Source organism: Streptomyces sp. NPDC025273 (genome assembly GCF_040638585.1).
In the GTDB taxonomy this organism is placed as follows: domain Bacteria; phylum Actinomycetota; class Actinomycetes; order Streptomycetales; family Streptomycetaceae; genus Streptomyces; species Streptomyces cinereorectus.
Genome location: NZ_JBEZYP010000007.1, coordinates 1 through 57,671 on the forward strand (window position 1 = coordinate 1; position 57,671 = coordinate 57,671).

44 protein-coding genes and 4 pseudogenes (1 of these 48 running past the window's edge) are annotated in these 57,671 nt (G+C 71.2%); 25 read left to right on the forward strand and 23 right to left on the reverse strand.

All coding sequences use genetic code 11. The annotated features are described in order from the left end of the window. The first annotated feature begins 768 nt into the window (after positions 1 to 768). From AB0F38_RS13955 to AB0F38_RS13965, 3 genes and pseudogenes are all read left to right on the forward strand, one after another. Positions 769 to 1,161 carry a hypothetical protein gene (locus AB0F38_RS13955; RefSeq protein ID WP_361891560.1) on the forward strand — a complete coding sequence of 131 codons (393 nt, stop codon included), beginning with the start codon at positions 769 to 771 and terminating at the stop codon, positions 1,159 to 1,161. A 5-nt stretch (positions 1,162 to 1,166) separates the two neighbouring features. Continuing rightward, positions 1,167 to 1,835 carry a nucleotidyl transferase AbiEii/AbiGii toxin family protein gene (locus AB0F38_RS13960; protein ID WP_361891563.1) on the forward strand — a complete coding sequence of 223 codons (669 nt, stop codon included), beginning with the start codon at positions 1,167 to 1,169 and terminating at the stop codon, positions 1,833 to 1,835. 152 nt (positions 1,836 to 1,987) lie between these two features. Further along, a pseudogene (locus AB0F38_RS13965) lies at positions 1,988 to 2,263 on the forward strand (helix-turn-helix domain-containing protein); the annotation flags it as partial. Positions 2,264 to 2,648: 385 nt separating this feature from the next. Here AB0F38_RS13965 and AB0F38_RS13970 read toward each other — a convergent pair. Together AB0F38_RS13970 and AB0F38_RS13975 are read right to left on the reverse strand one after the other, a co-directional pair. Next, entirely contained in the window at positions 2,649 to 3,368 is a 720-nt protein-coding gene (locus AB0F38_RS13970; RefSeq protein ID WP_361891566.1) for an alpha/beta hydrolase, read from the reverse strand. 41 nt (positions 3,369 to 3,409) lie between these two features. After that, positions 3,410 to 4,534 carry a hypothetical protein gene (locus tag AB0F38_RS13975; protein WP_361891569.1) on the reverse strand — a complete coding sequence of 375 codons (1,125 nt, stop codon included), beginning with the start codon at positions 4,532 to 4,534 and terminating at the stop codon, positions 3,410 to 3,412. Positions 4,535 to 4,591: 57 nt separating this feature from the next. Here AB0F38_RS13975 and AB0F38_RS13980 point away from each other — a divergent pair, with 57 nt between their 5' ends. After that, on the forward strand, positions 4,592 to 5,083 hold the full coding sequence (locus AB0F38_RS13980) for a MarR family transcriptional regulator (RefSeq protein ID WP_361891572.1): 492 nt from the start codon (positions 4,592 to 4,594) through the stop codon (positions 5,081 to 5,083). A gap of 718 nt (positions 5,084 to 5,801) precedes the next feature. Continuing rightward, positions 5,802 to 6,094: pseudogene (locus AB0F38_RS13985) on the forward strand (hypothetical protein). Here AB0F38_RS13985 and AB0F38_RS13990 read toward each other — a convergent pair. Beyond that, positions 6,095 to 6,259: pseudogene (locus tag AB0F38_RS13990) on the reverse strand (non-reducing end alpha-L-arabinofuranosidase family hydrolase); the annotation flags it as partial. A 700-nt stretch (positions 6,260 to 6,959) separates the two neighbouring features. On the opposite strand from AB0F38_RS13990, the gene AB0F38_RS13995 reads away from it, so the two are divergent. Both AB0F38_RS13995 and AB0F38_RS14000 read left to right on the forward strand, forming a co-directional pair. Beyond that, positions 6,960 to 8,390: an endo-1,4-beta-xylanase gene (locus tag AB0F38_RS13995; RefSeq protein WP_361891575.1), complete on the forward strand. Its 1,431-nt coding sequence runs from the start codon at positions 6,960 to 6,962 to the stop codon at positions 8,388 to 8,390. A gap of 100 nt (positions 8,391 to 8,490) precedes the next feature. Next, positions 8,491 to 8,724: a hypothetical protein gene (locus AB0F38_RS14000; protein ID WP_361891577.1), complete on the forward strand. Its 234-nt coding sequence runs from the start codon at positions 8,491 to 8,493 to the stop codon at positions 8,722 to 8,724. A 4-nt stretch (positions 8,725 to 8,728) separates the two neighbouring features. Here the strand turns inward: AB0F38_RS14000 and AB0F38_RS14005 are convergent, their stop codons facing one another. After that, positions 8,729 to 9,478 (reverse strand): helix-turn-helix domain-containing protein, encoded by a 750-nt coding sequence (locus AB0F38_RS14005; RefSeq protein ID WP_361891580.1) that lies wholly within the window; start codon positions 9,476 to 9,478, stop codon positions 8,729 to 8,731. Between the two features lie 276 nt (positions 9,479 to 9,754). Between AB0F38_RS14005 and ispH the strand changes: the two genes are divergently transcribed. From ispH to AB0F38_RS14025, 4 genes are all read left to right on the forward strand, one after another. Next, the gene (gene ispH, locus AB0F38_RS14010) at positions 9,755 to 10,729 is read left to right on the forward strand and encodes a 4-hydroxy-3-methylbut-2-enyl diphosphate reductase (RefSeq protein WP_361891583.1); all 975 of its coding nucleotides are present in this window, start codon (positions 9,755 to 9,757) and stop codon (positions 10,727 to 10,729) included. 32 nt (positions 10,730 to 10,761) lie between these two features. After that, positions 10,762 to 12,576, forward strand: a complete 1,815-nt coding sequence (locus AB0F38_RS14015; RefSeq protein ID WP_361891586.1) for a 1-deoxy-D-xylulose-5-phosphate synthase — start codon at positions 10,762 to 10,764, stop codon at positions 12,574 to 12,576. After that, positions 12,573 to 13,724 (forward strand): flavodoxin-dependent (E)-4-hydroxy-3-methylbut-2-enyl-diphosphate synthase, encoded by a 1,152-nt coding sequence (gene ispG / locus AB0F38_RS14020; RefSeq protein ID WP_361891589.1) that lies wholly within the window; start codon positions 12,573 to 12,575, stop codon positions 13,722 to 13,724. Before AB0F38_RS14015 ends, ispG begins: the two co-directional genes overlap by 4 nt. Positions 13,725 to 14,238: 514 nt before the next feature. Beyond that, entirely contained in the window at positions 14,239 to 14,787 is a 549-nt protein-coding gene (locus AB0F38_RS14025) for a LuxR C-terminal-related transcriptional regulator (protein WP_361891592.1), read from the forward strand. On the opposite strand, the gene AB0F38_RS14030 is transcribed toward AB0F38_RS14025, so the two are convergent. From AB0F38_RS14030 to AB0F38_RS14075, 10 genes are all read right to left on the reverse strand, one after another. Continuing rightward, the gene (locus tag AB0F38_RS14030; protein ID WP_361891595.1) at positions 14,767 to 15,564 is read right to left on the reverse strand and encodes a hypothetical protein; all 798 of its coding nucleotides are present in this window, start codon (positions 15,562 to 15,564) and stop codon (positions 14,767 to 14,769) included. The genes AB0F38_RS14025 and AB0F38_RS14030 overlap by 21 nt on opposite strands. 85 nt (positions 15,565 to 15,649) lie before the next feature. Beyond that, complete coding sequence (locus AB0F38_RS14035; protein WP_361891598.1) at positions 15,650 to 16,843, reverse strand: hypothetical protein; 1,194 nt, start codon at positions 16,841 to 16,843, stop codon at positions 15,650 to 15,652. A 2-nt stretch (positions 16,844 to 16,845) separates the two neighbouring features. Further along, on the reverse strand, positions 16,846 to 17,235 hold the full coding sequence (locus AB0F38_RS14040) for a limonene-1,2-epoxide hydrolase family protein (protein ID WP_361891601.1): 390 nt from the start codon (positions 17,233 to 17,235) through the stop codon (positions 16,846 to 16,848). Between the two features lie 2 nt (positions 17,236 to 17,237). After that, on the reverse strand, positions 17,238 to 19,028 hold the full coding sequence (locus AB0F38_RS14045; protein WP_361891604.1) for an FAD-dependent monooxygenase: 1,791 nt from the start codon (positions 19,026 to 19,028) through the stop codon (positions 17,238 to 17,240). Positions 19,029 to 19,069: 41 nt separating this feature from the next. Further along, positions 19,070 to 19,285: a ferredoxin gene (locus AB0F38_RS14050; protein WP_361891607.1), complete on the reverse strand. Its 216-nt coding sequence runs from the start codon at positions 19,283 to 19,285 to the stop codon at positions 19,070 to 19,072. A 23-nt stretch (positions 19,286 to 19,308) separates the two neighbouring features. Further along, complete coding sequence (locus tag AB0F38_RS14055) at positions 19,309 to 20,478, reverse strand: cytochrome P450 (protein ID WP_361891610.1); 1,170 nt, start codon at positions 20,476 to 20,478, stop codon at positions 19,309 to 19,311. A 212-nt stretch (positions 20,479 to 20,690) separates the two neighbouring features. Next, positions 20,691 to 21,716 (reverse strand): polyprenyl synthetase family protein, encoded by a 1,026-nt coding sequence (locus tag AB0F38_RS14060; RefSeq protein WP_361891613.1) that lies wholly within the window; start codon positions 21,714 to 21,716, stop codon positions 20,691 to 20,693. 127 nt (positions 21,717 to 21,843) lie between these two features. Then, the gene (locus AB0F38_RS14065) at positions 21,844 to 23,850 is read right to left on the reverse strand and encodes a tryptophan 2,3-dioxygenase family protein (RefSeq protein ID WP_361891616.1); all 2,007 of its coding nucleotides are present in this window, start codon (positions 23,848 to 23,850) and stop codon (positions 21,844 to 21,846) included. 28 nt (positions 23,851 to 23,878) lie between these two features. Beyond that, positions 23,879 to 24,868 (reverse strand): polyprenyl synthetase family protein, encoded by a 990-nt coding sequence (locus AB0F38_RS14070; protein WP_361891619.1) that lies wholly within the window; start codon positions 24,866 to 24,868, stop codon positions 23,879 to 23,881. A 106-nt stretch (positions 24,869 to 24,974) separates the two neighbouring features. Further along, complete coding sequence (locus AB0F38_RS14075) at positions 24,975 to 27,719, reverse strand: LuxR C-terminal-related transcriptional regulator (RefSeq protein ID WP_361891622.1); 2,745 nt, start codon at positions 27,717 to 27,719, stop codon at positions 24,975 to 24,977. A gap of 177 nt (positions 27,720 to 27,896) precedes the next feature. Here AB0F38_RS14075 and AB0F38_RS14080 point away from each other — a divergent pair, with 177 nt between their 5' ends. Next, positions 27,897 to 30,680 carry an AAA family ATPase gene (locus tag AB0F38_RS14080; RefSeq protein ID WP_361891624.1) on the forward strand — a complete coding sequence of 928 codons (2,784 nt, stop codon included), beginning with the start codon at positions 27,897 to 27,899 and terminating at the stop codon, positions 30,678 to 30,680. A gap of 219 nt (positions 30,681 to 30,899) precedes the next feature. Here AB0F38_RS14080 and AB0F38_RS14085 read toward each other — a convergent pair whose 3' ends face one another. After that, complete coding sequence (locus AB0F38_RS14085) at positions 30,900 to 32,954, reverse strand: PA14 domain-containing protein (protein WP_361891627.1); 2,055 nt, start codon at positions 32,952 to 32,954, stop codon at positions 30,900 to 30,902. A gap of 455 nt (positions 32,955 to 33,409) precedes the next feature. Here AB0F38_RS14085 and AB0F38_RS14090 point away from each other — a divergent pair, with 455 nt between their 5' ends. Then, positions 33,410 to 33,964, forward strand: coding sequence for a GNAT family N-acetyltransferase (locus AB0F38_RS14090; protein WP_361891630.1), 555 nt, complete (start codon positions 33,410 to 33,412; stop codon positions 33,962 to 33,964). A gap of 265 nt (positions 33,965 to 34,229) precedes the next feature. On the opposite strand, the gene AB0F38_RS14095 is transcribed toward AB0F38_RS14090, so the two are convergent. Beyond that, positions 34,230 to 34,415 (reverse strand): hypothetical protein, encoded by a 186-nt coding sequence (locus AB0F38_RS14095; RefSeq protein ID WP_361891632.1) that lies wholly within the window; start codon positions 34,413 to 34,415, stop codon positions 34,230 to 34,232. Positions 34,416 to 34,868: 453 nt separating this feature from the next. Between AB0F38_RS14095 and AB0F38_RS14100 the strand changes: the two genes are divergently transcribed. Beyond that, entirely contained in the window at positions 34,869 to 35,429 is a 561-nt protein-coding gene (locus tag AB0F38_RS14100; RefSeq protein WP_361891635.1) for a hypothetical protein, read from the forward strand. A 330-nt stretch (positions 35,430 to 35,759) separates the two neighbouring features. Here the strand turns inward: AB0F38_RS14100 and AB0F38_RS14105 are convergent, their stop codons facing one another. Next, positions 35,760 to 36,251, reverse strand: a complete 492-nt coding sequence (locus AB0F38_RS14105) for an FBP domain-containing protein (RefSeq protein ID WP_361891637.1) — start codon at positions 36,249 to 36,251, stop codon at positions 35,760 to 35,762. 84 nt (positions 36,252 to 36,335) lie between these two features. Here AB0F38_RS14105 and AB0F38_RS14110 point away from each other — a divergent pair, with 84 nt between their 5' ends. The 7 genes from AB0F38_RS14110 (at position 36,336) to AB0F38_RS14140 (ending at position 45,514) form a co-directional block, all read left to right on the forward strand. Then, a complete protein-coding gene (locus AB0F38_RS14110; protein WP_361892172.1) occupies positions 36,336 to 36,917 on the forward strand; it encodes a TetR/AcrR family transcriptional regulator in 582 nt (193 codons plus the stop codon). 724 nt (positions 36,918 to 37,641) lie between these two features. Further along, a complete protein-coding gene (locus AB0F38_RS14115) occupies positions 37,642 to 40,134 on the forward strand; it encodes a nitrate- and nitrite sensing domain-containing protein (RefSeq protein ID WP_361891640.1) in 2,493 nt (830 codons plus the stop codon). Further along, positions 40,131 to 40,529, forward strand: a complete 399-nt coding sequence (locus AB0F38_RS14120; RefSeq protein ID WP_361891643.1) for a roadblock/LC7 domain-containing protein — start codon at positions 40,131 to 40,133, stop codon at positions 40,527 to 40,529. The genes AB0F38_RS14115 and AB0F38_RS14120 overlap by 4 nt, the downstream gene beginning before the upstream one ends. Before the next feature lie 136 nt (positions 40,530 to 40,665). Beyond that, positions 40,666 to 41,868, forward strand: a complete 1,203-nt coding sequence (locus AB0F38_RS14125; RefSeq protein WP_361891646.1) for an ABC transporter substrate-binding protein — start codon at positions 40,666 to 40,668, stop codon at positions 41,866 to 41,868. A gap of 1 nt (position 41,869) precedes the next feature. Beyond that, positions 41,870 to 43,933 (forward strand): ABC transporter permease, encoded by a 2,064-nt coding sequence (locus tag AB0F38_RS14130; RefSeq protein WP_361891649.1) that lies wholly within the window; start codon positions 41,870 to 41,872, stop codon positions 43,931 to 43,933. After that, entirely contained in the window at positions 43,930 to 44,775 is an 846-nt protein-coding gene (locus AB0F38_RS14135) for an ATP-binding cassette domain-containing protein (protein WP_361891652.1), read from the forward strand. Before AB0F38_RS14130 ends, AB0F38_RS14135 begins: the two co-directional genes overlap by 4 nt. Positions 44,776 to 44,785: 10 nt before the next feature. Further along, positions 44,786 to 45,514, forward strand: coding sequence for an ABC transporter ATP-binding protein (locus tag AB0F38_RS14140; RefSeq protein WP_361891655.1), 729 nt, complete (start codon positions 44,786 to 44,788; stop codon positions 45,512 to 45,514). A gap of 91 nt (positions 45,515 to 45,605) precedes the next feature. Here AB0F38_RS14140 and AB0F38_RS14145 read toward each other — a convergent pair whose 3' ends face one another. The 3 genes from AB0F38_RS14145 to AB0F38_RS14155 form a co-directional block, all read right to left on the reverse strand. Continuing rightward, positions 45,606 to 46,823, reverse strand: a complete 1,218-nt coding sequence (locus tag AB0F38_RS14145) for an FAD-dependent monooxygenase (protein WP_361891658.1) — start codon at positions 46,821 to 46,823, stop codon at positions 45,606 to 45,608. Between the two features lie 289 nt (positions 46,824 to 47,112). Further along, positions 47,113 to 47,574, reverse strand: coding sequence for a GNAT family N-acetyltransferase (locus tag AB0F38_RS14150; RefSeq protein WP_361891661.1), 462 nt, complete (start codon positions 47,572 to 47,574; stop codon positions 47,113 to 47,115). A gap of 235 nt (positions 47,575 to 47,809) precedes the next feature. Further along, the gene (locus AB0F38_RS14155; RefSeq protein ID WP_361891664.1) at positions 47,810 to 48,379 is read right to left on the reverse strand and encodes a DUF664 domain-containing protein; all 570 of its coding nucleotides are present in this window, start codon (positions 48,377 to 48,379) and stop codon (positions 47,810 to 47,812) included. Between the two features lie 403 nt (positions 48,380 to 48,782). Between AB0F38_RS14155 and AB0F38_RS14160 the strand changes: the two genes are divergently transcribed. The 3 genes and pseudogenes from AB0F38_RS14160 (at position 48,783) to helR (ending at position 53,145) form a co-directional block, all read left to right on the forward strand. Beyond that, positions 48,783 to 50,321, forward strand: coding sequence for a glycoside hydrolase family 43 protein (locus AB0F38_RS14160; RefSeq protein WP_361891667.1), 1,539 nt, complete (start codon positions 48,783 to 48,785; stop codon positions 50,319 to 50,321). Between the two features lie 277 nt (positions 50,322 to 50,598). Next, positions 50,599 to 50,766, forward strand: a pseudogene (locus AB0F38_RS14165) (glycosyltransferase); the annotation flags it as partial. 225 nt (positions 50,767 to 50,991) lie between these two features. After that, the gene (gene helR, locus AB0F38_RS14170; protein WP_361891670.1) at positions 50,992 to 53,145 is read left to right on the forward strand and encodes an RNA polymerase recycling motor ATPase HelR; all 2,154 of its coding nucleotides are present in this window, start codon (positions 50,992 to 50,994) and stop codon (positions 53,143 to 53,145) included. A gap of 142 nt (positions 53,146 to 53,287) precedes the next feature. On the opposite strand, the gene AB0F38_RS14175 is transcribed toward helR, so the two are convergent. Then, positions 53,288 to 54,460 (reverse strand): aminotransferase class V-fold PLP-dependent enzyme, encoded by a 1,173-nt coding sequence (locus tag AB0F38_RS14175; RefSeq protein WP_361891672.1) that lies wholly within the window; start codon positions 54,458 to 54,460, stop codon positions 53,288 to 53,290. 123 nt (positions 54,461 to 54,583) lie between these two features. Continuing rightward, on the reverse strand, positions 54,584 to 55,882 hold the full coding sequence (locus tag AB0F38_RS14180) for an amidohydrolase (protein WP_361891674.1): 1,299 nt from the start codon (positions 55,880 to 55,882) through the stop codon (positions 54,584 to 54,586). Between the two features lie 167 nt (positions 55,883 to 56,049). On the opposite strand from AB0F38_RS14180, the gene AB0F38_RS14185 reads away from it, so the two are divergent. Beyond that, the gene (locus tag AB0F38_RS14185) at positions 56,050 to 56,220 is read left to right on the forward strand and encodes a thiazolylpeptide-type bacteriocin (protein WP_030757923.1); all 171 of its coding nucleotides are present in this window, start codon (positions 56,050 to 56,052) and stop codon (positions 56,218 to 56,220) included. A gap of 81 nt (positions 56,221 to 56,301) precedes the next feature. On the opposite strand, the gene AB0F38_RS14190 is transcribed toward AB0F38_RS14185, so the two are convergent. Continuing rightward, positions 56,302 to 57,671 carry the 3' portion of a TOMM precursor leader peptide-binding protein gene (locus tag AB0F38_RS14190; RefSeq protein WP_361891677.1) on the reverse strand. 610 nt of this gene lie beyond the right edge of the window, so the window shows 1,370 of its 1,980 coding nt (coding positions 611–1,980); the start codon falls outside the window, past its right edge; its stop codon occupies positions 56,302 to 56,304.

Here is a 57,671-nt window from a genome sequence, read left to right on the forward strand (position 1 = left end):
GCCACGAGACGGCAGCCGCCTGATAGCCACACCCAGCACCCCTGGGCGACCCAACCCTACGAATGGCTCGATCAACCCGTTCAAGAAGGTAGAGCTGCCTGAAGTTGTTGCAGGACGCCTGCTGTACGGGAACGCTGCCGGACTGGCCTGGCCGCAAGCAGCACTGCACCTCGGACATGACGAACGCGCAGTGGGGGTCTGTCAAACGTTCGTTTGACAGACCCCGGCGACGGCTCAGAGCCAAGGCCCGCGTGTAGCCCGGAGAACGGGTCGTGGGCGGCAGGGACCCTGGAACTTCTCTGGGACTTTCGGCCGCATCAATGTACACGCGCAGAAGACATCTGAAAGATGATCCACGCAGGTCAACGCTGTGCAACCACGTATCGCCCCAGGCCATGGGACTGCGCGGTCTCTTCCGGGACATCTGAAAGCCGTCAGAATTGACACCGCTACACCCCTCTTGACCTGCGCGTATGTGAGCCAGGAGGGGATTCGGCTTCGCCTGTGGGACTTCTCAGGGACTTCTGGGCCGAACCGGGAGACTGTCGGTCTCAGGGGCTGAGAGACGGATTGCCCGGCACTACACGTGATGGGTCACGGGCAGGGCGTCGGCCTGAGCGACTCATGGACGAGGACAGGTCGGGCCGGGTTCTCGACTCACTGCCTTACTGTCACGCTCAGACACCCTCCACGAGCCCGTCCCGCTCACTGCAGACGCAAGCTCGCGCATCATGCCCCTTACCGCTCCCCTGCGGTCATAATGGAGGCATGTCCTCCAGCCCACAGCACCCCGCACCCGCGCCGAGCGGCCTCTCGGACGCGGTCGCCGAGGATCTCGCGTTGTACCGGGAGAAGTTCCGACGGCGTCTGCCGGAGTCGCTGGACGAGTTGCAGGGCCCGGCCAAGGGAGTTGTGGAGCTGCCATTGCACATGGCCTGGTCCGGGATGACGTCGTACGACCTGGGCAAGCCTCGCCAGCGCATCGGCCTCTACCGCACTGTTCTGCATGAGGGCCTACGCGACGACCTGCCCCGCTACCTCAACCAGGACCTGCTCCTTGAGCTGTGGCCGGTGCTGCGCACCCTCGTCGGCCGCAGCGTGCGCGCCGTATGGGAAGACGCCTTCCCCCAGCTCGCCTCCCGCCCCCGGGCAGCCGCGTGACGGACATGCCGGAGCTGCACACGCGGCTCCTGGCAGATGTCATCGCCCTCGGCTCGCCGTATCCCCTGGTCCTCACCGGCGGGTACGCCGTGCGAGCACATCGCCTCGTGACCCGCCCCAGCCAGGACCTCGATGTCGCCACCGAGAACCCGACGCCCATGGCTGACATCGCCGCCGCGCTCCGCGTCGGCCTGGAGGCCCGCGGCTGGAAGGTGCATGCGTTGGAGACCGCCCCGCTGTCCGCCCGCTTCACCGTGGCCGATCCGGCCACCGGGCAGGAATGCGAAGTCGACATCCTCAAGGAGATCTTCTGGCGGCCGATCGCCCAGAGTCCGTACGGGCCCGTCCTCGCGGAGGAGGACGTGATCGGGACCAAGGTCCGCGCTCTCGCCGACCGTGGAGCGCCCCGCGACCTGATCGACGTGTTCGCAGCCTCCCGCCGCTGGACCAATGCCGAGCTCGAGGAGTTCGGCCGCCGCCACGCCCGCGGCCGCTTCGAGCGCGAGGATCTGCAGTCGAATCTCACAGGCGCCGAGTGGACCGACGACGAAGCCTTCGCCGCCTATGGGCTCGATTACGCCACGATCAACGCTCTCCGCGCCTGGGCCGTGGAGTGGGCCGACGAACTTGCGGCCCGTCTCCTCGAAGAAGCCGATGGTCCAGACACCGACTGATCATGTCGGGACAAGACCCGCCTCTTGTGTCACGGTCCGAGATGCACGTACGCCGCCCACACCTCCACGGCTTCCGGTCGTTCGCGGCGATGCTCCCGCACCGCTGCATAGAGGGCGTGTGCCGCGTCGCGGGCTGTCGGGACGAGGGCCGCATGCCCGCGGGCGCCGGAGCCTTCCAGCAGCTTCGCGTAGTTATCCAAGTGGAGGACTGGGCAGAGATCCGCAGGCTGCACCGGGCCGAGGAGATGCCGATCCGGGCAATCGCCCGGCATCTGGGCATCTCGAAGAACACGGTGAAGCGGGCGCTGGCCACCGACCAGCCGCCGACGCACTCGCGGCCGCTCAAGGGCTCGGCGGTCGACGCGGTCGAGCCGCAGATCCGGGAGCTTTTGAAGCAGACCCCGACGATGCCGACGACGGTCAGCGCCGGCGCAGCCCTTCTGCTCGGTGCGGCCAATGGCGTGGTGGCGTTCTTCTCAACGCTCGGGACGCAGGTCCACTGCTGGCTCAGCACCCCACCCACCCCGGCGACGCATCTCGCGTGCGCCGCCGGGCGCTTGGCGTTGGGGCTCCGGCTCGCGCGCGGCCTCACAGTCGGTCTGGAACTCGCCCTCGGCGACGCATTCTTCGAGTCGACGGACGACGTTGCCTTAACCGAGGCCGAATCAATGGGGCCCTCGTAGCCATTGACCTGGAACATCCCCTGGTGGCCTCGTATGAAAGGGTCCCTGAGAAGCCCCTGTTGACCGTTCCTTACCGGTCCGACCGGTATGTGGTGGCACGCCAGGAAGCCGGGGCTTTGGTGGCTGGAACCTAGGGCTGATCGTTCTGCAGGAAGGCCAGGGCGTCGGCGGCGAACCGTTTGTCCGTGAAGGTTCCGCTATGGCTACGCCCCTGGTAGACGACGAGCCGGGCGTCTGGAATGCCCTTGACGGTCTGCCGGGCCAGGTCGAGTGGGTAGACGATGTCTTCCTCGCCCTGCAGGAGCAGCGTGGGCGCCTTGATCTCGCGCAATCGGCTGCGAAGGTCGAAGCCGTCCTCGGCGGCCAGCATGGTGGCTGCGTCGTGGTATTCGCGGCGGCCGTCCATGAGCCAGAGCAGGCCCCCCAGCGCCGTCCGGCCGATCGGCGAACCGGTGAGCATCTCGGCCAGTGCAGGGCTCGGCCGCTCGCCTTGCCGTGCGCGCTCGATGTAGCGGCGCTGGGCGCGCCTGCCGACCGGGCCGAGGGTAAAGGCCGTACCGCCCAGGACGAGGCGGTCGACCAGCTCGGGATGGTCGGCGGCGAGCTGGAGGGCAAGCGACCCACCGGTGGACAGGCCCAGCACGTTCACCGGGCCGCCGAAGGTCTCCCGGATCGCTTCGGCGTGGACAGCGGCGAGCTGGGCCATCGTCGTCGTCGTCGGCAGGCCGGGCGGGCGTATGAGGAGGTGAGTGGTGAACCGCTCGGAGAAGGGTCGCAGCATCCGCAGGGTGAGCCGGCGGCTCACGCCCGTGGGGACGGCCGCCTCCGGCGTGAAGAGCAGGACGATCAACGGCGGTCCTTCGCCAGCCGACAGACAGGGCAGTCCGTGCATCATGACGCGGCTCCGCGGACTCCGCCGCCGGCGTCGAGACGGGTGATGCGCCGCTGCGCGGCGAAGGCGGCGGCCGGATAGCGCGGGTCGGGCCGCAGGGCGTATTCGCGCAGGCACGCTTCGGTGAACTTGATGACGTGCTCGTCGCCGTGCTCGGCGGCGCGGGCGCCCAGCTCGTCCAGTGGGGGCAGATCCGGTATCTCCGACTGCCAGGCCGCCGTGCCCTCGTCGCGCCGGTCCGAGGTGAAGGCGAACAGGAACGCCGACTGCACCTGCCAGAGCCGGGCCAGCGTCGGCTCGTACAGCTCCTGCGGTAGATGCGGGAGTACGAGGCGGATGGCGGCGGGGGCCGTGACGCCGTGGATCAACGGGACGGGGTACACCTCGGGGTGGCCGAGATAGACATCGGCGAACTGGGCCGTCATCTCGCTCAGCAGCCGGGGTGCCTGCTGCGGGGCCAGCGTTACCAAGGACTCGCCGTAGCCGGGGAGTTCGGCGAGCGTGTCCAGGCGCCGGCGGGCGGGACCCGGCCCCATCGCGTCGTCGAGCGGTACGCGGGGCAGCGTGGCGACCGCGTCGGGCAGCTCGTGGCGGCCGTGCAGTCGCGGGCGGCCGGGGAGTTCGCTGTAGCGGGCCGCCCAGTAGGCCAGGCCGCGGGCCAGTTCCTTCAGCTGGAGCGCTGTGCTTCTGTCGCCGGTCGCGTACAGGCCGCGTACGGCGTGCGCGGTGCGGATGACCCCGTGGGTCAGGCCTGCGAAAAGCCCTGGAAGCAGGCGGGGCCACCAGCGCACGAGCACCGCACGCCAGTGCGCCCCGGCCAGTTCGCGGACGAAGAGCCGCTCCCAGTCCCCGGCCCGCCGGAAGGTGCCGAGGGCGGGGCGCCACGAGGACTCGTCCGCGGGGTCCAGGGCGAAGCCGGCGGCGGGAGGCTCGTGGTGTTCCATCGCCCTCCGGTAGCGACCTACCCACCGGGCGACTTGGTCCACTTGCCCGAGCAGGGCGAGCGCCTCGGCGCCCATCGGGCCGTGGTTGGCGAGATCCACGCCCTGTCCTCGCTCGTATCCAAGGTCGTCCATGCGTTCCAGGGCGTCATTGAGCGCATCGCTGTAGCTGATCGACGGCATATGAGATCCTCCGCAGAGCCAAACAGTTTGGATATCCGAACCATATACACTTGTAGCATGCTGCAGAGCGAGAACGCCGGGAAGACGTCACGGAAGCCGGCCCCGGATGAGCTTGAGGTCGCCGGTCTCGTACCGCTGCTGGAGCCCTTCTTCCGCGGTTCGGTCGTACGCGATCTGATGCCGGAGCCCTTGCGAGACGCCATGGAAGCGCATGGCCTGACGCCTCGCCACGGCGCCGTACTGCCCCAGTTGCTGGCCGGACAGCCGCTGACCGTCAGCGAGATCGCCCGACGGCTTCAGGTGTCACTGTCCACCGCCAGCGAACTGGTCGGAGCCCTGAGCCGGGCCGGCATCGTGGATCGGGCCGAGGATCCGACGAACCGCCGCCGCGTCCTGGTGTCCCTGGCCGAGGAACACCGCGTGCCGCTCGAAGCCTTCATCCTTCGGCGGACCGAGCCGCTGCTACGCGCGCTGGAAGGGCTGTCGCCCGACGAGAAGGCGGGATTCCTGACTGGGCTCACGGCCTGGGTCCGCGAAGTGCAGAAGTGAGCGTGTTGCGCGCGCTCCCGCAGGCGAGCGCTGGATGCCGAAGCTGGCACTGAGAGGTCTGGACAACGAAGAAGGCCCAGGTCCTCGACCTGGGCCTTCACTGAAGAGCGGATGACGGGAATCGAACCCGAGCTATAAGCCGGGGGAGCTCATGGCGCCTGCTCCGGCCGACGCCGGCCGGGGTGAGGCACGGTGAGCGCCACCCCGGGGTCGAGCCGCTCCCTGGTGTCCGAGCCAGGACTTCGGGGCCGCATAGAGCCGAAAGTGTCATCATCGCCCCTGGGAATGCTCTGGGACTTCTCTGGGACTTACGGCTGCATCAACAGGCATGACTGTGAAACAGCCGAAAGACCATCTGTGCAGGTCAGCGACTCACAACCACCCAGACCGGCAGGTCACGGGCCTGGCTGATCTCTTCCGGGACATCTGAAATTCTTCGGAAAGGACGCCGCCATACCCCTCCTGACCTGCATGAACGCGAGGCAAGAGGGGCGTGGCGGCGCCTCTGGGACTTTTCTGGGACTTATGGCGGGAACCGAAGGCGTCATCTTGTGGGCCGGAGCGTCAGACGAGCGTCTTGACTGACAGCCCATGCCTCCGCTCGGGGCGGAACACACTCCCACAGCCATGCTCAGCCGGCATGGACCCACGCTGCTCGCTCCAGACACCGGCTCGCCCATCATGGCCCGCACCGCGTCTCGGCCGTCATGATGGAGCCATGCCCTCCAGCCCGCAGCACCACGTCCCCGCGCCGACGGACCTCTCCGGCACGGACGTCGAGGACCTCTGCCGCTGCACATGGCCTGGTCGGGGATGACCTCGTACGACATGTGCAAGCCTCATCAGCGCATGGGCCTGTACCGCACTGTCCTGCACGAGGGTCTGCGCGATGACCTGCCCCGGTACCTCAACCAGGGCCTGCTCCTCCAACTGCGGCCGGTGCTGCGCACACTCGCCGGCCGCACCGTGCGCATTTTGAGCCGAAAGCCGGTGGCTCTGTTCATGACCTGAGGAGCGGAGGTAGCGCCCGTTCGCGCCCATCGCCTCGACGATCATGGGGTACTGGTTCTGGCCCTGGACCTTGTGGACCTGTACGCCCTCGAAGAGGTCGGCCTTCGTGTCGCTCATGATCGTCGTGTACGACGAACCGAAGTTGCCCGGGAATTTCCCGATCGGCGTGTGCGGCTCTGCGTTCGGGCGGCGTGACCCGGAGCTGCCCTGCCGTGCGATGGAGCGACTCGATACGTTCGCAATATCGCACAGGGGTCGAAGTGTCGAGCAACTTGCTTGGCAGAGTGCCAGGGACGGCGTCAACGCCTTTCGCATGTGTCGCCGTTGACTTCGAAACATTCGTAGAGCCTATGTACACAAAACACCGCACGTCACACCGACAGAGGGCCGAGGTGTTCGGCACCCTGCTACCGCACCGCTGTCGCGCCCGCGACCGAGAGGCCCGCCCAGCCAGGCTCGTCAAGCTGTCGCACCCACCGGAAGCACGCCGACGCCGGCCGGTGACCGGGATCTCGAACGTTTCGGACGAAGAGCAGAAACTTTTTTCGCTGAAGGTATTGACGATGCATCGTCAATTCCTCAATCATTCCTGTCTGAGAAACCGGCCACAGTTCGATTTCCCGAACCACATCCGCCCTGGGCCATCCATGCTGCACGGCAGATCCACTCACCACTGCACTACAGATCAGCGCACCCCGTTTCGCTCCGGTGAGGTTCGCACCTGCGCATCCTGGCTCCTCACGCAGTGGGAGAGGTACGCGATGCCGTGAGGCGGTCCCCCGCCTGAGCCGCGGCCGAACAGGCACGGACGACGCAACTCCCTGCGGTTCAGTCCTTCCGTGATTTCTACCCTGGAGGCACAGTCATGGGCTCGTACGCCCTTCCCAGACCCGCTGTCCACCGAAAGATCCGCAGCCTGCTGGTGGCGCTGGTCGTCGGCGTCCTCGGTGCGGTCGCCGCACTGGTCTCGCCGCCGACCGCACACGCCGCCGAGAGCACGCTCGGCGCCGCAGCGACGCAGAGCGGCCGCTACTTCGGCACCGCCATCGCCTCGGGCAAGCTGGGCGACTCGACGTACACAAGCATCGCGGGCCGTGAGTTCAACTCGGTGACGGCCGAGAACGAGATGAAGATCGACGCCACCGAACCGCAGCGGGGCCAGTTCAACTTCACCGCCGCTGATCGCGTCTACAACTGGGCGGTGCAGAACGGCAAGCAGGTGCGCGGCCATACCCTGGCCTGGCACTCCCAGCAGCCCGGCTGGATGCAGAGCCTCAGCGGCAGCACACTGCGCCAGGCGATGATCGACCACATCAACGGCGTGATGCTCCACTACAAGGGCAAGATCGCCCAGTGGGACGTCGTGAACGAGGCCTTCGCCGACGGCAGTTCGGGAGCCCGGCGGGACTCCAATCTGCAACGCACCGGCAACGACTGGATCGAGGCCGCCTTCCGCGCCGCGCGCGCCGCCGACCCGGCGGCCAAGCTCTGCTACAACGACTACAACGTCGAGGACTGGACCTGGGCCAAGACCCAGGCCATGTACGCCATGGTCCGGGACTTCAAGCAGCGCGGCGTGCCGATCGACTGCGTCGGCTTCCAGTCGCACTTCAACAGCGGCAGCCCCTACAACAGCAACTTCCGCACCACCCTGCAGAGCTTCGCCGCCCTCGGCGTCGACGTGGCCATCACCGAACTCGACATCCAGGGCGCCCCGGCCTCGACCTACGCCAACGTGACCAACGACTGCCTGGCCGTCCCGCGCTGCCTCGGCATCACCGTCTGGGGTGTGCGCGACACCGACTCCTGGCGGTCGGAGCAGACGCCACTGCTGTTCAACGGTGACGGCAGCAAGAAGCCCGCCTACACCGCCGTCCTCAACGCACTCAACGGCGGCTCCACCACGCCCCCTGCGGATTCCGGACAGATCAAGGGCGTCGGCTCGGGCCGCTGCCTGGACGTGCCCGGCACCAGCACCACCGACGGCACCCAGCTCCACCTCTGGGACTGCCACAGCGGCAGCAACCAGCAGTGGACGTATACCGACGCCGGCGAGCTCAGGGTCTACGGCACCAAGTGCCTGGACGCCGCCGGCACCGGCAACGGCTCCCAAGTCCAGATCTACAGCTGCTGGGGCGGCGACAACCAGAAATGGCGCCTCAACTCCGACGGATCCATCGTCGGCGTCCAGTCCGGTCTCTGCCTCGACGCCGTCGGAGGCGGCACGGCCAACGGCACCCTGATCCAGCTCTACTCCTGCTCGAACGGCAGTAACCAACGCTGGACCCGCACCTGATGGGTCCTGCCACAGACGAAAGGGCGAATCGATGACGGCCTGCGGTGCGGCTTCTCCCGCCTCTCCAGGAAGACATCGCTGATGGTCCGGGGTCGCCGCCGTGCTTGCGGCGACCCTCGCGACCGGCATGCTCGCCGCGGTGGATCCGGCGCCCGCCGAGGCGGTGACGGTGGACACCAATGCCTGGTACGTCCTGGTCAGTCGCAAGAGTGGCAAGGCGCTGCCTCCGGCGCGTCCACCGCCGAACGGCGCGCGGGTCAGCCGGTGGACGCGCAACGACGGAGCCACAGCAGTGGCAGTTGGGACGCCGCGGACGCGCCCGGCGTCCGGGTGACGCGTCAGCACACGTCGGCCAGCTGCTTCTCGATCGCGTCGGCGGTGTCGAGGAGAGCACGCGCGACGCTGCGCAGGTCCCTGGTGTTCACCGTGTCGCCGACCACGACCGCGGCGACCGGGCCGGCCTTCCCGAGACGGACCGGGGCCGCCAGTTCGACCAGGTCGGGGATGCTCTCACTCCTGGCGTACGACAGGCCGGTGCGTCGGATGCGGTCGAACTCGCGCCGCATCGCGTCCGTCCTGGCGCGGGTCATGCCCAGGTCGGCCTTTGCCGTGTCGAAGAAGTCGGCCGGATTCCGCTGCGACATCGCGAGCAGGAGCTTGCCCGCCGCCGAGGAGTACGCCGGGACCGGCTGCCGCAGCGCCATCGCGAGCCGCACGTGTTCCTGTCCGTAGAGGGTCCCGACATGCTGGACCTTCGTCCCCGACAGCGTGCCGAGGCTGACGATCCTGTTGGTGAGCTGGAACAGCTCGAGGAGGAACGGGGTGACCGGGTAACTGAGCCGCTGCACCCCGGCGGGACCGCTCGTGCCGGCAAGCCGGGACAGATACGTGCCGAGCTCGTAGGATTTCGACTCCCTCCGGACGGCGAGACCGATGTCGGTGAGCGCCTGCATCAGACGGTGCAGCGTCGATTTGGGCAGGTTCACCAGACGTGCCAGCTCCGACAGGGTCAGCGGCCGTGATGCCTCGGCCAGGGCCTCGAGTACGAAGAGGGCTTTGCGTAGCGGGCCTCCCAGGGGTGTGGGCACACCCTCCCTCACCAGCGTGCCCGCATTCGTCCCCGGGGCCGGCGCCTGAAGATGTCGTTCACCGTCCACCGTGACGCTCCCGTCTCCGAAGCACATGAACTGATCCATGCCTACCCGCGTCCTGACGGTGGGCTCAAGACCGGCCGTGGTTGCTGTCCCGAGAGGGCTCGGCATCGGGCCCTTTCGTCGGTCACGCGCCGGCGCCGGCACAACGACCGTTCCGGAAAGTGGAATCGGCCGTAGAGCCGTGCCCCCGGTCTCCGTACTGTCCTGGCCATGGCTGATGAGAGCTCGTACGAGAACGCGGCGGACGGCGTCGCCCGCCGTGTCCTGCTGGCTGGACCTCGTTCCTTCTGCGCAGGTGTCGAGAGGGCCATCGAGATCGTGGAGCGGGCTCTGGAACAGCGGGGCGCGCCGGTCTACGTCCGTAAGCAGATCGTGCACAACGTCACCGTCGTGGACGATCTCGCGGGACGGGGCGCGGTCTTCGTCGAGGAACTGGACGAGGTGCCGGACCGTGCGACGGTGGTGTTCTCCGCGCACGGGATCTCCCCCGCCGTGCGCGAGGAGGCTGACCGGCGCGGCCTCGACGTCATCGACGGAACCTGTCCCCTGGTCGCCAAGGTCCATGCCGAGGCACGCCGCTTCGCGGCTCGCGGCGACACGGTCGTGCTGGTCGGCCACGCCGGGCACGAGGAGGTCGAGGGCACGCTCGGGGAAGCGCCGGAGTCGATGGTGCTGGTCTCGACACCCGAGGACGTCCGTGAGCTGTCCCCCGCGGTCGGAGGGCAGATCTCCTACCTCACCCAGACCTCTCTCGCGGTGGACGAGACCGCGGAGGTCGTCGGGGCGCTGAGAGAGAGGTTCCCGCTGCTGCAGGAACCGCCGTCCGACGACATCTGCTACGCCACGACCAACCGGCAGGCCGCGCTCAAGGCGATCGTCGAGGAGGCCGACCTCGTCCTGGTCGTCGGCTCGGAGAACTCGTCCAATTCCGTCCGCCTGGTGGAACTCGCGCGCCGCGAGGGCACCCGTGCGGAGTTGATCGACCGTGCCGGCGACATCCGCCCGGAGTGGCTGACGGGGGTGAGCACCATAGGGCTCACGGCCGGCGCTTCGGCGCCGCCCGCCCTGGTCACGGAGGTCGTGACCAGGTTGGGCACCTTCGGTCCGGTCCACGTCGAGGAACGTGAGATCGCCCGCGAAACCGTTCACTTCGACCTTCCCTCGGCCGTACGCGGCGATGCGTGACGGACGGCCGTTCCAGCTGAGCGAGGAGAGACGTGTCATCGACTGTGCTCGGCCAGGTCACCGATCCCCATGACCTGAAGAAGCTGCGCCCGGATCAGTTGCCGCAGCTGGCGGACGAGATCAGGGAGTTCCTGATCGACAAGGTCTGCGCCACCGGCGGGCACCTCGGCCCGAATCTCGGCGTGGTCGAACTGACCATCGCGCTGCACCGCGTGTTCGACTCACCGGCGGACCGCATCGTGTTCGACACCGGACATCAGGCCTACGCCCACAAGATCCTCACCGGCCGGCAGTCCGGCTTCGACACGCTCCGCGCGGCGGGAGGGCTCTCCGGCTATCCGACGCGCGAGGAGTCCCCCCACGACCTCGTGGAGAACTCGCACGCCTCCACGGCCCTGTCCTACGCGGACGGTCTGGCCAAGGCGCTGCGACTGCGCGGCGAGGAGCACCGCCGCGTGGTGGCCGTCATCGGCGACGGAGCGCTGACCGGCGGTATGGCCTGGGAGGCCATGAACAACCTCGGTGGCGGTCGGCAGCCCGTGGTGGTGGTCCTCAACGACAACGGCCGTTCCTACGACCCCACCGTGGGCGGGGTGGCGGAGCATCTGGCCGCACTGCGCAGCGGCAGGCCACGTGGCCTGAATCTGTTCGAGACGGTCGGCTTCGCCTATCTCGGCCCCGTCGACGGGCATGACATCGCCGCCGTCGAGCTGGCGTGCCGCCTGGCGGCGGGACTGGACCAGCCGGTCGTCATCCACTGCGTCACCGAGAAGGGGCGCGGTTACGCCCCGGCCGAGAACGACGAGGCCGACCGTATGCACGGAATCGGCGTCCTCGACCCGGCCACGGGCCGGTCCCGTGGCGGTTCCTCGCCCGGCTGGACCGATGTGTTCGGTGCGGAGCTGGAACGGATCGCCGCCGAGCGGCCCGATGTCGTCGCGCTGACCGCCGCGATGACGCAACCGGTCGGTCTGCGCGGATTCTCCCGGCGCTTCCCGGACCGGGTCTTCGACGTGGGCATCGCCGAGCAGCACGCGGTGACCAGTGCCGCGGGCCTGGCCATGGGCGGCCTGCACCCGGTGGTGTGCCTGTACGCCACGTTCCTCAACCGCGCCGTCGACCAGATCATGATGGACGTGGCCCTGCACGCTCTGCCGGTGACGTTCGTCCTGGACCGTGCGGGGATCACCGGTCCCGACGGGGCCAGCCACCACGGCATGTGGGATCTCGCTCTGCTGGGCACGGTGCCCGGGATGCGTGTCGCCTCGCCGCGCGACACCGTCCGGCTCGCCGAACTGCTGGGTGAGGCCCTGTCCGTCGAGGACGGTCCCACCGCGATGAGATTCCCGAAGGGCGGCGCCGGCCCTGAGATCCCCGCCCTGACCCGCATGGAGGGTATGGACATCCTCCACCGCACCCGGTCCCGGCCGCTCGACGTCCTGCTCGTCGCCTCCGGGGTTCTCGCGGCTACCGCCGTGCACGCGGCGGAACTGCTGGCCGAGGAGGGCGTCGGAGTGACCGTCGTCGACCCGCGCTGGGTGCTGCCCGTCAATCCCGCCCTGGTCCACCTGGCGTCCCGTCACCACCTGACGCTGTCCGTCGAGGACGGGGTGCGCGCCGGGGGCGTGGGCGCGGCGCTGGCACAGGCGTGCTCCGATGCCCGGATCAGCACCCCCGTGCACGCTCTGGGACTGCCCCTGGAATTCCTGAACCACGGTGAGCGACCGGCCATTCTGGCCCGGCACGGCCTCACCGCACAGTCCGTCGCCGCGTCCGCGCTCGCCCTGCGCGGCGACGCGGCGACGGCACACACCCCCGCATCCGTTTGGGAAAGGACACCGCGGTGACCCAGGTCGCGCTCGGTATGCCCGCTCTGCCGCCCGCCACTCTCGCCGGCCGGAGGCCCACCCGTCAGTTGCGGGTGGGACCGGTCGGAGTGGGAAGTGACCACCCCGTCTCGGTGCAGTCGATGACCACGACCGTCACGGCCGACGTCGACGCCACCCTGCAGCAGATCGCCGAACTCACCGCCGCCGGCTGCGACATCGTCCGCGTCGCCTGCCCGAGCGCGGACGACGCCGAGGCACTGCCCGCGATCGCGGCGAAGTCGAAGATCCCCGTCATCGCCGACATCCACTTCCAGCCGAAGTACGTCTTCGCGGCCATCGAAGCGGGCTGCGCCGCGGTGCGCGTCAATCCGGGCAACATCAAGAAGTTCGACGACAAGGTGGGCGAGATCGCCCGTGCGGCCAGGGACCACGGCACCCCGATCCGCATCGGGGTGAACGCGGGGTCCCTGGACCAGCGCCTCATGCGGAAGTACGGCAGGGCCACTCCGGAGGCGCTGGCCGAATCGGCACTGTGGGAGGCCTCGCTGTTCGCCGAACACGACTTCCACGACCTGAAGATCTCGGTCAAGCACAACGATCCCGTGATCATGATCCGCGCCTACGAGATCCTCGCCGAGAGCTGCGACTACCCGTTGCACCTGGGCGTCACCGAGGCGGGGCCGGCCTTCCAGGGCACCATCAAGTCGGCCGTCGCGTTCGGAGCGCTGCTGCGCCAGGGCATCGGCGACACGATCCGGGTGTCGCTCTCGGCCCCGCCGGTGGAGGAGGCCAAGGTCGGCGCGCAGATCCTGCAGTCGCTGAACCTGCGCCCCCGCAAGCTGGAGATCGTGTCGTGCCCCTCCTGCGGGCGGGCCCAGGTGGATGTCTACAAGCTCGCCGACGAGGTCACCGCGGGGCTGGAGGGCATGGAGGTGCCGTTGCGGGTCGCCGTGATGGGGTGTGTGGTCAACGGTCCCGGGGAGGCGCGCGAGGCCGACCTCGGTGTGGCGTCCGGCAACGGCAAGGGCCAGATCTTCGTCAAGGGAAAGGTCGTCAAGACCGTTCCCGAGCACCGGATCGTGGAGACCCTCATCGAGGAGGCCATGGTGCTCGCGGAGACGATGGAAGCGGTAGGTGGAAGCTCCGTCACGGTCCTCGCGAACTGAATGAGGGATTCCCCCTTGGGGAACAGCAACGTCGAGATCATCCGACTCCCCGAAGTCGGCCACAGTATGGTTCTTCACATCGTCTTTCCGAATGTCAATGACCATATCGGGCCACTCTCGGGGAGTTCTGACGTGCTGGCACAGAGCGGCCTGGCGCCGGGCAGGCACATTTCGCCGGCTGGGCGACGGAGACCGACTCCGCGGCGCCATCGCCTCATCAGGTGCCCGGGCACGTGCGGCGCGATCACCTGTCCGGATCGGCGACGCGACCGGCGCGCCCGGCCGCGTCGCCGTGTCCGGACACGCTGAGCGGTCGGCACCGCGCAGAACCGCGACCCGGCTCAGGAATCGCCATCACAGGCGCCTGGCATTGCGACGGAATGCCTCGACGAACACGCTGCCCAGTTCATGGAGGTTCGCTATGATCGCCAATACCACGAGACGTTCGATAAGGACACTGGTGCGGGCCCCCGATCCGCTGACGCAATCGGCTATCAGCGGTCATCTCGGTTCCATGACCAACATCGAGATCGTCTCGGAAGAACGCCCCGACCCGGCCGATGTCGCCGTGGTCGTCGCGGAGCGGATGACCGTGGAAGTGACGTCGCTGCTGCGCAGGATCAAGGACTCCCTCCGCGTGCCGGTGGTACTGATCCCGTCGGACATCGACCGGTCCGACCTGTTCATGGCGGTGGAGTGCAATGTCGTGGCGGTGCTGCCCCGGGTCGCCGCCACCAGCAAGCGTATCGAGGAGGCGGTGCTGACCGCCGCGGCCGGCGGCGGCGTGCTCCCCTCGCAGTTACTCGGCGAGCTCCTCCGGCAGGTCGAGCGGATGCAGCGTGAGGTTCTCTCACCGCAGGGCCTGCACACCTCCGGGCTGACCCCCCGGGAGATCGGGGTCCTGCGGCTGATGTCGGAAGGTATGGACACCGCCGAGATCGCCGACACGATGTGCCTGTCGGAACGGGCGGTCAAACGCGTCATCTTCGGTGTCACCCGGCGTCTGAACCTGCGTAACCGGCCCCACGCGGTGGCCTACGCGTTACGCAGTGGCGTCATCTGACCGGGCGCCGGCGCCACCGCGCCGCGCCGGCCCGGTAGACGGCGTCGGTCCGGACCGCTCCCCACCGGACCCCGCCGGAGTCACGGGGACGGCCGTCGGCGCCCGCAGGGCCCACGGCGGTCGTCCCTCCCCGCGCATCGTCCTGCGCAACATGACCACATAGGCGATGTCCAGGGCTACATAGGTCGGCACCAGCACCTGGAGGAGGTGGTGGGAGGGGTACAGGACGAAGGCGGTCAGCCCGGCGAAGAGCGACCCCACCAGCTTGGCGACGGCGAGGTGCATGGACTGGCCCGCGCTGGACCCGCGTCGCTTGAGCATCGACAGGAACGAGGCGCTCAGCGGCACCTGGATGATCATTCCTGTGTACATCCCGTCCCGGTCGTGGAACTCGTTCGCACCCGCGACGACGACCGCCGACGCCCAGACCAGCACGCCGACGAGCGACCACCGGAACACACGTGGCGACAGACCGGGGTAGTCGCGCGGCCCGAGCCGCAGCGCCTGGTACAGCAGGACGGCGTTGAACAGGACCCAGAGGAAATTGATCTGACGCTGCGTCGGTGTCTGTTCCAGCACGAACGTCAGGCTGAACTCCCAGGCGAAGTTCACCGCCACCAGGTAGGCGGGGATCCCGACCCGCCGGTCCACCACGGCCTGCCGGATGGCCAGCACATAGGTCAGGAGCCACCCGATGGCGGTCGGCCCGGCGAAGGTCCAGAACAGTGCGTCCGATACGTCCGCCGCCCCCACCGTGACCGGTGCTACCTGCGACATCGGAATGAGGAAAGGGGGCAGCCAGACCATGGAAATCCTTCGTGGGCTCAGCAGGAGGGGGCCTGCGGAAAGGGGGCGGTGTGCGTCAGAGGCTGGGCACGACGAGATCGAGGCCGAAGAACGAACCGCCGTACAGTTCGTGACCGATGCGGGGGTTGAGCATCGCGTGCCGGGCCGCCGTGTTGGCGTCCCGCCAGTACTGCTGCAGCGGGTTCGACTCGGCGAAGGCGGCCGCTCCATGGGCCCACATCAGCTCGTCGAGCGCGACGGTGACGAGGTTGACCGCCTGGCCGACGTCACCCCGGATACGCCGGAGTTCGCTCTCCGGGAGCCCGGTGGCCTCGCGGGCGGCCTCGTCGAGCACGTCGGCGGCCCGGTTCACGTGCAGCTCGGCCGCGTCGATCGTCAGGGCCGTCCTGCCGAGTGCGGACACGAAGGTCTGCGAGTCGGTCTGTCTCGTGTATCCGCTGGGCGCGATGCCACGTCCCGGCGCCTTGTCGATGACGAAGGCACGCGCGGCCTGGCCGATGCCGATCACCACGGAGGCGCAGACGACGGCCATGGCCGCTATCGCCGCCGTCCGGAACAGCGGCGGCAGCGAGACGTCGGTGGCACTCTCCCGTCCCCGCTGGACCTGGCCCGTGATCACCCGGTGGCCGGGCACGAACGCCTCCCGGAGCACGGCGGTGTGGCTGCCGGTGGCGCGCATTCCGACGGTGTGCCAGGTGTCCTCGATCGTCAGGTCCGCGACGGGCACGAGCATGGAGAGACCTCCTACGGGCTCCCCCGTGCCGTCGACCTCCCTCGCGACCAGGATGGCCCAGTCGTCGTGCAGGATTCCGGTGGCGTACGGCCAGGAGCCGGTGAGCAGATAACCACCCCCTGTGCGCACCGCGGTGCCCGTGGCCGCGAAGACCGAGGCCAGCTTGGTGCCGGGGTCGTTCCCGAACACCTCGTCCCGGGCGGCCTGCGGGAACTTCGCGGCGAGCAGGTTCGAACCGTTGATGTTGTTGACCACCCAGGAGGTGGACGGACAGTAGTGGGAGAGCGCCTTGGCGACCTCGCTCAGGGTGCGGACGTCGGTCTCCAGTCCGCCGTAGGAGCTCGCGGTCCAGAGCCTGCTCACCTGCGAGTCGTCGATCGCGCGCACCGTGTCGTCGGGCAGCCTGCGCTCCCGCTCGCCCTCGGCGGCACCCGCCGCGAACACCGGCCCGAACTTGTGCACTCTGTCCACCAGTTCGGCTCGGAGTCGCAGCAAATCCGTTCGCTTGTACGTCATGGTCACCAGTCCGGGCGCTCGGAGATGAGATGGGTGTGGTCGTAGTAGTCCCGCCAGGCGCTGATCCGGCCGGCCCGCACGTCGAACGCCGCCATCACCTTCAGGTGCAGCGCGATCGGGGTGCCGTCGACGCGGAACATGCTCTCGACCCGCTCGGTCAGGACGGTCTCCGCCGCGGAGGCCGTATGCCGGAACCTGACCTCCAGCCGTGCGAAGTCGGCCGGCAGGAGTGCGAAGATCTCCGGCTTTCCCCGGCACACCGGGGATCCGGGGTTCTCCCATACGCAGTCGTCGGTCAGGTAGCTGTCCACGGCCTTCCTGACGTGGGCCGGAGTCGGTCCCATCCGCGTCAGGAAGTCGTGCACGACACGCTCTGCGTCGGTGGAGGGCACGCTCAGCTCCCGGTGGTCGTCGCGTCGAAGTGGCCGAGGGCACGCCGGAGCGCCGCGTCGAGTTCCTGGTCGGCGCGCGGGCCCGCGTGGGCGCGGCGCCAGGCGACGTGCTGGTCCGGCCGTACGAGAACGGCACCGTCGTCCTCGGTTCCCCTCACCCGGGTCCAGGTGCCCTCGGAGTCCCAGTAGTCCGCCGTATCGGCTCCGCTCCCGATGGACACCACGGTGAGCGTCACCCCGTGCGTGTCCGCGGCTCTCTTGGCGGCGACCGTCCAGCCCTCGCCGAGCGGCCCGGTGATCAGCACGAAGCCGGCGCCGCCACCGACGAGATCGAGCGTCGACACCCGGGTGCCGCCTCGCCGCAGCCAGGCGTGCGGCAGCCGGTGCCCCGGCCGGGTGAGCGGACGGTAGGTGGCGCCCATCGGGTCGCGGGGCGGCGGCGGGGTGCCGTCCGGGAGCACCGCGCCGCTCGCGTAGAAGTGGCCGAGTTCGATGTCGTGTGCCTGGTACTCGATCCGCTGCGTGCCGAACACCTCGCGCACCACGGTCCGCCGGGTCTCCCCCATCGGTGTGTCGGAGAGGAGTTCGCGGAAGTTGGCCCGGGTGGCCTCCGGTTGTCCGGGCACCATGCCGAGGCTCGCGAACAGCACCCCGTAGTTGAGCAGGCAGGCCATCGACCAGCTCACGTTGCGTGCCGCGACGGGCAGCCGCTCCGACTCGTAGGTGTCCAGCAGTGAGTCGCCGGCCTGGCCCCCGAACACGGCCCCGAGCTTCCACGCGATGTTGTGCGCGTCCTGGATCGCCGTGTTGAGTCCGCCTCCGGCGGCGGGCGGCTGCCGGTGCGCGGCATCTCCGGCGAGGAAGACCCGGCCGGCCCGGAAGGCCTGGGCCACCACCGCCTCCGGCCGGTACTCGCTGACGTGGCGGACCCGCACGCTCAGGTCCCCGGGCAGCTTGAGCAGTTCCCGCACCCGTGTGGCGATCGCGTCCGTGCCGAGGTCCACCGCGGCACCGGGCGGCACCCGGAAGTGCAACGCCCATTCCTCGGAGGCCAGGCCCCAGTCGGGTCCGGTCGCGACGATCACGGAGACCTCGCCCTCGGGGCTGATGATGTGGGTCATCAGCACCGAGTCACCGCTCCACCAGCGCGACAGGTCCGCGCTGAAGTGGACCGAGATGATGGTGAAGGCGCCCCCGGCACCATCCATCGGAACGTCGAGCGAACGGCCGATACTCCTGCCGCCGTCGGCCCCCAGGAGGTAGCGGGCACGCACGACACGCTCCTCGCCGGTGGACCGGTCGGTGATCCGCGCGGTCACGCCGTCCTCGTCCTGGCTGAACCCCGTCATCTCGTGGTGGAAGAGCAGGCTGGACGGTGCCCGTCGCTCCGCGTGCCTGCGCAGCAACGGCTCGAGCCGGTGCTGCGGGAGGTTGGTCGAGGGGCCGGGGCTGTCGGCCGCGTAGGGCCCGGCGGTGCTGCCTCCGCCGAAGGCGTCCATCCGGTGCAGTTCCCGCGCGTCCAGGGGGCCGTCGCCTGCCAGCGAGGTACGCCAGGTGACCTCGCTCATGTGGGCCGGCGGAGCGCTGATCCCGTAGACGTCCTCGGCGATTCCGTGCTGCCGGAAGATCTCCATGGTGCGTTGGTTCAGGTAGTGCGCCCTCGGGAGTACGGAGGTCGACTCGCGGCGCTCCACCAGCAGGTGGCGCACACCCGCGTCGGACAGGAAGACCGAGGCGGCGAGCCCACAGCCTCCCCCACCGACTATCAGAACCGGCACGTCCACGTCACTCATGGGTATCCCCCGGGGGTCGGACGAACATCTGGCCGAGCAGATCACTCATCGTGAGCCCGCGTGTTCTCGTGCAGGGTGATGACCGAGGCCGGGCAGCGCAGGGCCGCCGCCCGGACCGGCTCGTGCTCGCCCTGCGGCGGAGTCGCGTCGAGCAGGACCACCGTGCCGTCCTCGTCACGCTGGTCGAAGACAGCCGGTGCGATCAGCGCGCAGTTCCCGACCGCGAAGCACCGGCTGTCGTCGACCTCGATCCTCATCGCCTTCTCCCTCGTGCTACGGCTCACCAGGTCACCGGCAGGGCGTTCACGCCGAAGACCAGCGCGTTGGTCCGGTAGTCGAGCTCGTCGTGCGGGACGGCCGCTCGCAGGGTGGGGAACCTGGTGAACAGGGCCGGCAGCGCGACACGCAGCTCCATGCGCGCCAGCTGCTGGCCGAGGCACTGGTGCGGGCCGAAACCGAAGGTGAGGTGGCGCTGCACGGAACGGCGCACGTCCAGGCGGACCAGGTCCTGGTCGGCCGCCCCCAGGTCCCGGTTGGCGGCGAGTACGGACGCCACGACCCGCTCCCCCTCCTTGATCTCCTGGCCGCGCACCCGGATGTCTCCGGCCGCCTGACGCGGAAGGACGGCTGCCGGCGCGCAGTACCGCAGCAGCTCCTCGACGGCCCCGTCGGTCGCCGAGGGGTCGTCGCGTACCACCGCGAGCTGATCGGGGTGCTGGAGCAGCAGCGCGACGGCGGCCGACAGGGTGCTGGCGATCGTCTCGTGCCCGGCGATGAGCAGCATGTTGCCGATGCCCGCCAGCTCGCTGTCGGTCAGCTGGTCGCCGAAGTCCCGCACCACACGGCCCAGTACGTTCTCGCCCGGCTCCTCCCGGTGGCGTGCCACGAGACCGGCCATGTAGGCCTCCATCTCGGCCGCCTGCCGCATCTGCACCTCGCGGCTCGTGTTGAAGTCCAGCGCGACCGCAGTGCGTCGCTGGAAATCCTCACGGTCGGCATAGGGCACACCCAGCAGTTCGCAGATGACCAGCGTCGGAATGGGGGTGCAGAAGTGCTTCACCAGGTCCGCGCCCGGACCGGCCTGCGCCACCGTGTCCAGGGCGGACTCGACGACGCCCTCGATCTGCGGCCGGAGCTCCCGCGCCCGCCTGGTCGTGAACGAGCCGGTCAGCATGCGGCGCAGGCGGGAGTGCTCGGGGCCGTCGTAGCTCAGCAGGTTGCCCGCCTGGTACGGCATGGACCCGCCCATGCGCAGCTGGTCGTCCGCGAGCACGCTCTTGACGTCCTCGTACCGGGTGACGACCACCGCGTCGAAATCGCCCAGTAACGGGCTGGGTACCGTGACCCGGCGCAGCTCCTCGTCCTTCTGCGCCTCGTACAGTTCCGGAACGGGAGCGTACGGGCATCCGGCGGCTCGTCCCCCGATGGGGATCGCTGTGGACTCGGTCATGGAATCGCCTTTCTGTTCGTCAGGAGGTGGGCCACGGAAAGCGTTGGGCGGCCACGGCGCTCCCGCGTCCGCCACGGGAATGCCGGTCGCCGGCTTTCCCTCACGTCACCTCCTCGTCCGGGCCCTGTCGCGGTGCTGCTCGGGGGCGAAGGCACGCGGCCGGCCCGCGGCGGGGATGAGCGGTCGCGCACCCCGGGGGGCCAGGTGCCGCATCACAGCTGCCTGCCCACGATGAAACCGGCGACCTCCAGCAGCTCGCCGAGCACGTCGTCCGGGATCCCGGTGGCCGCGAGGCGTTCCTCGGCCGACGCGATCTGACGGGCCGCCTCGTCCTGCGCCCAGTCCCGTCCTCCCGCACGTTCCACGAGCTCGGTGACGCGCTGGACGGTGCGCTCGGTCATGGGCTCCGGGCCCAGGTACAGGGCGCGGAGCTCATCCGCACCGGGTGAGTTCAGCGCGGCGACCACGGGCAGGGACTTCTTGCGGACCCGCAGATCGGCTCCCACCTGTTTCCCGGATCTGTCCGGATCGCCCCAGATGCCCAGCAGGTCGTCGGCAAGCTGGAAGGCGAGCCCGATGTGTTCGCCGAACGCGTCGAGCCCCTCGACCAGAGGCTCTTCCGCGCCCACCAGTTCCGCCCCGAGCGCACAGGCGCACCCGAGCAGTGCGCCCGTCTTGTCGCCGGCCATGCGCAGGCACTCGCTCAGGGTCACGTCCTCGCGTCGCTCGAACTCGACGTCGGAGGTCTGGCCGTCGATCATCCGCTGGGTGGCGGTCATCAGCGACATGGTGGCGGAAAGGGCTCCCGCACCCCGCGCGGCCAGCAGCACGGACGTGGCCGCGGTGACCATCGCGTCGCCGGCCAGGATGGCGTTCGGAACGCCGAAGACCGTCCACGCGGTCGCCCGGCCCCGCCGCGTCTCGTCACCGTCCATGATGTCGTCGTGCAGCAGCGAGAAGTTGTGCACCAGCTCCACGGCCAGCGCGGCGGGAAGGCCGTCCCCGTCCGTCGCGCCCGCCGCCCGCGCCGACAGCAGCGCCAGGGTGGGCCGGAGCATCTTCCCGCTCCAGGTGCCGGTCGGCCGGCCCTCGGCGTCCGCCCATCCGAAGTGGTAGTGGGCGATCCGGCTCATCTCAGGCCCCAGGTGGGAGCTGACGGCCTCGCGCAGGGCAGGGCCGAGCAGCGTCCGGCCGGTGTCGAGCACCGGGGTGAGACCCCGGATCGGTGTCGTCGTCATGAGCCCCACCGGCCACCCGCGCGGCGGACGGGGAATCGGGAAGCCGCCCGGGGCGCGTCCGCACACGGACGGTCCGGGAACGCACTGGCGTGTCGCATGGTGCACCTTCACTGTCGGCTCGTGATGGTCACGGCGTGGGCAGGTCACGAGGAGTCGGCACGGCGGTGCTCAGCAGCGCCCGCCGCAGGACCTGGGGAGAGGTGAGCAGGCTGCGGGGCGGTCTCAGCAGGAAGAGGACGTCACGGTTGGCCGTACACACGACCGGATCGCTCGGTACGTGAGCGCGCACACGGCTGAGGTAGCGATTCAGCAGCCGGGCTACGGGGCCGGTCCGCACCGCGTTGCCGATGGCTCCCGGCATCGGACTGTCCGCGCCCGTCGCGACGGCCCACGCCGCCTGGGAGGAGCGCAGCACCGCCCGCTGCAGGGCCTGCGCCGAGGGGACGCCTCCGCCGGCCAGTACGTCCCTCAGGGCGACCGCGTTCAGGGCCGCTACGGACAGGCCCTGCCCGTAGACGGGGTTGAGCGCGCACAGCGCGTCCCCGACGACGAGCAGTCCGGTGGTGCCCCGCTCCCGGCGGTCGTAGCGGCGGCGCCGGTTGGCGGTGTGCCGGTATCCCACGGGCCGGCCGACCGGGCGTGCCGTGCTCAGCCATTTGTACGGAGCGGGGTGCGGCAGCCGGTCCGCGAAGTCGACGAAGCCCTCCGGGTCGGTGGGCGGCGCCTGATCCCGCGGCCCTGACAGGGTGACCGACCAGCGGTCGCCCTCGACGGGCAGGACGATGGCACCGAAGGGCTGTTCCGCGTCCGGCACGATGTAGAACCCCCTGAGGTCCTCGGCCGGGTCGTCGGCGTCGAAGACGCACGTGGCGTACGCCCGTCCCGTCTCCACCGCCTCTTCGGCGGGGGGCCGGCCACCCAGTTCGGTCAGCCACCGGGGCGTACGGCTGCCCCTCCCGGTGGCGTCCACCACGAGGTCGGCCGCGAGCTCCTGACGGCTGCCGTGACCGGCACCGCGGTCCCGGACCATGACGCCGGTGATGTGACCCGGCCGGCCGAGCAGACCCGTCGTCTCGACCCCCGTGCGGACCTCGACGCGGGGGTCGGCCACGACGTGCCGGCGGATGCGGTGCTCCAGGAAGGGACGCGACGGGGTCATGATCGGAGCCGAGGGATTGCGGCGTGATATCCACTGCCCCGCCTGCCACACCCCGAGGTCCCCCGGCACCGCCAGCCGCGGAGCGCCCGCCTCCGTCAGCTCGGGCAGCAGCCCGGGCAACAGCTCGTCCAACGCCCTCATCCCGCTGGTCAGCAGGACGTGGGTATGACGCGACTGCGGCACGCCCGCACGGGGCGCGGGGTTCTGCTCGTAGTGGTCACGTTCGAGTACGGTCACCCGTTCGGCGTGATCCGCGAGGACGTGCGCGGTCAGCAGTCCCGCCACGCTGCCGCCCACCACGACCACGTGTCCCAGCGGGGACCGTGCGGACGACGCGGGCAGCGGCCGGGCGGCGGGCGCGTCCTCGTGGTCCGGCCGCGACGACGGTGCGGCCGGCTCCTCACCCGCCGGCACCTCGTCGAGCCGGGCGGCCAGGAAACGGGCGCCGGAGGTCTCCCCCGTGCCCGGCTCGTCGCCGAGCATGTGGGCGACCAGTTCCAGGTGTGTGCTCCGCCACCGCCGCACGGCCTCGTCCAGCTCGCGGAGCCGCTCCGCCTCCTGGGGCGGACGGTCGTCGCCGCCGTGCTTCGTCAGGAGTCTGACCCGCGAGAACAGTTCCTTGAACTGCTCCGATTCCAGCCCGCTCGCCGTGCCGAACCGGTCCCGGAACCGGAGGAAGTCCTCCCGGCGCAGTGTGCGGTGCAGAAGCGTCAGCTGTCCTGCCAGGGCGTCCACCAGCCGCGCCGCCCGCTCCACGCGCTCGGGGAAGCACTGCTGCCCGCACGGGTACGGGTCGGCGTCGATGTGTCTCAGGTCGACGAGCACCTGGCTGAGCAGCGTCTCGGACGCCTGGTGCACCACGATGAAGAGCCGCTCACTGTCGCTCAGGTCCCGCTGCTCCGCGGGGGTGAGCGGCTGCTGCAACGAGAGCAGTTCGTCCAGACGCAAGTACGTCGCATAGGTCGGGGAGGTCATCAGGCCAGCTCCTCGGGGTGGGGCCGCGCTACACCAGGCGACCGGGCACGGTGAGATCCGCCAGCGCGTCCCGGTGGATGCCGGGCGGCAGGCCCTTCAGCGCCGTCGTGGCCAGCCGCACGTGTCGGTGCGAGACCTCGCGCGCCGCCTCGGTGCCTTCGTACGCGTGGACCAGCTCGGCCATGGCCTCGTAGCGTGTCTCGACGGCTACGGAGGTGTCGGCGAGCAGGCGCTCGATGCGCCGCTGCTGTTGTGCGGAGGCACGTTCGTGGGCGAGCAGCACCGGCAGGGTGGGCCGGCCGTTGCGGACGTCGGATACGTTGGGCTTGCCTGCCCGTGTTCCGTCGTAGGCCATCAGGTCGTCGCGGATCTGGTACGCGATACCCAGCTGGTCGCTGTACTCGCTGAGGGCCCCCAGACACGCGCCGTCGGCCCCTCCCAGGGTGGCGCCGACGCCGCAGGCCATCCACAGCAGAGCACCGCTCTTGTCCGCGATCATGCTGAGGTAGGCGTCGACGGAGCAGATGCCGCGACTCATCCGGATCTCGCTGAGAGCCGCGTTCCCGATGCGGACTCCGGCCCTGGACAGCACCGTCAGCGCCTGTGTGACCCGCGCCGCGGGGGCCCCGGCATCCTGGCATTCGGCCAGGGCGGCGAAGCCGTGGAAGAACAGCCCGTCGCCGCCGACGATCGCGGCCGACTCCCCGAACACCGTGTGCGCGGCCGGCTTGCTGCGCCGCTCCGGGTCGCTGTCGATGATGTCGTCATGCATCATCGCGCCGACCTGCACACATTCGAGGGCCACCGCTGCGGGAAGGACCGTGGCTATGTCACCTCCCACCGCGAGACTGGACCGGATCACCAGCCAGGGACCCATCATCTTGCCGAAGGGCATCAGTCCGTACCGTACGAGTTCGTCGAGGCCGGAAGCGTCATCCGGCCACCGGCCCTCGACCTCGGCCCGCACGATTGCTGCCACCTCGGGATCAGCGACCTGAGGAACGTCGATGTCGGTCATGCACACGACGTTAGGGAGGCCGTACCGGGGCTGTCGTCACCGGTGGCCGGCCTCGGCCCGAGTGGGACCGGGGAATGGCATCTTCGGCCCGGAACCGGAGCCGCGCTCAGCCCGGCGCCTGCCTCAGTCGGCCTCCCAGACTGGCCGCGGCCAGCTCGACGCGGGAACGGCAGCCGGTGCGGGCGAACAAGCGGGTCAGGTAGTTCTCCACGGTCTTCTCGCTGGCCCGGAGGCGCAGCGCGATCTGCCGGTTGGTCAGGCCCTCACCTATCAGCTCGATGATGCGTCGCTCGGTGGCGGCCAGGGCCTCACGCTGACCGCGGGCCCGAGGTGCGGGCACCCCGCGTTCGCGGGTGACCGCGCGGACGCGTCCCATCACCGACGACGCACCGCACCGGGTGGCCAGGCCGTGGGCCTCACGCAGCCAGGGTCGCGGATCCTCGGCGAATCGGGCGATGACGAGGCAGGAGTCCATCAGCGACGGCAGGTCTCCCCGGTTCCGGGTCAGATCGGTGGCCGCCCGGGCGAGGCGGACGTCGCGGTGCACCAGGCCCCGCGCCAGCACGAGGCCCTCCGTCGTGTCCGTCCCCGTCTCACGGTGCAGGAGTGCGAACTCGTCCAGCAGCGCTGTCGCACCGTCGTGGTCGTCGGCGAACGAGGCGATCTGCACGGCCCGCATCAGCAGGAGGTGCAGACCCGCGTGCAGTCCGGCCTCGCGCAGACGCCGGCTGACCTGCACGGCCAGCGGCGCCACCCGCTGGTCGTCACCCGTGCGGCTGAGCGCGCCGATCCTCGCCCAGGCGCGCATCACGGCGAGCCTCGGGACCGGTGCCACGTCGGCCAGCCACAGGGCAGCCTGCCGGGGTTCACCGCGCACCGCACAGATGTCGGCGGCGATCAGGCGGGCGGCGTGGTGCGCCAACGTGTCCTGGGAGTGGCACAGTTCCAGCTCCCGGGCCGCCGACATGGACTGCGACCACTCGGCGCCGATGTAGCCGTGCACCACCCGGCGGTATGCGCCGAGTACGCCGGTCACGGGAACCCGGTAGCGGGCACCGAGCACGAGCCGCGTCACCGTGGCCACGTCGACCACCGCGGCTCCCCAGTGCAGGTGTCCCAGTGTCGGGGAGGGCACCGTGCGGCCGGTGCGGCGCCAGACCCGCTCGCAGGCGCCCGGATCGCCGGTCAGTGCGGTGCTCAGGAGGTCCATCTGATCGGCGGAGAAAGGTTCCTGGGTCCCGGCCAGGGATGCCGGCCGGGCCGTCACCGCCGCTCCGCCGGGCGCCGCCGGACGGCCGAACCACCACTGCGCGAATCCGATCGGCTCACGGTCCGTGATGCCCTCGTCCAGCAGTGAGCGCACGGCCTCCTCTGCTGGTGGTTCACCGGAGTGCAGGGCGACCAGGACCGCCGCGAGACGCATCTGGGCCACGGAGCCCGGAGCGCAGCCGTGTTCCGCGTACTGGGTGAGCGCGCCGCCCAGCAGCCCGTACCGGCCCGTACGGACGACCAGGTTCAGCAGTCGCGTCAGCGTGCGGGCGTGCTCCGGTCCGCCGGGGGGCAGATGGCGCAGCGCGGCCGCGCACCACAGGGCCGCGCGCTCCGGCTGTTCCGGCTCGGCGTCCGCGGCCAGGTCGAGCAGCCAGGTGACCGTGTGCGGTTCCGGTGCGAGGGCCGTTCCCCCGTGCGCGAGGTGGTCGGCGAGCGCCAGGGGGTCCACCGCGCCGCCCTGCCGGTGCCGGGCCAGCAGTCGTTCGGCGATCGACGCGTGCAGCGCGACACCGCGGTGGGCGCCCGGCCGGCGGGTGGCGGACGCCGCCAGAGCGGGACACCGGCAGGTCACCCGGCCTGCCGGGTCGGCGACCAGCACCTCCGCGTCGATCAACTGGTCGAGCAGGCGGCCGCAGTCGGTGACTTCGGTTCCGGTCACCTCGGCGAGCAGCGGCAGATCGTCGACGCCGATGCCGTTCCACACGGCGACCGTGGACAGCAGCCGCGCCGCCGGCTCACCGAGGGAGGCGACCCGGCGCAGGAGGTGATGGTCCTCGGGCAGCTCGATCGGCTCCGACGGTTTCCGCAGGCACAGCCGGCCGCGGAAGACGGTCAGCCGGCCACGCCTGCGCATGTCGTCGAGGGTTCCCAGCACGGTACCGGGGTTGCCGAACAGCGGTCCCAGAGCCGTGCGCAGGATGTCCGGCACCGTCTCGTCGAGTCGCGCCCCCGGCGCACGGCACGCCAGGGATTCCGCGACGTCGTCGGACAGCGGTCCGAGAGTGATCACCTGATCGGCGGCGGCGAGCAGTTCGGCGAGCCCTGGGGTGTGCTCCGCGCTCTCCTCACAGGTGGCCAGCACCAGGCACCCGGACCGGCGTGCCGCGGTGAGCACGGGAGCGGGCTCCGGGACCGCGTGCGCGTCGTCGGCCAGCACCGCGGTGCGTCCCGGACGGCGGATCCGGACGAACAGGCTGTCCAGCGCGGCGACCATGGACGGCACCCATCCGCCGGTGTCCTGCCCCGCCGCGTCGCTCAGCCGGGCCAGTGTGCCGAGCGGTTCGGCCGGCGAGGCGTCCTCGAACTGCTCGAACCGTTCGCGCACCGCGCGCACCAGGGGGGCCAGGGCGAACGCGTCGTCGCCGCGGCTGTCCGGGCCGGACCCGGCACCCAGCCGCACCGGCAGAACGCGCACACCCGCCGCCCGCAGTAACCGGTCCGCCTCGTCCAGCAGGGCGGTTCTTCCGATGCCGGCCGGCCCTTTGAGTACGATCAACCGTCCTCCGTCGGCTGCCAGCGCCGCGCGCAGCACCGCCAGTTCCTGGTCTCTTCCCTTGATCGCGGCACGCGTTCGGACCACGGCCGGCCTCCTCCTGTGAGCCTCGTGCGGCGACCCACGAGGCTGCCGCCCTGGTGTGCTCCGCACGTCCGGGCCGCGCACGGGGGCGACGGGTCCCGACGTCAATTTCCCCTGAGGGCCATGCGATTGTAACGTTCAAACTTTCAACCGGATGGGTGCGCTGGGCATACTGGTGCGGTGATCAAACACTGGCACGGAGCGGCCGATTCCGAGCTGCCGGTGCCGACGCTGTTCGGTCGTGACGCCGCCTTCGCGCACGTCCTCGACATCGCCACCTCCCCGGAAGCCGCGTCACTGATCGTGGTCACGGGCCCGCCCGGGATCGGGCGCAGTGCGGCGCTGGCTTCCCTCAGGGACGCGTTCACCACGCGTGGCGTCGCCACTCTGACCCTGCGGGTGGCGCGCAACGAACGCGACCGCCCCTACTCCTTGGCTTCCCGGCTGTCCGCCGAGCTCAGCGCGCTCTACCCGGACATCCGCGCCACCCGGCGCAGGGCGACGGCCGCCGCTCCGTCGTCGCGCCCGGACTCCGGCCGGCGGCTGGCCGCCGAGCTGCGATCGGCCGTCGCGGCGTGCGACAAGCTCATCGTCCTCGTCGACGATGTGCAATGGGCCGACCCGGGTTCTCGTGCCGTGCTGCTGCCGATGGTCCGTACGCTGGCGGGCGGCCCGGTCACGTTCGTCTGCGCGCTCCGCCCCTCACCGGCCGACCCGCCGGGTGACCGGGCCGCGCTGGACCAGCTGCGTGCCGCCGGTCTCGCCGAGGTGGTGGCGCTCCGTCCGCTGCGCGAGTCCGAGGTCCGCGCCCTGGTCACCCAGCGGTTGCAGGCCAAGCCTTCGGCACCGCTGCTCTCGTACCTGCGACGGGAGTGCCGCGGCATGCCCGGCGCCGTACTGGCCGCTGTCGCGGGGCACACACGGAGCGGTTCGCTGAACATCTTCGACCGACACGCCCACCTCACGTCGCCGGACCGGCCGGCCTCGCTGCCGACCGGCCTGCCGCCGGTCGAGAATCTGCGGCGGCTGGCCGGCCCCGTCTGGCCGGTGGCCAAAGCGATCGCCGTACTGCATCCCCTCGGTTCCGCGGCGATCGGACTGATCGCCGAGGCCGTGGGCACGAACGAGGCCGAGGTCCACGCGGCACTGGCCGCACTGCGGGACGAGGGATTGCTGAGGCAGGGGCCCGGACCGGGCCGGTGGGGTTTCCGGCTGCCGTTGCTCGCCTCCGCGCTGGCCACCTGCCTCGGGCCGTACGAGCGGCGCAGGCTCGCCCAGCTGGCGGTCGACGCGATCTGGTCGGGCGAGGCGGTCGCGGAGGACGGCAGGTTCCTCGCCGAGCAACTGGTCGTGGCGAGGCGGTTCGTGGACTCCCGGCGGGCATCGGAGGAACTCCTCGCCAGGGGAACCGACGCCATGCTGGACGACGGGTACTTCGCCGAGCGCTGGCTGCGCGCCGCCATCGATCTGATCGTCGAGCCGGGCCGGCACGCCCAGGCACTGCTCGCGCACGCCGCCACCTGTTGCATCCATCTGCGGTACGCCGAAGCCCTGGACAGCGCGTGGACGGTGCTGTCCCGCCACGCGGACCTGGTCAGCCCGGAGGCCCTGCTCGAAATGGAGATGATCTACGTCGTCTCTCTCGGGGGGACCGGCGACACGGCTGCCCTCGCCGAGATCTGCAACAACGGCTGGCGCTCGTTGCCGGGCGGGGAGGGGCACCGGATCCTCACCCGCTCCATCGCCCTGTGCCACCTGGACCGCTGGCGGGAGGCGGACGAATACCTGGCCGCCCAACGGGACGTCTGGCGCCAGGACAACGATGTCGTGAGTGCGCTGGGGCTCCTCTTCAGCGAGTGCGTCGGGGCGTTCCTCGGCAGGCCCGGGCCCTTCGACCGGGCCGTCACCACTCCGCCCCGGTGGCCCCTGTGGACGGTGGGGTCACGGCACCGCTTCGAGCGGATATCGCAGCTGGCCCGGGTGCTGATGGCCCTCGGAGAACAGGACCGGGCGGAGCGGCTGCTGACGGCACACCAGCTGCCCTCCGGTTACCGGCCCGTGCCCGACCGGGTGGTGGCGGACAGCCAGGCCGGGCGCTGGGACCCGGCGCTCGACCTCGCACGGCTGGGTCTGGCCACCGGTCTCTCGGTCGGTGACTTACCCACCCACACCATGATGTGCCGGGAGACGAGCATCATCCTCGGTGCGCGCGGCGCGCTGGCCCGGTCCCGCGAGGTGATCGAGAGGGCGCGGACCGTACAGCCGGTGATGCTTCACCTGCTGGCCGTGCCTGAGGCGTACCTGGACCGGGCCCTGGGTGCGACCGAGCGAGCTGCCCAGGTCGTCAGGGACGGGCTCGCCCTGGCCGTCAGACGCGGCCTGGTCATCGGCACGGATGAACTGTGGCTGACGCGGGCCCTGTCGGAACTGGCCGCAGGCGATTCGGCCGCGGCCCGTCGGTGCGTGGACGAGACGAGCAGAGTCGCCGGACTGCTCGGCACCGGCCGGGCCCGGCTGTGCCATCTGCTCGCCACCGCCGTGGTGCACCGTGACCGTACGGCCGCTGCCGAGGCCGTACGGCTCGTGCGCCGGCGCGCACAGCCCCACGAGCACGCCGAGACGATCAATCTGGTGGTCCGTCACGGCCTGGTCGAGGCATCGCTGCTGCACGAGGCGTACGCACTGTACGGCGACCTCGACGCGCTGCTGCGCAGAGCCCAGGTGCGACATCTGATGCGCGAGCGCAAGGTCGCCCTGCCACGCCAGAGCCTCGTCATCGCGGAGAACGAGCGGCTGCTCGCCACGTTGGTCACCGAAGGGCTGACCAACCGCGAGCTGGCCGTGGTGGTCGGTGGCAGCGAGAAGAGCGTGGAGGGCCGGCTGGGCAGACTGTTCAAACGCACCGGATTCCGTTCGCGCGTCGAACTCGCCTCCGCGATGCTCGCCGGCGACTACCCGGCCTGACACCCGTCCGCCCGTCCGGGCGGCCCTCCTCCGGTGCCCCTGTTCAAGATCCCCGGACGGTGATCGCGGTCACCGCCCGCTCACCGACCAGGCGGGACGCTGGTTCGCGAGGGGGCGGCCGTCCCGCTGTCTCACGGATCCAGGATCGGCGGGAACCCGCGAACGTGGCGACGGCCCACGCCGGCACACACGTTCGCGGCGACCCGTACCGGCCGCTGGTTACACACGGTCCTGGAACACGCAGCTCCACACGTACGTGCCCGCGACGCTGCCGTCGGCGCGCACCGCCTCCAGCGTGTAGAAGTGCGTGGTCCCCCGCGCGGCCGTGGTGTCCGTGTAGGCGCGGGTCTCCGACGGCAGCAGGCCGGCGTGCAGCGGCTCGTACGCCTCCGTTGCCGCGTTCCACCGGCTGACCCGGTAGCCCTCGACGGTGTCGCACTCGTCCGTCCTGTCGCACCGCCAGCTGATGGACGGACCGTCCTCGTCGGGTCCGCCGATCACGGTGCCGTGGCCCGTGCTGCCGAGGTCCCAGTCGCGGGTGACCGTGACGGACGGCCGGACGTCCAGCTCGGTGGCCTCGACGGCAGTGACCTTCGGGTCGCTCGGGTGCAGCGCGTTGCCCCAGCGGTCCACGGCGACGACCGCGTACACGTACGTCTCGCCGTCCGGCAGGTCGCCGCAGAGGGTCGCGAGCGGGTCGCTCGTGCCCTCCCGGCAGGAGGTGGAGCTGAGCCACTTGACCGTGCCGTCGGCCTGCCGGGTGCCGGTCCAGGCCGCGTAGCGCTCGACGTCGTCCTCGGCCGAGGCCGCCCAGCTCACCAGCACGCCGTCGGCGCGCGGGGTGGCCGTCACGCCGGTGACCGGGCCGGGCGCGACACGGTCGCCGGTGCGGACGACGAGCGGGGCGGACAGCGCCGACTCGTTGCCCGCCGGGTCCACCGCGGCGACCGCGTACGTCACGTACGTGCCCGCGGGCATGCCCAGGTCGTGGCAGATGCCGCCGGTGCTCGTCTCGTCGCTCCCCTCGGCGCAGGTCACGCGGGTGAGCGCGGCCGGGTCGAGGGCCGTGCCGGGGGAGCGGTAGACGCGGTAGGTCCCGCCGTTGTCGAAGTCCTCGTAGAAGCCGTCGGGCTGCGTCCAGTACACGTCGGTGTAGCCGGCGCGGACCACGGAGCCGAGCGAGGCCGGGGACTTCGGGGGCGTCCGGTCGACGCCGTCGCCGGTGACGACGGCGTACGCCGAGGGATTGCCGAGCGCGTCCAGGGCGCGGACCCGGTAGTACCGGGCGGTGTTCACGGGTGCGTCGGTGCGGTACGAGGTCGTGGTCGTCGTGCCCAGCAGCTCGAACGGTCCGGTGGTGGTGGGGGCGGCGTACACCTCGTACGCCGCGGAGTCGGCGGTTCCCCGCCAGGCAAGGGTGGCCCACCACGCGTCGCCGACGACCGTGAGACCGGTCGGTGCCGCCGGGCCCGTGCGGTCCACGGTCACAGCGGTGGTGTCGAGGCTGCCGACGGACTCCCGGCCCGCCTTGTCGACGGCGCGGACCTCGTAGAGGAAGGTCTGGCCCGTGGCGGGCGTCGCGTCCACGAAGGACGGGGAGGTGAGCAGCGACGAGCCGCCGGCCTTCGCCCACGCGGTGGTACCCAGTCGGCGGTACACGCGGTAACCGGCGAGGTCCATCTCCTTGTTCGCGGCCCAGCGCAGGGTGGTCCTCGCGGTGTCCCGGTTGTACGCGGCGGTGAGGCCGGTCGGGGCGAGCGGCTTGACCGTGTCGACGGCGGCCTCGGTGCGCGGGGCGTACGTGAATCCGGCGAGGGCGAGGCCGGTCCAGGCGACGTAGTCCACGCGGATCGTGTGCCTGCCTGCCGGGACGGTCAGGTCGACGGTCTTGCGGGCGGTGGTGGAGACGTTCTTCCACAGGTCGATCTTCCGCACGCCGTCGACGTAGACGCGCATGCCGTCCTGCGTGGCGGCGGAGAGCCGGAAGGGGCCCCCGGAGCCGAAGTCCCGGGTCAGGGACCAGCGGACGGAGAAGTTGTCCTTCGGCAGCGTGACGCCGGCCGGGTCGCCGTACCCGTAGCTCTCGCTGATGGCGGAGTCACAGGCGGTCAGTTTCGGCGTGCCGGTGAAGGTGGAGTTGCCGAAGTACTGCGCCTTCCAGACGGGAGAGGTGCAGGTGACGGCCGCGGAGGCCGGTGCGGCGGTGATCAGGCCGCCCGTGGCGGCGAGGGCGGCCGTCGCGGCCAGCGCGGTCAGCCGGGTACGAGTTGTCACAGAGAGTGGGCCCTTTCCGGACCGAGGGAACAGATGAAACGGGTGGCGCCTGTGTGACCCACGAGGCGGGGGCAGGGTTGCCCCCGCCCCTCACCTTTTTCATGGGCTTCCGCCATGCGTCGGCCGTACCGGTGGACGTCGGCCACCGGCACCGTCATCGCCGAGATCACCAGCCACGAGCGAGCCGACCCGCACCCGCCGGCTGGTCGCGACCGGGTCCCGCCCTCGTCGGAGAACGGTGTGGCCGAGTGGGCCGGTCCGCATGCGCGACGATGTCGGCTCAGGACCCGTCGGTGTTCGCCGGATTCGTCGGGACCGTGCCGGCGACGGCATCCAAGCGCGGCGCCAACACGCCGCGCCTTCGCCCTGGATCACGCAGATGCGGCGGCCTGAGCCCGGCGGCCAGGCCCTCTCTTCCGGGATCACGCTCACAGGGGTGCGATAGGTTGCCCGCCATGACCGGACTCGGACCCGTCGCCTGGCCGCCTGCCCCGATAAGGACCGAACGGCTCGTGCTCCGCGAGTCCGAGGCGCGGGACCGTGCGGCGTTCATCGAGCTGTTCGCCTCACCGGAGGTGCACACCTACCTCGGTGGCCCTCGACCGCGTGATGAGCTCGACCGCGCGGTGCCCGAGGTGCCCGGACGGCGCGCCGGCGTGTTCGTGATCGATCTCGACGGAGCGATGATCGGCATGGTCACGCTCGATCGGCGCGACGCGGAGCGTCCGGGGCACGTCCGTACGAATGCCGCCGGGCAGGAGGCCGAGCTCGGTTACACGTTCCTGCCGGAGGCGTGGGGCTGCGGGTACGCCGCCGAGGCGTGCGTGGCGGCACTCGACTGGTTCGCCGACGTGCTCCCCGGCGAGCCGGTGGTGCTCTGCACCCAGACCGCCAACGACCGCTCGCTGCGCCTCGCGGCCAGGCTGGGGTTCACCGAGGTGGAGCGGTTCGAGGAGTACGGCGCCGAGCAGTGGTTCGGCGCATGGTCCTCGGCCACCCGGTCCGCTTGAGCAGGTGTCTATTCTTCGTTCACCCCCGCTGCCCGTGATGCCCGCGGGTGCGGAGGGCGGCGAGGTGGACGGTGGCGGTCATGTCACAGCGGGTGGCCAGGCCGCCTCACGGGGGGCGTCGGACGTGTGCCCCGCGTCGGACTGCGGCCGCGCCTGAACGCGCCCGGTGGCCGTCGATCTCGGCTCGGCGGTGCTACCCCCGGCCGGCCTCGCGGGGGCCGGCCCGGGCGAGCACCGGCTCGACCGGCGGGTGCGGGACCGGGGGTCAGGCGTCCGGGTGGGCCTGGGTCCGCAGGGACCAGGCTTCCCCGGTGCAGCCTGAAGGGAAGGGCGGGAAGCGGTGCCCCTTCACGTCCGTACTCCAGTGATGCCCTCCCCCACAGTCGCAGGCGTAGATCCCGCTGTCCGGCACGATCTCGCCCGGGTGCCACGACGTCTTCTCTTCGCTCATGCTCCCTGTCTACGACGATCCTCAGCCGTCCGCGACCGGGCCCGGTCCGGGCCGCCGCGTTACCCGCGACCACGCGCGCCCGGCCCATGACCCGCCCCGCCGGCTGACAGGCAACCCCCTCTACGGCGCGGTTCGCCGCGCTCACCAGGGCCGGAACAGCGTCGGCCACGGTGCGGGCGGAGACCGGCACGGTTGACCACAACGCGTTCCGGCGGAACGTCACAAGCTGTCTCCAGGGCACCCCCGACGACCTGTGCGTGGATCCCGATGTGGTCGAGTGGTCGGGCTACCGCCCCGAGGACGGCGCGTGGCCGCGGTGCGAGCGCGCCCGAGTGGGGACGCGAACGCCGGCCGCACAGGGGCAGCCCTGGTCATCGAACGGAGAAGACGTTGAAGGCGGTCGAGTTTCCCCTCAGTGGCCGGGTACGACGTGCCCGTCGCTGGGTGGTGACCATGAACGCGGGGTGTGTGCTCTCGGCGGGGGCCGCCGTCACATCGGTGGTGGCCGACGCTGTCGCGTGGATTCCCGTACCCCGCGCGGTGCAGGCCGGCCTTGTGCTGCTGGCCCTGTTCGTCATGCCCGTGGCAGGGGTCGGGGTGCGTGCTGTGTGGGCGCTCCGTGGGCGGGCCGAGCTGTTCGCGGCGGCGGAGACCCGTCATCGAGAGCGCCCTGCCGACCGGCAGCTGATCGGTCACCTGCGCGACGAGCACCCGTTGACACCGCTGTGGTGGATGGTGGCCGTCCTCGGGGGACTCACCACGCTCTGCCTCGGCTTCGCGCTGCCGTTCGCCCTGGCCGGCGGGGCGGTCCTCGACGGGGTGCTCCTCGGAGCCGGGCTGGCCGTGTCCCTGCTCGCCCTGGCCGCCGCCATGCCGGGAATTCGTCACGCGGACCGCCAGGGCGAGGAAGACCGTCGGAGGCGCACCCGGCTGTGGCCCGTACCCACCGCCCTCGAACGCCGGCTCGCCGAACCCCTCCTCGGCTCCGGCGACGGGGCGCACCTCGGCACGTGAGCCGCAAGAAGCCGCGTCTGGACCGGTGTTGGATCGTGCGGGTCGAGCCGGGGTTCCCCGCTGATCGGTCTTTCGATGGTGCGGCACGAAGACAGGGCTCTCAACAGTGTGTTCGCTTGACGGTGTCGTCGTCATCGCCGCGCTCGCCCTCGCGGAGGGCCGTATCTCGCCCTCTCCGAGCGAGCGGAGGCCGCACCGCCGACGCCCGCAGCGCGCCCGCCCGCGTACCGGAGAGGGGCCTGCGCGTCACACTTCCCGTGCCAGGACACGCGCGCACCACACCGACGCCGGGGCCGGGCGCGGACACCGTTTCCGGCCGGCCACGGTTCGTCAGGCGGTCACCTTGGCGATGAACGCGGCGAGGTTCGCCACGGTCCGCCGGACCTTCTCCTCCAGGGTGAGGGACTCCTGGAGGCGCGCGCCGACGCCCGCGTCCTTCATCCCGCGCACGTAGAGGGAGCAGGCCAGATCACTGCACATGTAGACGCCGACCGAGTTGCCCTGCTGCCCGGCCTTCCCGGACTTCGGCGCGACCATCAGGGAGACGCCCCCGGTGTGGACGGTCACGCACACCGAGCACATGCTGCGCCGCGTCTGCCAGGAGCCGGCGTCGCAGGAACGCAGTCGGACGCCCACCGGGCGGCCGTCCAGCTCGATCACGAGGTAGGCCCGGTCGGGGGCCTGGGGATCTCGCCAGCCCAGGAAGTCCAGGTCGTCCCAGCCCCGCTCGGCCAGGTCGCGGGGGACGGACAGGCGCTTGGCCTCGCCCTTGGTGCAGTTGACGAACGCGGTACGGATCTCTTGCTCGGTCAGGGGCTTCATAACAGGCACGCTAATTTGCCTAATTCGATTAGGCAAATGCATAATCGTCAATGGTACAGATGGGGAGCGATTCGGAGGATGAACATGACACAGGCCGGACGGGCAGGACTGACCACGGAGCGTCTGGTCCGGGCGGGGGCAGAGCTGGCCGACGAGGTCGGCTTCGAGCAGGCGACCCCCGCGGAACTCGCCCGGCGGTTCGGCGTCAGGACCGCGAGCCTGTACTCGCACGTGAGGAACGCCCACGACCTCAGGACCAGGATCGCCCTGCTCGCCCTGGAGGAACTCGCCGACCAGGTCTCCACCGCGGTGGCCGGACGCGCCGGCAAGGACGCCCTGACCGCTTTCGCGAACGCCTACCGCGACTACGCCCTCACGCACCCGGGACGCTTCGCCGCGGCCCGGTACCGGCTCGACCCGGCGGCTGCCGCCACGAGCGCCGGCGTCCGGCACGCCCGGATGACGCGGGCGATCCTGCGCGGATACGACCTGGCGGAACCGCACCAGACGCACGCGGTGCGGCTGCTGGGCAGCGTCTTCAGCGGCTACGTCGGCCTGGAGGGCGCCGGCGGGTTCAGCCACAGCGTGCCCGACTCGCAGGAGAGCTGGAGCGAGATCCTCAACGCCCTCGACGTCCTGCTGCGCACCTGGCCCACCACCTCCTGACGGCCCCTCGCACCCGCCCCTGCCCCTGCCCCTGCCCACCGGCCAGCCCGACGGTCTGCTGCCGCATGTGCCCTGCCGGGAACAACGGCCGCTGTGGCAGCGCGTGGTGTCGCCCGCCCGTGCCACGACCACAGCACCGGCCGGCACCACGCCCCCGGAACCCCCGCCCCCGGAGCAGCCGCCGCCACGCCGACGCGCGCAAGGCAGCGTGCGCAAAGCGGCGTGCGTCACGCGTACGACAGCCACGCGCCGCAGCCGCCGGCCGGACGGATCTAACCTTTCCGCAACGACATCCGGGCCTCGGGCAGACGGGCGGGCCGGAGCGCTCCGTGGGCGGTTCCGTGTACCGGATCGGCATTTCGCGAGGTGCCGGACCGCTGGTCAGACAGGGTTCCGCGACACTGCCGCCAAGTCATTGACACCTACTCAGAAACGTTGTGAGGCAGAGCACTTGTGCATGAAGTTGCACTGCTTCTGCGCGGTTGACGCGCGCATTTTCGGAGATACGAGCCCCGGAGCCGCGGACGACGCATAAGATCATGCCGCGCCACTGGTGCCCCACCTGCCCCAGCGGTACCCGTCTCCCTTCCTCTCACCTGCACCGTCTGCCGACCACAACGCTGCGGACGATGTGCCGCCGTCCCCCACCGACACCCCACAACCCGTTAACAGGTACCTGCGTGTCACCGATATTCAGCACCGGTTCCGGCGACGGAGCCGCGCAGTGAAAATCAATCGTCGTCTTGTCCTGCTCGTCACCGCGCCCCTCACCGTGGCCGTCACCTTCTCGGTCCTGGCCCTCGCACCCGCGACCAACCAGGCGCTCCAGGCCAGCCGGCTGACCGCGATGGTCGATGCCGCGGCCGGCGCGGCCGAGTTGACCCACCAGTTGCAGCGCGAGCGGGCGGCAGCCACCGCTCTGGTCTCCGAACAGGGTGATGCGGAAGCGTTCCGGTTAAGTGCCGAAGCGACCGACAGAAGCATCGCCGCATTCCTCAGCCGGACCGAGAACCTCTCCGCGGTGCCCGGCACCGCACAGGGCGCTCTGGACCGTATCGAGCGCTTCATCGAAGAGATGCCCGGCCTGCGCACCCAGGTGCGCTCGGGCAGCAGCACCATCTCCGCGCTGGCCTTCGGCTACCGCATCGTGATCGCCGACCTCAACAGCTACCGCGACGGCATCGCGCAGGCGGACGGTGTCGACGCCGGCATCGCGGACCGGATCCGCGCCGCCGCCTCCCTGTCCGAGGCCGCCGAGCACACGGCCCAGCAGCAGGTCACGGTGATGAGGGCGCAGGCCGCGGGCGGCTTCACGACCGCCTCTCAGCGGACCTTCGACGCGGGCCGGCTGGGGTACACCGAGTCCATCGGTGTCCTGTTCGACCTCGGCCCCGGTGAATGGCGGACCTGGCTGGAGCGCACCCTCTCCGGAGCGAAGGCGCTGGAGGCCCGACGGCTCGAGGACGAGATCGGGCGCACGGGCTCCGGCAAGGACATCACGGTCACCCCGCAGGAGTGGCAGAAGGCCTCCGACGACCGACAGACGCTGCTGCGCTCGGTGGAGCGACGGATCGACGAGTCGGTCTTCGCCATGGTCTCCGACGCACGCACCACCCTCATGTGGACGGCCGGGGCCGAGGTCGCGCTGGTGGTGCTGACCCTGATCGGCGTCGTCGTCGTCGCGATCCGCCTGGGACGTGTCATGATCCGGCGGCTGCGCGATCTGCGCAACGCCGCGCACGAGGTCGCCCACACCGGGCTGCCCGCCGTGATGAACGAGCTGTCCCAGCCCGGTGCACTGAGCGGCGCGACGCCCGAGCAGGTGGCGCTGCGGACGGGTAACCCGGTCAGGACCACGGGCGAGGACGAGATCGGCGAGGTCGGTGAGGCGTTCAACGCCGTCCACCACGAAGCCGTCCGACTCGCTGCCCAACAGGCCCATATCCACGAGCAGTTCGCCGAGACGCTGGTCGGTGTCGCCCGCAGGGGGGCGCAGTTGACCGCAGTCATGGTGTCCGAGCTGGACACGGTGCAGCGCGACGAGGCCGACCCCGTGCGGATGAAGACCCTCTTCGCTCTCGACCACCTCGCCATCCGCATGGAGCGCAACACCAACAACCTTCTGGTGCTGGGCGGTTACGGCAACGCCCGGGTGCGCTCGGCCGATGTCGGCTGTTCCACCGTCATCGTGGCCGCCGCCCAGCAGATCGAGCGATTCGACCGAGTGTCCCTCGGCGCGATCGAATCGGGGATCGGCATCACCGCCCGCGCCGTGCACGACGTGGCGCACATCCTGGCGGAGCTGCTCGACAACGCGACCCGGTTCTCGCCCCCTGACAAACAGGTCGGGGTCGCCGTATGGCGCCTGTGGGACCGGGCCGTCGTACAGATCGTCGACGAAGGGGTGGGCATGACGGCGGAACGCCGTGCGGCCCACAACGCCGCGCTGCTCGAACCGCAGACGGGCATCGGCGACGTACGGTCCATGGGACTGCACGTGGTGGCTCGGCTCGCCGCACGCCATGGCATCGTTGTCGAGCTGCGCGACTCGTCCGGTCCCGGCACCATCGCCGAGGTCACGCTGCCCGCGAAGGTACTGGCCCTGGCTCCGCAGGAGGATGCCCCGCCGCAGCGCGGCCAGGACCGCGGCAACGATGCCGGCTACGAGACGCCCCGTCCGATCACGCCGCCCGGAGGGCAGTCCGGTCGCAGGCAGTCGGCCGGTGCGGGCGGACGGCCCCACCGCGAGGGCACCCCCGTCGGCGCGGGTGCCGGCGCCGCACGGGGCGGCCCTGCGGCCGGCGGCGACTACAGGCCGGGCCTGGCAGGCGGCACACCGGGAACGGACCGGGACGAGCAGGGCACACCGCCCGGCGACACCGGGTCCCGCCCCGGACCGGGCGGCGACCCGCGTGCGCGCCGCACCGCACCCGCACCGCACCCCGTGCACGACGAGCCGGAATCCCGCATCGCCGGAGTCAGCTCCTCGGGCTTGCCCGTACGGCAGCGCAGATCGGCGCAGCAGTGGCCCGCCCAGGGCAAACGGGACGGCAACGAACAGCGTCCCGGCGCCACCGCTCCGAGGCCGTCGCCCCGCCGCCGGGACTCCCGGCAGGTCTCCGACGTCCTGGCCGCCTACGCGCAGGGGATCAACAGGAGCACGAACCACCGTGGGCGCTCCGCCTCCGATGACGACACCGAACGGACCAAGAAATGACCTCTTCCGCCGACCTGAGCTGGATCCTGAGCGATTTCGCCGGGCGCGTCCCGGAAATCACCCAGGCGATAGCCGTGTCCGTGGACGGACTCGCGCTGGCATACGCCGGTGTGGAGCGTGACGACGCCGAGCGGCTGGCCGCCATCGCGTCCGGCATCGTCAACCTGCTCTCCGCCGCGGCCCAGTTGACCGACACCGACCCCGTGGAGCACAGCCTCACCGCGATGGAGGGCGGCTACATGTTCTCGATGGCCGTCTCCAGCGGCGCCTCGCTGCTCGTCACCACCACCAGGGACGCGGACATCGGCGAGGTCAGCTACATGATGTCCGAATTGATCAACCAGGTCGGGGACGCGCTGTCTCCCCAGGTCCGCGACCCGAGCTTCCCGCACTGATCGCCGGGCCGGTCCCGTACGGCGTACCACCCGTCCGTACGAGGTGGACCAGCCGCACCCCCGCCCGTCGCGCTCGACGAGCCCGCTCCACGGCCAGCCCCGCCCGTTCTGACCGACACTCCTGATGAGAGCCCTCATGTTCTTCGACATACCCAGTTCCCGCCGCCGCAGATTCCGCCCGGCCGGCGCCGCCGCCCTCGCCCTCGGTCTGGCAGCCGTCACCGGCTGCAGCGGCGACAGCGGCGCCGACGACGACACCGTGAAGGTCGGCCTGGTGGCTTCCCTGTCCGGCACCTACGAGCCGGTCGGCACCGAGCTGCGAGCAGGCTTCGAGCTGTATCTGGAGACCCACGGCAACAAGCTGGGCGGCCGCAAGGTGGAGCTCATCGTGGCGGACGAGGGCGACGGTCCGCCGACCGCCGTGCCCGCGGCCACCAAGCTGGTCAAGAAGGACAAGGTCGACGTGCTGACGGGCCTCGTCAGCGGTGGCTCGGTCAACGCGGTGCTTCCGCTGGTCACCCAGGCCAAGATCCCCTTCCTGGGGTCGAACGCCCGGCCACCGGTCAAGGACATCGAGTACGTGTGGACCACGAGCTTCCTGTCCGACGAACCGGGTAAGGCCATCGCCCCGTACGTCAAGGAGAACGTCGACGGACCGGTCTACGCGATCGGTCCCGACTACCAGGGCGGCCACGACGAACTGCGCGGCTTCACCGAAGAGTTCAAGCGCGTCAACGGAAAGCTCGCCAACCCCGACGGCGAGACCACCTGGACGCCGTTCCCGAAGACGACCAACTTCATGCCGTACTTCGCCGAGATCGCCAAGACGGACGCCAAGGCGGTGTACTGCTTCTACGCCGGCAAGGCCGCGATCGACTTCGCCAAGCAGTACGCCCAGTCGGACATCGCCGATCTGCCGCTGTACACGGCCTTCGTCACCGAGGGCAGTGTGCTCCAGGCCCAGGGTGCCGCGGCGAAGGACATCTACTCCGTCCTGAACTACGCGGCCGACCTCGACAACGAGGCCAACCGCAAGTTCGCCGCCGACTGGACGGCCGAGCACGACACGCAGCCCACCACGTACGCGATGGCGTCGTACGACGCGGCTGCGGTGCTGGACAAGGCGATCGCCGATGCCGTGAAGGGCGGTGACGTGACGCCGCAGACCATCAACAAGGCCATCGCGGGGCTGGGCCAGATCGACAGCCCGCGCGGCGCCTGGGAGTTCGGCGACAAGGCTCACTCGCCGGTGCAGACCTGGTACCTGCGCCAGGTGCGGCCGGACGGGTCCCAGCTCGCCAACGTCATGGTCCAGGACCTGGCGACGCTCGGCAGCTGACGTGGATCTCCTCGATGCCCACCTCGTACCGGCGGTGGACGGAGTGGCCTTCGGGCTCCTGCTGTTCGTGGTCGCCGCCGGCCTGAGTCTCGCCTTCGGCACCGCGGGCGTGCTGAATCTGTCGCACGGCACGCTGTACGCGATCGGCGCCTACACGGGGGCCGCGCTGAGTGACGGGACCTGGGGCGGCCTGGCCCTCGGCCTGGCCGCCGGAACCGCCGCGGCGTGCGTCGCCGGAGCGGGGCTGTCCGCCGCGACGGCTCCGCTCGCCCGGCGTGGGCATCTCGCTCAAGCACTGCTGACGTTCGGGCTCGCCCTGATCGGCGGTGATCTACTCATCCAGCTCTTCGGGGCGGACGAGCTTCCCGTACGCGTACCCGAGGCGCTCGACTCCTCGGTGATGCTGCTGGGCCACCGCTACCCCGCCTACCGGCTCGGCTTCATCGTGATGGCCGTGCTGCTCGCCGCATTCGGCACCTGGGTGCTGACCCGGACCCGCATGGGTGCGGCGGTGCGGGCCGCCGCCGACGATCCGCAGATGCTCGCGACCACCGGTCACAACCCCAGGGCGGTGCACACCGGCGTCCTCGCGGCGGCAGGTGCGCTGGCCGGGGCGGCCGGTGTGCTCGGGGCACCGATCATCGGTCCCGGGCCCGGGACGTCCGAGAACGTGCTGATGCTGTCCCTCGTGGTGGTCGTGCTCGGCGGGCTGCGCTCGCTGTGGGCGACGCTCGCGGCGGCGGTCGCCGTGGGCGAGGTGCAGACGCTGGGTGTCTCGGTGGCGCCCGACCTGGCGCCGTACCTGCTCTTCGCCGCGATGGCGGCGGTGCTGGTGTTCCGCTCCCGCTTCGCGGAACCGGCGACCGCACACGGCCCCCAGGACCCCTCCCCGGACCCGGTCGCCCGGCTCCGCGACCAGCTCGCCGCGCGGCTGCGACGGCGGCCACGTGAGGCGGCGGGTGCGGACCGGGCCGGCCCGGCGCCCGGCGAGGCCCGGGGCGGGAGCGCGCTCGCGGGGACCGGCCGGCCTCCCCGCGGGGCCGCGTGGCGGCAGGCCGCTCCGCTGCTCGTCCTGCTCGTGGTGCTGATCGCTCTGCCGGGACTGCTCGACGCGTACAGCATCTCGCTGGCCGGTTCCGCCCTGGCCCTGGGGCTGCTCGCGGTCAGTGTCACCATCCTCACCGGCTACGCGGGACTGCCCACGCTCGGGCAGACGGCGCCGTTCGCCGTGGGCGCCTACGCCACCGCGAATCTGGCGGACGCCGGATGGACCGTGGGCCCCGTACAGATCGTCCTCTCGGCGCTCGCGGCCGCGGTGTTCGCCGCGGTGGTGGGGCCCGCCGTGATCCGGGCCCGCGGCACCACCGTGCTGATGATCACGCTCGCCGTCGGGGAACTGACCGGCGCGGTCATCAACCAGCTCAAGTCCGTCACCGGCGGCGCCGACGGTCTCGTCGGCTTCCCGGCCACGCAGGCGCTGTGGGGCGGGGAGGGGATGGTCGAGGAGACCGAGCTCTACACCTACGCGCTGGTCGTCTCCGTGGTCGCCGTCGCCATCACCCTGCTCGTGCTGCGCTCCCCGGCGGGGAAGCTGCTGACCGGTATCCGGGGCGCCGAGGCGCGGATGCGCGCCTCCGGGCACCCGGTGGGGCGCTACCTGCTGGTGGCGCACGTCTGCGCCGGCGCACTGGCCGGCGTGGGTGGCTCGCTGATGGTCACCGTGCAGCAGTACCTCTCCCCCGCCGACGTCGGATTCGAGATCGCCGCGTTCGCGCTGCTGGCGGTGGTCATCGGCGGCACGACGTCCGTGATCGGCGCCCTGTCGGGCGCCGGGCTCATCGTCATCACCCGGGACTGGGTCGCCGGTTCGTGGCCCGGCCACGGGCCGCTGCTGCTCGGCGTGCTGTTCGTCGCCACCGTGTACCTGCTGCCCCGCGGCCTGGCGGGACTGCGCGGCGGATCCGGCCGGCTCGGGCCGGCGCCCGACGGGCCCCGGGCCGGCGGACACCCCCCGACCGCGCCCCCGTCCGCACCCACCTCGGCCGCCGGGAAGGTCTCCCCATGACGTCCGCACCGACCACCGCGGCACCGACCGCGCAGCCGGCACCCCCGGTGCTGGGCCTCACCCGTCTCACCCGCAGGTACGGCAGTCTCACGGCCGTCGACGACGTCAGCCTGCGGCTCCCCGCGGGCGCCCGGCACGCCGTCATCGGCCCCAACGGCGCCGGCAAGACCACCCTGCTCGATCTCATCGCGGGCACCGACCGGCCCGACCACGGCACGATCGCCCTGGACGGCGTGGACATCACCCGTACGGCCACGGCCAGGCGCAGCCGGCTGGGCATCGCCCGCAGTTTCCAACAGCCGTCGGTGATATCCGAGTTGTCGGTGCTGGACAATGTCGTACTGGCCGGCTGGGCGCACCATCCGAAGCGCCGCGGCGCCTGGCGCAGCCCTTCCCGCTACCGGCTGCACACCGAGTCCGCGCGGTGTCATCTGGAGGCCGTCGGCCTCGCGGATCTCGCCCACCGGCCGGCCTCCGCGCTCTCGCACGGACAGCGCCGCATGCTCGACCTCGCAGCCGCGTTGGCGGGCGATCCGCGCCTGCTGCTCCTGGACGAGCCGGCGGCCGGGCTGACCGACGGCGACATCGGCCGGCTGCTGGGCATCCTCGGCGGCCTGCCGGAGAGCGTCGCGATCATCCTGGTCGAGCACCACGTCGAGGTGGTCGCCCAACTCGCGCGGACCGTGACGGTGTTGGCCGCGGGGAGGGTGCTCGTCACCGGCCCGACCCGGGAGGCGCTCGCACACCCCGAGGTCCGCGACGCGTATCACACGGGCACGGCGGACGTCCCGCGCGACGGGACCGAGACCACCGGCCCGTCCGCCACCCGTGCGAGAGGATGACCGACCACCGATGCTCGAACTGACCGCCCTGACCGCGGGCTACCACGGCGGCACCGTCCTCCACGCCCTCGACCTGTCGGTGCCCGCCGGCACGGTCCACGCCGTCGTCGGGCACAACGGCGCCGGCAAGACCACCCTCGTCCACACCGTCGCCGGACTGATGCGGCCGAGCGCCGGCACCGTACGCCTCGACGGCCGCGATGTGACGGGGCAGCCCGCACACCGGATCGCCCGTGCCGGGATCGGCCTCGTGCCGCAGGGCCGCCGGGTGTTCGCCGGGCTCACCGTCGACGAACACCTGCGGCTGTCCCACCGTCCGCCGCGTCGCGGCGACAGCACCCGCCCCAGCGTCTGGACCCCGGCGCGCGTCCTGGAGCTGCTGCCCCGGCTGGGCGAGCGCCGGGGCAACCGGGGTACGGATCTGTCCGGCGGCGAACAGCAGATGCTGGCACTGGCCCGCGCGCTGCTCGGATCGCCGCGTGTGCTGCTGCTCGACGAGCCGACCGAGGGCCTCGCGCCCGTACTCGTCCGGCAGGTCCACGAGCTGGTGACCACGCTGGCGGACGAGGGCATCGCCGTACTGCTGGTGTCCCCCAGTCCGGACCGGGCCGCCGAGTGCGCCCGGACGCTCACGGTCCTCACCTCGGGACGGATGACGCTCCGCCTGGACGGCGAGGACGCCCGCGCCGACGGCACCGCACTGCACGCCGCCCTCGAACTCGCGCCGACGGCGGTCTGATACGCGAGCCGTGCGGACCGCGGCGGGGACGCCGTACGGACGCGAGGGCGGTGGCCCGCACCGGGCCCACCGCCCTCGCCGCGCTCCGCGCCTACCCGGCCTTCATGCTGTGGCCGCCGAAGCCGCTGTGCCGGTCGGAGCCCTTGTTCTGGTCCTGCCACCACACGTCGAACTCCGGCTGCCCCATGGCGGACCAGTCGGGTGTGTTCTCGACCTGCGCGCTGCCCATCCTGCGGGCGAGCGCGACCATGGCCGCCCCGACGTGGCCGCGTCGGGCGTCGTAGCCCTCCAGGACCTCCTTCCAGCTGCCCCCGGCCACCCAGGCGGCCTCCAGAGCGGTGGCGTCCTGGAGCGCCTTCACGCTGCCGCCGCCGATGTGCGGCCGGGCGACGCTGGCGGCGTCGCCGACGAGCACCATCCGACCCGAGGTGTAGTGCGGTACCTCCAGGTCGTAGATGGGCTGGATGAAGGTGGCCTCGGCGGGCGTACGGAGCACCCTGGCCGCCCAGTACGGCGGGAAGTTGTCAGCGACCAGGGCGCGCAGGTGCGCGGTGAGCTCCGAGTTGAGCCGGCCGGGCGGCAGGGAGGTCGGGGTCCGCAGGTCGGGGTGGAGGCCCTCGGTCTCCGGGGGCCTGGTGTAGAGCACCCAGTTGAGCAGGTGCCCGCCGATGCCGTCCGGGATGCGGTAGATCATGCAGTGACCGCCGGGAAAGACGATGTTGTGGGCGTCGTGGCCGTCCGAGGGGAGGTCCGCGACGTCCGTCGACGTCCCGCGCCAGCCGATGTATCCGGCGTACGTCGCGTCGGCGCCGGGAAACATGGTCTCGCGGACGACGGAGCGGTACCCGTCCGCCCCGATCACGATGTCGAAGCGCTCCTGGTGGCCGTCCGCGAGTCGCAGCCTCACGCCGTCGGCGTCGGGCTCCAAGCCGGTGACCACCGCGCCGGACCGGTAGGAGACCTCCTCGGGCACCCGGCGGCGCAGTTCGCTCCAGAGGGAGCCCCAGCTGTAGGCACGGAAGGGGAACGGCTGCTCACCGACGGCCCTGCCGTGGTCCACGTCGCCGTCACGCACGCTCCACACCCGCCGGGTCAGTGGCGCCCAGGGCATCTCCGGGGCCACGTACCCGGCGTCCCTCAGCTCGTCGTACCGGTCGCTGTGGAGGGCGATCCCCACTCCCCTGTCGCGGAGCCGGGCGTCGGCGCGCTCCAGCACGGTGATCCTCTCGGCTCCGCCGCGCGCCGCGGCCAGCGCCGCGGCACACCCCGCGATGCTGCCGCCGACGACGGCGATGCTGCCTCCACGCATGTCTGGCACTCCACTCACTCGGTATTCCGGACGCCGCCCCGGGTGCTGCTGTCGCGACGGCGTGACCGGTCGGAAATCGCCCTGTGCCAGAGGCTGTTGGGCCACCACCTGCGGTCAGGACCTGGACGGGATCCTATCGAGGAGCACCCCGCCGACGGACGCACACGTGGCGGTGTCCGCCGCACCGGCTGGCGGTTCGTGTTGCTGATCGGAACGCGGGACGTGCACGGCGGTCAGGGCACAGCACCGCCGGGCCCGCGGCCGCCTCCGCGTCAGGAGCGGAAGGCTGTCAGCGCTCCTCGTGGAGCACCAGCATGATGTGCCCCTCTTCGTCGTGCCCGACCGTCCCCGTCCGCTGGAAACCGTGCTTCTCCAGCAGCCGTACCGAGCCGGTGTTCCCCTTGTGGGGGTCGGCGTGCAGCGGCCGGGCCGTCTCCCGGTCCAGGAAGAGTCCCAGTGCCTGTGTGCCGATGCCCCGGCCCCAGAACTTCCGCCCCAGCCAGTATCCGAGGAAGCGCCGGTCGCCTTCCCACCACGCCACCAGGTTGCCCGCCAGCTCCCCGTCGACGGTGACGGCCTGCACGAAGACGGAGGGGTCCCCCAGCACCCTCGTCTTCCAGTGGTTCATGAACGCCTCGCGTTCGCGGGGCGGGAAATTCGACCGGCGTGCGGCCTCCGGATCGTGCTCCTGCGCGTGGAACACCTCCAGATCGGCCTCGCCGACATCTCTCAGACGCACCTGTTCGCTCATATCCACGGAGTCTGGCACCCGCCACTGACATCGGGAGTGGTCCGTGGGTCGCGGGCAGACGGGCGGGAGCGGTTCCGGTCCGCCTGCCACCACGTCACGCCGGGCATCTCGTACCCGCGGTGCTGCCCACCGCCTCGGACGCCCGCACGCCCGCACGCCCGCACGCCCGGAGGATGCGCGCCGCCCTGCCCGTCCCGACCGGGGGGTCAGCGGTCGAGGCCGTGGGCAGCCCTGGTCACTGGCCCACCCTTCCGTCGACGCACTCGCGCAGGAGGTCGGCGTGCCCGCAGTGTCGGGCGTACTCCTCGATCCTGTGCACCATCAGCTCCCGGACGGCGATCCCGTCCTTCCCCAGGCGCTCCCCCAGATCCGGGTGTGCGGCCAACGCGGCGTCGGTCGCGGCCTGTTCACGCTCCAGATCGGCGTACGCGGCATCGACCTCGGCCTGCTCGGCGACCGCTCCGTCGAAGTCCGCGTCCCTCCTGCCGTACAGCTTCGGCACCGGATCACCATCGCCGATCCAGTTGCGCCAGTCCCGCTCCACCTCGACGAGGTGCCGGAGCAGGCCGAGCAGCGACATCGTGGACGGGGGGACCGACCGGCGGGCCAGCTGCTCCGCGTCCAGTCCCTCGCACTTCATCAGCAGCGTCTTGCGATAGTCCGACAGGAAGTCCCGCAGCGTCGCCGGCTCGCCGTCCGAGCCGGCTCCTTCACTGTTGCGGGGGTCCTCGTCCGGGTCCGCCCACATGTCGGGGTAGGTGGTGGCCCGGCTCCATCGTGCGAGTTGGTCGCTCATGCGTGCCATGGTGGTGCGCGGGGTCCGGGCCCGCTACTTCTTTACGGGTGCGGCCCTCCGGTCACCGCCGGGGCCGTCCAGCCGGCCCTCCACAACCGCGCGGAACTCGTTCCAGAGGTCGCGTGGCAGAGCGCAGGACACGCGTGCACCGAGCATTCATCGAAGCGCTTCGACGAAGAAGCGCCCGCGGAAGATCTACTGCGTGCAAGGGAGTCACGACAGCACGCTTCCGTGAGACCTGTTGACATCCCCCCACGCACCTGAAAAATTTCGAAGCGCTTCAACAACCCACGCAGACCTTTCGCTGTGCGCACTGCCGGTGGACGCTGCCCGCACGGACGGCATGCTGCGGATCCGACCGCCCCGCCGGCCTTCACGGCCTGTCGGCCCGACCACACTCCTGAGGACGGACATGACGTTCTTCGACAACCCCGTGATACCCGGCTTCAGCCCGGACCCGAGCATCTGCCGGGCCGGCGAGGACTATTACGTGGCGACGTCCAGCTTCGAGTACGTGCCCGGGGTGCCGCTGTGGCACAGCCGCGACCTGGTGCACTGGAAGCTGATCGGGCACGCGCTGGACCGGCCCTCGCAGCTGGACCTGCCGGCCACCACACCCTCCTCGGACGGGGTGTACGCGCCCACGCTCCGGTACCACGAAGGGCGGTTCTGGATGATCACGACCGTGGTCGGCGGGGCCGGCACCGTCCTCGTCACCGCGGAGGACCCGGCGGGGCCGTGGTCGGACCCGGTGCCTGTCGGCATCCCGGGCATCGACCCCGACCTGGCCTGGGACGAGGACGGCACCTGCTGGTGCGTGTTCTCCTTTGACGGGATCCGTGGGGTGCGCATCGAGCCGAGGACGGGTGAACTGCTCGGCGAGCCGGTGGCGATGTGGTCGGGAAGCGGTCTGCAGTACCCCGAGGGGCCGCATCTGTACCGGGTCGGCGACTGGTGGTACCTGCTCCTGTCGGAAGGCGGCACGGAACGCGGGCACGCCCTGTCGGTGGCCCGGTCCCGCACCCTGCCCGGGCCGTTCGAACCGCACCCCGACAACCCCGTACTGTCCCACCGCAGCACCGGCCACCCGGTGCAGAACACCGGCCACGGTGATCTGGTGGAGGCGCACGACGGCACCTGGTGGATGGTGCTGCTGGGCACCCGGCCCCGCGGGGACACACCAAAGTTCCACGGTCTGGGCCGCGAGACGTTCCTGGTGCCGGTGCGCTGGGAGGACGGGTGGCCGCTGCCGGGACCGCTGGAACTGCGCGCGCCCGCCCCGGCACTGGCGCCGCACCCCTGGCCGGACGAGCCGCACCGGGACGACTTCGACTCCACCGCTCTCGCACCGTGCTGGGTGACGCCCAGACGGCACGCCCCGGCCGCCGTCCGCCTCGACGAGCGGCCGGACCACCTGGTGCTGCACGCCGGCGAGGACAGCCTCGACCAGCCCGGCGCACTCTTCGTGGGACGGCGCCAGCGCGATCCCGACTGCAGCGCACGCACCTCGGCCGACGTCGAGGAGGGCGGCCGTGCCGGGCTCGCGGTGCGGCTGGACGATGCCCACCACTACCAGGTGGAGAGGGCCGACGGCACGGTGCGCGCCGTCGCCCGGATCGGCCCGCTGCGCCGGACCGTCGCCGAACGGAGCGTGCCGTCCGGCCCCGTGACCCTGCGGATCGACATCACCACCACCGATGTCCTGCCGCCCACGGTCACGGTCCGCGGCACGTCCCCGGAGCCCGCCGTCCCGCCGGGCCTGCGCGTCGGCGGCCCCGACACCCTCCGGCTGGGGTACGAGACGGCCGGCGGCGACTTCGAGGTCCTCGCCGAACTCGACGGCCGCTACCTCACCACGGAGGTCGCCGGAGGCTTCACCGGCCGCGTCATCGGCATGTACGCCACCCTCGGCAGCGCGGCCTTCGACTGGTTCGAACTGCGTTCTTCCTGACGGACGTTCGCCCTCCCCGCCCGGACGTGTGCCGCGTCCGGAGGGGCGGGGCGGGCACGCCGTCACGCAGCTGGAACTCAAGGCACGGGCAGTCGCGCATGGATACCGAGTCTGCGACGAGGACGTCGCGCCGGCGGGAGGGAAATCGGGAAAAGAGGAGCACCCACTCCTTTCCACTCTCAACATATAGCGCATGGGGGGCCTTGCGGCAAGGCCCCCTTCATGCCGCAGAATCATCGGCCTGGGCCAGAAGCTGCGGAAATGGGAGAGTCACGAATTGCGTGTGCTTTTGTCGACGTACGGGTCACGCGGGGACGTCGAGCCGCCGGTGACGCTCGCTGTGCGCTTGCGGGAATTCGGCGCTGAGGTTCGGGTGTGCGCTCCACCGGACGAGGAATCCGCGCAACGACCGGCCGGTGCCGGCGTGGGCCTGGTGCCGGCCGGCCCGGGCGACGGGGCGACGGCGGCCGCGAAGCTGCTCGACACGAGCAGCTGAGCGAGGCCGCCGGTCTCCACGTGAACCACCCGGGGTCCCCTTCCGGAAAACCCTGAACCCGAGAACCCGAACCCTGGCGGGCGTTGCCCGTCATGACCACCGGATACGTCACGCCGGTCCAGACACCTTGCCGCGCGCAACGGTGGCGAGCGACCTCAGATCGGAGCCAACGACGTGAACCCCCTGACCACCAGCGCGTTCGACCTGCCCGACCGACTCACCCCCAAGGCCGACCCGGCGCTGATCTCCGGCGACGAGCGGCATTTCGCGGCCATCGCCGAGTGCCTGGAACAGTCGATCGCCGAACTGACCGACCGCCTCGATGCCGAGCGAAGGGCGCCCGGCGGAATCGGCAGGCAGGCGATGGACCGGGACGTGGAGATCCACCGGCTGACCACCCGCCTGCGCACACTGCGCCGCTTCGGCCTGGACCTGTGCCTCGGACACATGGTCGGCGCGGACAGCTCCGAGCCCGTGTACGTCGGGCGCCTCGGCCTCACGGACAGCACGGGCAGCCGGCTGCTGCTCGACTGGCGCTCCCCTGCGGCCGAGCCGTTCTTCGGGGCCACACACGGCAACCCGATGGGTCTGGCGAGCCGCCGCAGGTACCGCTGGACCCGCGGAAGGATCAGCGACTACTGGGACGAGGTGTTCACCCCGGACGGCTTCGCGGGGCATGCCGCGCTCGACGACCAGTCCGCCTTCATCGCCAGCCTGGGCAGCGACCGCTCGCCACGGATGCGGGACGTGCTCGGCACCATCCAGGCCGACCAGGACGCCATCATCCGAGCGGGATCCCGCGGCGCCCTCGTCGTCGACGGCGGTCCGGGCACGGGGAAGACCGTCGTCGCCCTCCATCGCTCCGCCTACCTCCTGCACTCCGACCCCCGTCTCGGTCACCGGCGGGGCGGCGTGCTGTTCGTCGGTCCGCACCAGCCCTACCTGGGCTACGTCGCCGACGTCCTCCCCAGCCTCGGGGAGGAGGGCGTGCAGACCTGCACCCTGCGGGACCTCGTCGCCGAAGGCGCGTCGGCGGCGGCCGAGAACGACCCGGACGTGGCCCTCCTGAAGTCGTCCGCGGACCTGGTGAAGGCGGTCGAGGCGGCCGTGAGCTTCTACGAGCAGCCGCCCACCGAGGGGATGACGGTCACGACCGAGTGGTCCGACTTCCGGCTGAGCGCCGACGACTGGGCCGTGGCGTTCGAATCGGCGGGCCCCGGTGCTGCGCACAACGAGGCGCGGGACCAGGTCTGGGAGGAGCTGCTCACGCTCCTGATGGACTCGTACGACGGCGACGGCCCGGCCGGCCCGGTTCGCACGTCACTGCAGCGGAACAGGGAGTTGCTCACGGCCTTCGACCGCGCCTGGCCGCTGCTCGAAGCGGCCGACGTCGTCGGGGACCTGTGGTCGGTACCCGCCTATCTGCGCATGTGCGCCCCCTGGCTCGGCCCCGAGGACGTCCGGCGGCTGCAGCGCGCGGACGCCCGGGCCTGGACCGTGTCCGACCTGCCGATCCTGGACGCGGCACGGCAGCGTGTCGGCGACCCGGAGGCGTCGCGACGCAGACGCCGGAACGAGGCCGCTGTCGCCGCCGAACGCGCGCGCAGGGCCGACGCCATCGACAGCCTGCTGCAGAACACCGTGATCGACGAGAGCGAAGGCGCGGTGGGGATGCTGCGCGGGCAGGACCTGCAGGACACTCTGATCGACGGGAGCGCGCTGTCCGGCGCCGAACCGGACCTGCTCGCCGGGCCGTTCGCGCACATCGTCGTGGACGAGGCTCAGGAGCTGACCGATGCGGAGTGGCAGATGCTGCTGCTGCGGTGCCCGTCCCGGAGTTTCACCATCGTCGGGGACCGCGCCCAGGCCAGGCACGGGTTCACGGAGTCGTGGCGGGAGCGGCTGGAGCGGGTGGGGTTCGACCGGATCGACCTGGCGTCCCTGAGCATCAACTACCGGACGCCGGAGGAGATCATGGCGGAGGCCGAGCCGGTCATCCGGGCCGCCCTCCCGGACGCCAACGTGCCGGCCTCCATCCGCGGCAGCGGAGTCCCCGTCGTCCACGGACCGGTATCGGACCTGAGCTCCGTCCTCGACACCTGGCTCGCCGCACACGCCGACGGGATCGCCTGCGTCATCGGCGATCCCGCGTTCCGGTCGACGTCCCGCGTCCGGTCGCTCACCCCGGAGCTGTCGAAGGGGCTCGAATTCGACCTGGTCGTCCTCGTCGATCCGGAGAGGTTCGGCACGGGCGTCGAAGGGGCGGTCGACCGCTACGTCGCGATGACCCGGGCGACCCGTCAACTCGTCGTCCTCACGAGCGCCTGACGCCGCCCGGAGAAAGTCCCCGCCAGCCCGGCTCCCGGGCAGGAGCCGTCGGCGTCCAGGACGCCGGTGCGCACGTGCTGTCCCCGCGACGTGTGGTCCGCCTTCACCGTGCTCGCGGCGGACTCACGCGCCGTGCCAGGTCTCAGCGGCTGAGTCCGGCGATCACCTCGACGGCGCGGTCGATCTCCGCCTCGGTGTTGTAGTAGTGCGGGGAGAGCCGTACCAGCGGGTGCACGTCCCGGACCTCGGAGTCGAACTGTGTGTGTCCGGCGACGGTCGTGGTCACGTTGATGTGCTGCCTGGCCAGCGCGGCGGCGACGTCCGCGGTCGGGATGCCGTCGACCTTCGCCGTCACGATGGCGCACTTCTGGGTTCCCTGGTCGTGCGTGGTGACGCCGGGCAGGGCGTCCAGCCGACGGCGCAGGAGGTCGCCGAGTGCCAAGGCGCGCTCGCCGATCCGGTCCATGCCGAGATCGAGAGCCTGGCGCACGGCCGAGTCCAGCCCCAGGACGTTGGAGTACGCCATCTCCCAGGTGGCGAACCGCTGTGCCCCCGGCTGCCAGGTGAAGCCGCGTCCGCCGTCCCAGCTCGCGGACTCGAGCTCCACGCCGAACGGTTCGAGGCGGTCCAGCGCCTCGCTGCGGACCCACAGGAAGCCGGTCCCCCGCGGCCCGCGCAGGAATTTGCGGCCGGTGGCGGTGAGCATGTCGCAGCCGATCTCGCGTACGTCGACGGGGAACTGGCCGACGGACTGGGTGGCGTCCAGGAGGAAGGGCACTCCGGCGGCCCGTGTGATCCGGCCGATCTCGGCGACCGGGTTGACCAGGCCCCCGCTGGTGGGGACGTGGCTCACGCCGACCAGTGCGGTGCGCTCGTCGATGAGGGCGGCCAGCGCCGTGCTGTCCAGCCGGCCCGCGGCGTCGTCGGGGACCACGACGATCTCGGCCCCGGTGCGCCGGGCGGTCTGGAGGTAGGCCAGGACGTTGCTGCCGTACTCGGCGCGGCCCGTCAGGATGCGGTCGCCGGGGCTGAACTCGAGGGCGTGGAAGGCGGCGCTCCAGGCGTGGGTGGAGTTGTCGAACAGCGCCACCTCGTCGGCCCGGCCCCCGATCAGCTCCGCGATGTTCCCGTACGTCGCGCCGATCCGCGCCTGCTCCTGGTCGGCCGCCTCGTAGCCGCCGATGGCCGCTTCGAGCTCAAGGTGCGCGGTGATCGTGCGCAGCGTCTGCCGGGACATCAGGCCTGCTCCGGCGTTGTTGAGATGGACCCGGCCCGTGGTGCCGGGGGTTTCGCGGCGGAGGGCTTCGATGTCCATGCGGGTACCTTCTCCTCTGTCCGACCGGCTGCACCGGCCACGCTCCCAAACCTCCCCACGTAAGTAAAGTGACTCTTTCCGTACGGTCCGCCACCACACGGACGGAACTCTTCCCCCGATCGTTCACGTGTGCCCGCCGGTCTGCGGCACTCCGCTCGTCGCGGCACCGCCCAGCCGGGCGAGGGCCGCGGCGCTCAGAGCGGTGATCGCGGGCGGGAGTGCGGTCCGGATGTCCGGGGCGAAGCGGGGCGAGTGGTTCGGGGGAAGACGGGCCGCGTCCGCGGCCCATTGCTTCGGGCCCACGACTCCGACCATCCAGTAGACGAGCGGGATGCCTGATTCGGAGTGGATCTCCAGGCCCGCGTCGCCGAAGAGCGGGAAGTCCTCGGCCGCCATCGACGGGGGCCAGTGGCCGACCCGTTCGGGGCCGTACAGGGCGGTGTGGGCGGCCCGGACGGTCCGGGCCGCGTCGGGGTCGCACCACAGGGCGGGTGAGCGGGAGAGCATCGTCAGGTCCGGGTCGCGGGGGCAGGCGGAGGCAGCGCACTCGGCCCGTACGATCCGCTCCACCGCTGCCAGGGCGCGGTCAAGGGTCTCGTCGTGCGTCGCTCGGATACCGATGCCCAGTTCGGCGGTGTCCGGCACCACGTTGACCGCGGTGCCCGCGTGCAGCGTGCCGACGGTGAGTGTGAGCTGGTCGGCGGGTGCGGTCTCGCGGGCGACCACGGTCTGGAGGCGGGTGACTACGGCCGCCGCGGTCACCACGGGGTCGACGCTCAGGTGCGGGGTGGCGGCGTGGCCGCCCCGGCCGTGCAGGACGACGGTCAGAGCGGCGCTCGCGGCCGCCACCGGCCCGCGCCCTGTGCCGTGCGCGACCATCCCGGCCGGGAGCGGGGCCGCGTGCTGGGCGAGGACCACGTCCGGTCTGCCGAATCTCTCGTACAGGCCGTCCGCCAGCATGGCCCGGGCGCCGGTCAGGGTCTCCTCGGCGGGCTGGCCGACGGCCACGAGGGTGCCCTGCCACCGGTCGGCGGTACGGGAGAGGAGGTCCACCGTGCCGGCCGCCGCCGCGAGATGGAGATCGTGGCCGCAGGCGTGCATGACGCCGTTGGCGCTGGCGTAGGCCAGGCCGGTGCGCTCCTCCATCGGCAGCGCGTCGAGTTCGGCACGCAGGTAGACGCGGGGGCCCTCACCGTTGCGCAGGACGCCGACGACGCCGTGGCCGCCCACGTCGCGGGTCACCTCGCAGCCGGCGGCGGCGAGCCGTTCGGCGAACAGGGCGGCGGTGCGGCTCTCCCGGCCGGACGGCTCGGGATGGCGGTGCACGTCCAGGTAGAGGGTGAGCGCGGGGCGCAGGACCTCTCCCACCCTGGTCAGGACGGGGTGGGGAGGGAACGTGGGCGAGAGGGCTGACGGGGTCATGGGGGCTCCTGTGACCGGGAGTTCAGGGATTCCGACGGGCGCTGGCGTCGCGTGCCAGCGATGTGCGTGCGCGAGGCGTGCCGAACGGTCAGCGGTACCCGGTGGAATGGGCGGCGTACACCCCATCAGCCGGCCGCCGGAGTCGACGGCCCGACGGAGGAGACACCATGAACAAGGACCTGAGCACCCTCGCCGACGAGATCCTCGAGCTCGAGGCCGAGACCTTCGAGATCTCCGACTACTCGGACGCCAGCGAGGTCGTGCTGGCCGGTTCCACCAGCACCAGCTCCACCTCGACGTGCAGCTCCACCACCAGCACCACCTCCTGCTCCGCCTGATCGGGCGTCAGCAACAGTCCGCTCGCGCCCGGTATCCGTCGATCCCCGACGGATACCGGGCGTCAGTGGTTGCGGGCCGCCTCAGGGGAACGGGTGCGGGACCCGGCGGATCTCGGCGTCGGTCAGATCCGTGGCGCGATGCCCGCCGCGTCGCAGCGCGGTGCGCAGCCGTGGCATCAGCAGGGCCCGCTGCCGGTTCCAGCCGAAGTCGATCGGCAGGAGTCCCGGCACCAGGGTGCAGACCGTGCGCAGCCCCATGCGCTCCTGTTCCGGGGCGGTCTGGTCGACGACGATCACGTCGTGGCCGGCCCCGGTCAGCTCGTCGCGGACGGCCAGGACGTCGTCGAGCAGATCACCGGTGCGCGGCCGGCCGTTCCCCTCCCAGCCGCGGTAGACCTCCTCGAAGGGGCGGACGGCCGTCGGTTCCAGGTAGCTGCGGGCGTGTGCGGCCATCCGTGGCAGGCCGTAGAGCTGGGCGTGGTCCTTCAGGTGCCGGACCCGGTGGAAGTCGTCCGCCATGGCCTCGAGTTCGTCACGGCGCTCGGTGGTCTGGCGGGACAGGTGCGGGATGTAGGTGAGCACTTCGGACAGCGCGCCCTCGACGGCGGCGAGCGGGTCGAGCGATGCCGCTGCCGCGAAGGAGAGCATGCCGGGGCCGCCGTCGCGGCGGACGGCCACGGCGGTGACGACGGGCACGGCCAGGTCGATGCGGTTGTCGAGGACATGGACGTCGTAGCCCTGGAGCGCGGCCCGTTCCGCCATGGCCGCGGCGGTACGGCCGCCGACGGTGTCCAGGTCGATCCTGGTGAGGCCGGCCGCGCCGTACCAGGCGTTGAGGAAGGCGTCGCGCTCGACGAGTTCGAGGAGGCCGCCGAGTACCGCCTCCTCCAGGCTGCCGCCGATGGCGCAGCCGTTGGAGCACTCGAAGACGAAGTTGTCCGAGGCCAGGCCGGCGCTGTAGTAGACGAGGCGGGAGGGAACGAGTACGGGGCGTTCGTCGCGCAGTGACCAGCCCCGCTCCCACGGGATGGGCCGGTCGGGGTCGAAGGGGTCGACCAGCGGATCGTCACGGTAGGTACGAGGGTCGTAGAAGCCGCAGGTGGCGGGGTCGACCGCGTCCGCCCTCAGTTCGTTCCAGGAGCCGATGACCGGAGTGGTCCGGCCGCGCCGGTGGGTTCCCGCATAGCGTTCGAGGCCTTCGAGGAAGGCCAGGGTGCGGCTGGTGGAGAAGTCGTTCTCCTGACCGCTCCAGGTGACATCGTTGAGCCCCGCGTAGCCGCGTACGAAAACGCTGCCCGCGACCGGGGCGGTGGTCGGGGAGGTGACGTTGATCCAGGTGCCGCCGCCGAGGGCGCCGCACACGGGGTTGGCCAGCGCCTCCTCCGGGATCGGGTACGAGCGGGCGGGGCGCAGACGGTAGGTGTCCGGGTCCGGTTTCGGCCGCGAGGTGA

Excerpts from the sequence above, each read along its gene's own strand:
- ispH (WP_361891583.1), top strand. The coding sequence starts at position 9,755 with ATGGCTGATGAGAGCTCGTACGAGAACGCGGCGGACGGCGTCGCCCGC.
- AB0F38_RS14185 (WP_030757923.1), top strand. The coding sequence starts at position 56,050 with ATGAACAAGGACCTGAGCACCCTCGCCGACGAGATCCTCGAGCTCGAG.
- AB0F38_RS14055 (WP_361891610.1), bottom strand. The coding sequence starts at position 20,478 with ATGACCGAGTCCACAGCGATCCCCATCGGGGGACGAGCCGCCGGATGC.
- AB0F38_RS14060 (WP_361891613.1), bottom strand. The coding sequence starts at position 21,716 with ATGACGACGACACCGATCCGGGGTCTCACCCCGGTGCTCGACACCGGC.
- AB0F38_RS14120 (WP_361891643.1), top strand. The coding sequence starts at position 40,131 with ATGACCTCTTCCGCCGACCTGAGCTGGATCCTGAGCGATTTCGCCGGG.
- AB0F38_RS14035 (WP_361891598.1), bottom strand. The coding sequence starts at position 16,843 with ATGACGTACAAGCGAACGGATTTGCTGCGACTCCGAGCCGAACTGGTG.
- AB0F38_RS14160 (WP_361891667.1), top strand. The coding sequence starts at position 48,783 with ATGACGTTCTTCGACAACCCCGTGATACCCGGCTTCAGCCCGGACCCG.
- AB0F38_RS14175 (WP_361891672.1), bottom strand. The coding sequence starts at position 54,460 with ATGGACATCGAAGCCCTCCGCCGCGAAACCCCCGGCACCACGGGCCGG.
- AB0F38_RS14030 (WP_361891595.1), bottom strand. The coding sequence starts at position 15,564 with ATGTCGCAGGTAGCACCGGTCACGGTGGGGGCGGCGGACGTATCGGAC.
- AB0F38_RS14150 (WP_361891661.1), bottom strand. The coding sequence starts at position 47,574 with ATGAGCGAACAGGTGCGTCTGAGAGATGTCGGCGAGGCCGATCTGGAG.
- AB0F38_RS13980 (WP_361891572.1), top strand. The coding sequence starts at position 4,592 with ATGCTGCAGAGCGAGAACGCCGGGAAGACGTCACGGAAGCCGGCCCCG.
- AB0F38_RS14135 (WP_361891652.1), top strand. The coding sequence starts at position 43,930 with ATGACGTCCGCACCGACCACCGCGGCACCGACCGCGCAGCCGGCACCC.
- AB0F38_RS14025 (WP_361891592.1), top strand. The coding sequence starts at position 14,239 with ATGACCAACATCGAGATCGTCTCGGAAGAACGCCCCGACCCGGCCGAT.
- AB0F38_RS14070 (WP_361891619.1), bottom strand. The coding sequence starts at position 24,868 with ATGACCGACATCGACGTTCCTCAGGTCGCTGATCCCGAGGTGGCAGCA.
- AB0F38_RS14145 (WP_361891658.1), bottom strand. The coding sequence starts at position 46,823 with ATGCGTGGAGGCAGCATCGCCGTCGTCGGCGGCAGCATCGCGGGGTGT.
- AB0F38_RS14100 (WP_361891635.1), top strand. The coding sequence starts at position 34,869 with ATGAACGCGGGGTGTGTGCTCTCGGCGGGGGCCGCCGTCACATCGGTG.
- AB0F38_RS13955 (WP_361891560.1), top strand. The coding sequence starts at position 769 with ATGTCCTCCAGCCCACAGCACCCCGCACCCGCGCCGAGCGGCCTCTCG.
- AB0F38_RS14095 (WP_361891632.1), bottom strand. The coding sequence starts at position 34,415 with ATGAGCGAAGAGAAGACGTCGTGGCACCCGGGCGAGATCGTGCCGGAC.
- AB0F38_RS14110 (WP_361892172.1), top strand. The coding sequence starts at position 36,336 with ATGACACAGGCCGGACGGGCAGGACTGACCACGGAGCGTCTGGTCCGG.
- AB0F38_RS14155 (WP_361891664.1), bottom strand. The coding sequence starts at position 48,379 with ATGGCACGCATGAGCGACCAACTCGCACGATGGAGCCGGGCCACCACC.
- AB0F38_RS14105 (WP_361891637.1), bottom strand. The coding sequence starts at position 36,251 with ATGAAGCCCCTGACCGAGCAAGAGATCCGTACCGCGTTCGTCAACTGC.
- AB0F38_RS13995 (WP_361891575.1), top strand. The coding sequence starts at position 6,960 with ATGGGCTCGTACGCCCTTCCCAGACCCGCTGTCCACCGAAAGATCCGC.
- AB0F38_RS14180 (WP_361891674.1), bottom strand. The coding sequence starts at position 55,882 with ATGACCCCGTCAGCCCTCTCGCCCACGTTCCCTCCCCACCCCGTCCTG.
- AB0F38_RS14125 (WP_361891646.1), top strand. The coding sequence starts at position 40,666 with ATGTTCTTCGACATACCCAGTTCCCGCCGCCGCAGATTCCGCCCGGCC.
- AB0F38_RS13975 (WP_361891569.1), bottom strand. The coding sequence starts at position 4,534 with ATGCCGTCGATCAGCTACAGCGATGCGCTCAATGACGCCCTGGAACGC.
- AB0F38_RS13960 (WP_361891563.1), top strand. The coding sequence starts at position 1,167 with ATGCCGGAGCTGCACACGCGGCTCCTGGCAGATGTCATCGCCCTCGGC.
- AB0F38_RS14045 (WP_361891604.1), bottom strand. The coding sequence starts at position 19,028 with ATGAGTGACGTGGACGTGCCGGTTCTGATAGTCGGTGGGGGAGGCTGT.
- AB0F38_RS14065 (WP_361891616.1), bottom strand. The coding sequence starts at position 23,850 with ATGACCTCCCCGACCTATGCGACGTACTTGCGTCTGGACGAACTGCTC.
- AB0F38_RS14050 (WP_361891607.1), bottom strand. The coding sequence starts at position 19,285 with ATGAGGATCGAGGTCGACGACAGCCGGTGCTTCGCGGTCGGGAACTGC.
- AB0F38_RS14140 (WP_361891655.1), top strand. The coding sequence starts at position 44,786 with ATGCTCGAACTGACCGCCCTGACCGCGGGCTACCACGGCGGCACCGTC.
- AB0F38_RS14090 (WP_361891630.1), top strand. The coding sequence starts at position 33,410 with ATGACCGGACTCGGACCCGTCGCCTGGCCGCCTGCCCCGATAAGGACC.